44 protein-coding genes (1 of these 44 cut by a window edge) are annotated in these 57,671 nt (G+C 42.4%); 28 read left to right on the plus strand and 16 right to left on the minus strand.

Features of this window, described 5'->3' with window-relative positions; all coding sequences use genetic code 11:
* Positions 1–9, minus strand: partial view of a beta-N-acetylhexosaminidase gene (locus ACQY4U_RS07345; protein WP_428328741.1) — the beginning only. Its footprint begins 1,902 nt before the window's first position; 9 of the gene's 1,911 nt are visible here — the first part of the coding sequence; it begins with the start codon at positions 7–9; its stop codon lies beyond the left edge, outside the window.
* 142 nt (positions 10–151) lie between these two features.
* Here ACQY4U_RS07345 and ACQY4U_RS07350 point away from each other — a divergent pair, with 142 nt between their 5' ends.
* The 3 genes from ACQY4U_RS07350 (at position 152) to ACQY4U_RS07360 (ending at position 7,276) form a co-directional block, all read left to right on the plus strand.
* Positions 152–1,717: a carboxylesterase/lipase family protein gene (locus ACQY4U_RS07350; RefSeq protein WP_428328742.1), complete on the plus strand. Its 1,566-nt coding sequence runs from the start codon at positions 152–154 to the stop codon at positions 1,715–1,717.
* 260 nt (positions 1,718–1,977) lie between these two features.
* Complete coding sequence (locus ACQY4U_RS07355) at positions 1,978–3,372, plus strand: Gfo/Idh/MocA family oxidoreductase (protein ID WP_428328743.1); 1,395 nt, start codon at positions 1,978–1,980, stop codon at positions 3,370–3,372.
* A gap of 166 nt (positions 3,373–3,538) precedes the next feature.
* Complete coding sequence (locus tag ACQY4U_RS07360; RefSeq protein ID WP_428328744.1) at positions 3,539–7,276, plus strand: S8 family serine peptidase; 3,738 nt, start codon at positions 3,539–3,541, stop codon at positions 7,274–7,276.
* A gap of 84 nt (positions 7,277–7,360) precedes the next feature.
* On the opposite strand, the gene ACQY4U_RS07365 is transcribed toward ACQY4U_RS07360, so the two are convergent.
* Entirely contained in the window at positions 7,361–7,855 is a 495-nt protein-coding gene (locus tag ACQY4U_RS07365; RefSeq protein WP_428328745.1) for a hypothetical protein, read from the minus strand.
* A 286-nt stretch (positions 7,856–8,141) separates the two neighbouring features.
* Here ACQY4U_RS07365 and ggt point away from each other — a divergent pair, with 286 nt between their 5' ends.
* From ggt to ACQY4U_RS07385, 4 genes are all read left to right on the plus strand, one after another.
* Entirely contained in the window at positions 8,142–9,872 is a 1,731-nt protein-coding gene (gene ggt / locus ACQY4U_RS07370) for a gamma-glutamyltransferase (protein WP_428328746.1), read from the plus strand.
* Between the two features lie 70 nt (positions 9,873–9,942).
* Positions 9,943–10,395 carry a MarR family winged helix-turn-helix transcriptional regulator gene (locus ACQY4U_RS07375; protein ID WP_428328747.1) on the plus strand — a complete coding sequence of 151 codons (453 nt, stop codon included), beginning with the start codon at positions 9,943–9,945 and terminating at the stop codon, positions 10,393–10,395.
* A 273-nt stretch (positions 10,396–10,668) separates the two neighbouring features.
* Entirely contained in the window at positions 10,669–11,157 is a 489-nt protein-coding gene (locus tag ACQY4U_RS07380) for an FKBP-type peptidyl-prolyl cis-trans isomerase (protein ID WP_428328748.1), read from the plus strand.
* 85 nt (positions 11,158–11,242) lie between these two features.
* Positions 11,243–12,190 carry an FKBP-type peptidyl-prolyl cis-trans isomerase gene (locus ACQY4U_RS07385; protein WP_428328749.1) on the plus strand — a complete coding sequence of 316 codons (948 nt, stop codon included), beginning with the start codon at positions 11,243–11,245 and terminating at the stop codon, positions 12,188–12,190.
* Positions 12,191–12,192: 2 nt separating this feature from the next.
* On the opposite strand, the gene ACQY4U_RS07390 is transcribed toward ACQY4U_RS07385, so the two are convergent.
* The 7 genes from ACQY4U_RS07390 to ACQY4U_RS07420 form a co-directional block, all read right to left on the minus strand.
* Entirely contained in the window at positions 12,193–13,506 is a 1,314-nt protein-coding gene (locus tag ACQY4U_RS07390; protein ID WP_428328750.1) for a cryptochrome/photolyase family protein, read from the minus strand.
* Positions 13,499–14,410, minus strand: a complete 912-nt coding sequence (locus ACQY4U_RS07395; protein ID WP_428328751.1) for a TIGR01777 family oxidoreductase — start codon at positions 14,408–14,410, stop codon at positions 13,499–13,501. Before ACQY4U_RS07395 ends, ACQY4U_RS07390 begins: the two co-directional genes overlap by 8 nt.
* A 42-nt stretch (positions 14,411–14,452) precedes the next feature.
* Positions 14,453–14,764, minus strand: coding sequence for a Dabb family protein (locus tag ACQY4U_RS07400; RefSeq protein ID WP_428328752.1), 312 nt, complete (start codon positions 14,762–14,764; stop codon positions 14,453–14,455).
* 68 nt (positions 14,765–14,832) lie between these two features.
* On the minus strand, positions 14,833–16,278 hold the full coding sequence (locus ACQY4U_RS07405) for an SDR family oxidoreductase (protein ID WP_428328753.1): 1,446 nt from the start codon (positions 16,276–16,278) through the stop codon (positions 14,833–14,835).
* A gap of 106 nt (positions 16,279–16,384) precedes the next feature.
* On the minus strand, positions 16,385–17,713 hold the full coding sequence (locus ACQY4U_RS07410; protein WP_428328754.1) for an ABC1 kinase family protein: 1,329 nt from the start codon (positions 17,711–17,713) through the stop codon (positions 16,385–16,387).
* Position 17,714: 1 nt separating this feature from the next.
* Positions 17,715–18,416 carry an HAD family hydrolase gene (locus tag ACQY4U_RS07415; protein ID WP_428328755.1) on the minus strand — a complete coding sequence of 234 codons (702 nt, stop codon included), beginning with the start codon at positions 18,414–18,416 and terminating at the stop codon, positions 17,715–17,717.
* A complete protein-coding gene (locus ACQY4U_RS07420) occupies positions 18,376–19,038 on the minus strand; it encodes a TetR family transcriptional regulator C-terminal domain-containing protein (protein ID WP_428328756.1) in 663 nt (220 codons plus the stop codon). The genes ACQY4U_RS07415 and ACQY4U_RS07420 overlap by 41 nt, the downstream gene beginning before the upstream one ends.
* Before the next feature lie 263 nt (positions 19,039–19,301).
* Between ACQY4U_RS07420 and ACQY4U_RS07425 the strand changes: the two genes are divergently transcribed.
* The 3 genes from ACQY4U_RS07425 (at position 19,302) to odhB (ending at position 25,454) form a co-directional block, all read left to right on the plus strand.
* Complete coding sequence (locus tag ACQY4U_RS07425; RefSeq protein WP_428328757.1) at positions 19,302–20,615, plus strand: DASH family cryptochrome; 1,314 nt, start codon at positions 19,302–19,304, stop codon at positions 20,613–20,615.
* A 329-nt stretch (positions 20,616–20,944) separates the two neighbouring features.
* On the plus strand, positions 20,945–23,749 hold the full coding sequence (locus ACQY4U_RS07430) for a 2-oxoglutarate dehydrogenase E1 component (protein WP_428328758.1): 2,805 nt from the start codon (positions 20,945–20,947) through the stop codon (positions 23,747–23,749).
* Between the two features lie 100 nt (positions 23,750–23,849).
* Positions 23,850–25,454, plus strand: coding sequence for a 2-oxoglutarate dehydrogenase complex dihydrolipoyllysine-residue succinyltransferase (odhB, locus tag ACQY4U_RS07435; RefSeq protein ID WP_428328759.1), 1,605 nt, complete (start codon positions 23,850–23,852; stop codon positions 25,452–25,454).
* Positions 25,455–25,542: 88 nt separating this feature from the next.
* On the opposite strand, the gene ACQY4U_RS07440 is transcribed toward odhB, so the two are convergent.
* From ACQY4U_RS07440 to ACQY4U_RS07450, 3 genes are all read right to left on the minus strand, one after another.
* Entirely contained in the window at positions 25,543–26,004 is a 462-nt protein-coding gene (locus tag ACQY4U_RS07440; protein ID WP_428328760.1) for a DsrE family protein, read from the minus strand.
* A 14-nt stretch (positions 26,005–26,018) separates the two neighbouring features.
* The gene (locus tag ACQY4U_RS07445) at positions 26,019–27,098 is read right to left on the minus strand and encodes a c-type cytochrome (protein WP_428328761.1); all 1,080 of its coding nucleotides are present in this window, start codon (positions 27,096–27,098) and stop codon (positions 26,019–26,021) included.
* Between the two features lie 63 nt (positions 27,099–27,161).
* Positions 27,162–27,632, minus strand: coding sequence for a DinB family protein (locus ACQY4U_RS07450; RefSeq protein ID WP_428328762.1), 471 nt, complete (start codon positions 27,630–27,632; stop codon positions 27,162–27,164).
* Positions 27,633–27,734: 102 nt separating this feature from the next.
* Here ACQY4U_RS07450 and ACQY4U_RS07455 point away from each other — a divergent pair, with 102 nt between their 5' ends.
* On the plus strand, positions 27,735–29,453 hold the full coding sequence (locus tag ACQY4U_RS07455) for an ArnT family glycosyltransferase (protein ID WP_428328763.1): 1,719 nt from the start codon (positions 27,735–27,737) through the stop codon (positions 29,451–29,453).
* A 15-nt stretch (positions 29,454–29,468) separates the two neighbouring features.
* Positions 29,469–30,494: a hypothetical protein gene (locus ACQY4U_RS07460; protein WP_428328764.1), complete on the plus strand. Its 1,026-nt coding sequence runs from the start codon at positions 29,469–29,471 to the stop codon at positions 30,492–30,494.
* A 71-nt stretch (positions 30,495–30,565) separates the two neighbouring features.
* Here the strand turns inward: ACQY4U_RS07460 and ACQY4U_RS07465 are convergent, their stop codons facing one another.
* Positions 30,566–31,516, minus strand: a complete 951-nt coding sequence (locus tag ACQY4U_RS07465; RefSeq protein ID WP_428328765.1) for a TIGR01212 family radical SAM protein — start codon at positions 31,514–31,516, stop codon at positions 30,566–30,568.
* A 204-nt stretch (positions 31,517–31,720) separates the two neighbouring features.
* On the opposite strand from ACQY4U_RS07465, the gene ACQY4U_RS07470 reads away from it, so the two are divergent.
* Positions 31,721–35,173, plus strand: coding sequence for a methylmalonyl-CoA mutase family protein (locus ACQY4U_RS07470; RefSeq protein ID WP_428328766.1), 3,453 nt, complete (start codon positions 31,721–31,723; stop codon positions 35,171–35,173).
* A gap of 88 nt (positions 35,174–35,261) precedes the next feature.
* Here ACQY4U_RS07470 and ACQY4U_RS07475 read toward each other — a convergent pair whose 3' ends face one another.
* The 3 genes from ACQY4U_RS07475 to ACQY4U_RS07485 all read right to left on the minus strand — a co-directional run bounded on the left by ACQY4U_RS07475 (position 35,262) and on the right by ACQY4U_RS07485 (position 38,101).
* On the minus strand, positions 35,262–37,031 hold the full coding sequence (locus tag ACQY4U_RS07475; RefSeq protein ID WP_428328767.1) for a DUF885 domain-containing protein: 1,770 nt from the start codon (positions 37,029–37,031) through the stop codon (positions 35,262–35,264).
* Between the two features lie 177 nt (positions 37,032–37,208).
* Positions 37,209–37,793, minus strand: coding sequence for a thioredoxin family protein (locus ACQY4U_RS07480; protein ID WP_428328768.1), 585 nt, complete (start codon positions 37,791–37,793; stop codon positions 37,209–37,211).
* A 41-nt stretch (positions 37,794–37,834) separates the two neighbouring features.
* Positions 37,835–38,101, minus strand: coding sequence for a hypothetical protein (locus ACQY4U_RS07485; protein ID WP_428328769.1), 267 nt, complete (start codon positions 38,099–38,101; stop codon positions 37,835–37,837).
* A gap of 200 nt (positions 38,102–38,301) precedes the next feature.
* Here ACQY4U_RS07485 and mraZ point away from each other — a divergent pair, with 200 nt between their 5' ends.
* From mraZ to ACQY4U_RS07560, 15 genes are all read left to right on the plus strand, one after another.
* Positions 38,302–38,766 (plus strand): division/cell wall cluster transcriptional repressor MraZ, encoded by a 465-nt coding sequence (gene mraZ, locus ACQY4U_RS07490; protein ID WP_428328770.1) that lies wholly within the window; start codon positions 38,302–38,304, stop codon positions 38,764–38,766.
* On the plus strand, positions 38,763–39,665 hold the full coding sequence (rsmH, locus tag ACQY4U_RS07495; protein ID WP_428328771.1) for a 16S rRNA (cytosine(1402)-N(4))-methyltransferase RsmH: 903 nt from the start codon (positions 38,763–38,765) through the stop codon (positions 39,663–39,665). Before mraZ ends, rsmH begins: the two co-directional genes overlap by 4 nt.
* Complete coding sequence (locus tag ACQY4U_RS07500) at positions 39,662–40,072, plus strand: FtsL-like putative cell division protein (RefSeq protein ID WP_428328772.1); 411 nt, start codon at positions 39,662–39,664, stop codon at positions 40,070–40,072. The genes rsmH and ACQY4U_RS07500 overlap by 4 nt, the downstream gene beginning before the upstream one ends.
* Positions 40,062–42,164, plus strand: a complete 2,103-nt coding sequence (locus ACQY4U_RS07505; RefSeq protein ID WP_428328773.1) for a penicillin-binding protein — start codon at positions 40,062–40,064, stop codon at positions 42,162–42,164. Before ACQY4U_RS07500 ends, ACQY4U_RS07505 begins: the two co-directional genes overlap by 11 nt.
* Entirely contained in the window at positions 42,161–43,621 is a 1,461-nt protein-coding gene (locus ACQY4U_RS07510; RefSeq protein WP_428328774.1) for a UDP-N-acetylmuramoyl-L-alanyl-D-glutamate--2,6-diaminopimelate ligase, read from the plus strand. The genes ACQY4U_RS07505 and ACQY4U_RS07510 overlap by 4 nt, the downstream gene beginning before the upstream one ends.
* A gap of 86 nt (positions 43,622–43,707) precedes the next feature.
* A complete protein-coding gene (gene mraY, locus ACQY4U_RS07515; RefSeq protein WP_428328775.1) occupies positions 43,708–44,949 on the plus strand; it encodes a phospho-N-acetylmuramoyl-pentapeptide-transferase in 1,242 nt (413 codons plus the stop codon).
* 35 nt (positions 44,950–44,984) lie between these two features.
* Positions 44,985–46,328, plus strand: coding sequence for a UDP-N-acetylmuramoyl-L-alanine--D-glutamate ligase (gene murD / locus ACQY4U_RS07520; RefSeq protein ID WP_428328776.1), 1,344 nt, complete (start codon positions 44,985–44,987; stop codon positions 46,326–46,328).
* A 62-nt stretch (positions 46,329–46,390) separates the two neighbouring features.
* Positions 46,391–47,542 carry an FtsW/RodA/SpoVE family cell cycle protein gene (locus tag ACQY4U_RS07525; RefSeq protein WP_428328777.1) on the plus strand — a complete coding sequence of 384 codons (1,152 nt, stop codon included), beginning with the start codon at positions 46,391–46,393 and terminating at the stop codon, positions 47,540–47,542.
* A 39-nt stretch (positions 47,543–47,581) separates the two neighbouring features.
* Positions 47,582–48,682 carry an undecaprenyldiphospho-muramoylpentapeptide beta-N-acetylglucosaminyltransferase gene (gene murG / locus ACQY4U_RS07530; protein WP_428328778.1) on the plus strand — a complete coding sequence of 367 codons (1,101 nt, stop codon included), beginning with the start codon at positions 47,582–47,584 and terminating at the stop codon, positions 48,680–48,682.
* Between the two features lie 34 nt (positions 48,683–48,716).
* Complete coding sequence (murC, locus tag ACQY4U_RS07535; protein WP_428328779.1) at positions 48,717–50,072, plus strand: UDP-N-acetylmuramate--L-alanine ligase; 1,356 nt, start codon at positions 48,717–48,719, stop codon at positions 50,070–50,072.
* The gene (locus ACQY4U_RS07540) at positions 50,065–50,922 is read left to right on the plus strand and encodes a cell division protein FtsQ/DivIB (RefSeq protein WP_428328780.1); all 858 of its coding nucleotides are present in this window, start codon (positions 50,065–50,067) and stop codon (positions 50,920–50,922) included. The genes murC and ACQY4U_RS07540 overlap by 8 nt, the downstream gene beginning before the upstream one ends.
* A 1-nt stretch (position 50,923) precedes the next feature.
* Positions 50,924–52,267: a cell division protein FtsA gene (ftsA, locus tag ACQY4U_RS07545; protein WP_428328781.1), complete on the plus strand. Its 1,344-nt coding sequence runs from the start codon at positions 50,924–50,926 to the stop codon at positions 52,265–52,267.
* A gap of 132 nt (positions 52,268–52,399) precedes the next feature.
* Entirely contained in the window at positions 52,400–54,001 is a 1,602-nt protein-coding gene (gene ftsZ, locus ACQY4U_RS07550; protein WP_428328782.1) for a cell division protein FtsZ, read from the plus strand.
* A 234-nt stretch (positions 54,002–54,235) separates the two neighbouring features.
* Complete coding sequence (locus ACQY4U_RS07555) at positions 54,236–55,483, plus strand: aminotransferase class I/II-fold pyridoxal phosphate-dependent enzyme (RefSeq protein ID WP_428328783.1); 1,248 nt, start codon at positions 54,236–54,238, stop codon at positions 55,481–55,483.
* 449 nt (positions 55,484–55,932) lie between these two features.
* Entirely contained in the window at positions 55,933–57,354 is a 1,422-nt protein-coding gene (locus tag ACQY4U_RS07560; protein ID WP_428328784.1) for a glycoside hydrolase family 125 protein, read from the plus strand.
* Positions 57,355–57,671: the final 317 nt, after the last annotated feature.

The following is a 57,671-nucleotide window of genomic DNA, read 5'->3' on the forward strand; positions in this document are numbered from 1 at the left end:
TTTTTTCATAAATGGTTACAATTGGTTGGTGAGCAGGGATATTAATGTGCAAATTATACTTTTTAAATAATATTAAAAAGTTATTAGCTATAAAATCATCATTTATTAATTATTATATTGCGTCAGCGCGACACATTATAAACCAACCTTCATGAAAAAATTATCAGTAACAGTTGTTTGCTCCATTTTGGCAAGCTCCTCCATCTTGTTTTATTCATTTAATGCACAGAAAAAAACTGTTAGAACGGCAGATACGGTGCAGATAGCATCTGGTACTATATCGGGTGTTAGGAGTACCGCCAGTGAGGTAGTTGCCTTTAAGGGAATCCCGTTTGCGGCACCCCCGGTTGGTGATTTGCGCTGGAAAGCGCCGCAGCCGGTAAAGCCCTGGCAGGGTGTAAAAAAATGCGATGCCTTTGGCCCCAGCCCTATGCAGAACAAGCCGGTTGCCTTTATGGTTTATACGCCCGAATTTCTGATCCCCGAAAAACCCATAAGTGAAGATTGCCTTTATCTTAACGTATGGACAAAAGCTAACCAGGGAGCTAAAAAGCCGGTTTTTGTTTGGATATATGGTGGTGGTTTTGTAAGCGGCGGTACAGCAGTACCCATTTATGATGGTGAATCGCTGGCTAATAAGGGGATTATTTTTGTATCAATACCTTACAGGGTTGGGGCTTTTGGCTACCTGGTCCATCCTGCATTAACTAAAGAATCGCCCAATAAAGCATCAGGCAATTATGCCCTGATGGATCAGATAGCTGCGCTGAAATGGGTAAAGAAAAATATTGCAGCCTTTGGCGGCGATCCTGATAATGTAACCGTTGCTGGGCAATCGGCAGGGGCAATGAGTGTAAATTGTTTGGTTGCATCGCCTTTGGCAAAAGGATTATTCAACAGGGCCATTGCCGAGAGCGGTTCGCAATTGGTATCAGCTTTAAGGCCAACAATAAGCTTAGCCGAAGCCGAGCACCAGGGTGTAAAACTGGCGGAATCGGTACATGCAGCCTCGTTAAAAGAATTAAGAGCAATGCCGGCGGCAGAACTGATGAAGTTTGCCGGCAAATATTTCCCCATTACTGATGGGTACATATTGCCTGAGCCAGTGCCGCAGATATTTGCCGAAAACAAGGAGAACGATGTAGCGTTAATGACCGGCTGGAACGCTGATGATGCACTTATAGGATCATTTAAAAATAAGGAAGACTTTATTAAACAGGCAAAGGAGCAATATGGTGCCGAAGCTGATACGTTTTTAAAGCTTTACCCGGCAGCAACAGATGCCGAGGCTAAACAATCGCAGATTAAAATAAGCCGCGATATGACGTTTGCTATATCAGCCTATAAATGGGCGGGTTTGCATAGTGTAAAGAGCAAGGCACCTGTTTATCTTTATAATTTTGATCATAAGCTGCCTGCTACTGCCGATTACGTAAAATATGGAGCTTTCCATACTGGCGAGGTGGCTTATGTAATGGATAACCTGAAGTTTTTGAATCGCCCGTGGCAGCCTGTGGATAATGAGCTGGCAAAAATGATGTCGACCTATTGGGTTAATTTTATTACCAGCGGCAACCCAAATGGTACAGGTTTGCCCTTATGGTACAGGTATAATGCAAAGGAAAACCGTACCATGGTATTTGATAAAACAGCCCAAAGCGAAACACTGCCCGATAAAGCTGAACTGGAATTTATGCTGAAACGGCTGGATAAATAATGAAGCTGTAGGAATTGGCGTTTAGGTGGTGTACCTATGTCCCGCTATTCCATCGGAACAACTGGTCAATAAAAAAAATATAAAAATGACATTACCTCAGCATGTTTGGTAGATTTTTATCCGCCGAACAAAAATCTAATGGTTTGAATTGCTGTTGATTATTTATATATTGCTCAATATAAGTCCTGCCCGCTTTTGCGCCTGCAAACTCCGGTAAGGCAATAACCAATTATAATTTTCATTTATTTAAACCTACAGTTATGTCATCTGATCGCAGACGATTTTTAAAACAGTTGGGTAGTACCATTGTGCTAACCTCGGCCTCACTTTCAAGCTTTGCAGCTATGGAAGAGCATGAACGAAGGATCTTACAGGCCGAAAAGCGGGTAAGTGCCAATGATAAAATCAGGATTGCTACCATAGGTATGGGGATAATGGGCTTTAATGATACCCGCGCCGCGCTTACCTGCCCGGGTGTGGAGTTAGTAGCCTGCTGCGATCTGTATAAAGGGCGGCTGCAAAGAGCAAAAGAGGTTTTTGGCGCAAACATTTTTACTACGGATGATTACAGGGTGATACTTGACCGTAAGGATGTTGATGCCGTAATTATTGCCACCAGTGATAATTGGCATAGTACCATTGCCATAGCTGCCATGCACAAAGGGAAAGCAGTTTACAGCGAAAAGCCAATGGTGCATTATATTGGCGAAGGATTGAACGAGATAAAGGTACAGCAGGATACACAAGCAAAGTTCCAGGTGGGTAGCCAGCGCATCAGCAGTATTGCGTTTCAAAAAGCTAAGGAACTTTACCAGGCAGGGGCCATAGGACAGATCAACTCTATTGAGGCTTCATTCAACCGGCAAAGTGCCTTGGGTGCATGGCAATATACCATCCCCCTTGATGCATCGGAACAAACCGTGGCCTGGGACCGTTTTCAGGCTAATGAAAAAATGAAACTGCCCTATGAAAATAACAGGTTCTTCAGGTGGCGCAACTACCGTGAATACGGCACAGGTGTAGCGGGTGATCTGTTTGTGCACCTGTTAACCGGTATCCATTTCCTTACTGATTCAAAAGGGCCGGATAAAATATTTGCTATTGGCGGTACTTATTACTGGAAAGATGGGCGTAACGTGCCCGATGTAATGAGCGCCGTAATTGAATACCCTGAAACTAAGGAGCACCCGGCTTTCCAGGCTAACTTGCGCGTTAACTTTATAAGCGGCGAAGGAGAGCGCACATCAACCAAGATCATCGGATCAGAAGGGGTGATAGATCTGTTTGGCGAGGGCGATGGCTTTACCATCCATAAAAATAAACTAACCAAAGCGCCGGGTATTGGCGGATGGGATTCCTTATATACCTATCCCGAGGCTATGCAAAAGCAGCTGTTGGATAATTATAACAAAAAATATTCAGCTGCCGATCAGCAAAGCCAGAACATACCGGATGTAACTTATAGCGCACCGCAGGGCTACAATGCATCAAATGATCACTTTGCCAACTTTATGGATGCCATACGCAACGGCAAGCCCATTGTTGAAGATGCGGTATTTGGTTTCAGGGCTGCGGCCCCTGCACTGGCCTGTAACGAAAGCTATTTTCAAAACAAAGTGATGCACTGGGATGCCAACCAAATGAAGATGGTTTAAGGGCGGGTATGTTGCTTTTCCAGATCCGGTTTATTTGAAAATTACGTATGTAAAGTGCTTAAAGTATGTCAATTTCGGTCAAAACAAATTTTATAATGCGACATAAATTGCGTTAACTTGTTTTAACGGAAAATACAATATTTAAACGGGTAGGTTACAACGGCGTATGACGAGATTTTACACAGCTATAGTTGGTTTATTTTTATTGCTGTGTAATGCCAACATTGTTTTTGCGCAACAAATTCCGGTCAATGATAATAAGAAAAAAGCATTGGCCGATCTTTCTGCCCAGCAAAGCAGCAAATATGTTTTAAGTCATCAAAAGGCATTGGCGCTGGCTAAAAGCAAAGGCTGGGAAATTCGTCGCCAAACAAAAAAAGGGGGTGTAGTTTTGTTGCAGGGGGTTAATAGCCTGGGCTTTCCTATCTACCTTAAAACAGATAACAATACCATGGCAGCCGCAACAACAGGTACCAACACGGTACAGCCCGGGGGCGCATTAGGATTAAATCTTTCCGGATCAAGTACTGTATTAAATAACAAATTAGGCATTTGGGATGGCGGCTCGGTATACACAGCGCACCAGGAATTTGCAGGTAAAACTATAACGCTGCATGATGCCAGCTCGGCGGTGATAGATCATGCTACTCATGTGGCAGGTACCATGATAGCCAAAGGCGTTTATGCCCCGGCTAAAGGAATGTCATTTGGTGCCACCACGCTGCAATCGTACGAGTTTGATAACGACGTAACCAAAATGAGCGCTGCAGCAGCGGGCTTATTGTTGTCCAATCATTCATATGGTGATGCTGCCGGATGGAGTTTTGATGATACCGGTAATCATTGGGATTGGTATGGCTTACCTGGCGATACGGTTGATTATAACTTCGGGTTTTATGGTTCCAGAACACAATCGTGGGATAAAATTGCCTTTAATGCACCCTATTACTTAATAGTTGAGTCGGCAGGGAACAGCCGCGGGGAAACCGGGCCAACCGTAGGTACGGATTATTATGGCTTTAAAAGTGCTACCGACCAAACCTTTGTTGATAAAGGAGCAAGACCGGCAACCATTAGCAACAATAACGGCTATGATGTGATCAGCACAACAGCAAACGCAAAAAATATACTCACGGTGGGGGCCGTAAATCCGCTGCCTTATGGCCCGGCAAATAGTAAAGACATCAGCATAACTTATTTCAGCAGCTGGGGCCCAACAGATGATGGCCGGATCAAGCCGGATATTGTTGGGGATGGATTGGATGTATTATCAACAGGCAGCAGCGGTACTGCTTCTTATATTACCCTATCAGGCACTTCCATGTCTGCCCCTAATGTAACGGGGTCGTTGTATTTGCTGCAGGAATACTATTCGCAAAAAAACAATGTGTTTATGAAAGCGGCAACGCTTAAAGGCCTGGCCTGCCATACCGCTTTTGATGCCGGGAATACTGGTCCTGATTATATTTATGGCTGGGGATTGCTCAATATGAACAAGGCTGCACAAGCCATAACCAATAACGGCGGCAAAAGCATTATTAAAGAAAATACATTGGCACAGGGGCAAAAGCAAATCTTCAATGTAATATCATCAGGCGATGGGCCGCTGATGGCTACCATATCATGGACTGACCCGCCCGGAACGCCTACCGCCGAAGGAACGATAAACAGCCGTACCCCAAAGCTTATTAATGACCTGGACATCCGCGTAAGTGATGGCACCAATACTTTTATGCCCTGGATACTGGATACTTCAAACCCATCGGCAGCGGCAAAAACGGGCGATAATATTTTAGACAATATTGAACAGGTTTATATCCCCGGTACAGTGAGCGGTAAATCTTATACCATAACTATAACCCATAAAGGGACATTACTTGCCACAACACAGGACTATTCGCTGATAGTGACGGGCGTTGGCGGGCAGGCCTATTGCACATCGGCACCATTATCAAATGCCGACTCAAAGGTTAATAAGGTAACGCTGGCTAATTTAAATTATACCGCATCCGCGGGATGTACTACTTATTCTGACCATACAGATCTTACTGCACAATTGGAGCAGGGTAAAACATACCCTTTAAGCCTTACGCTTGGTACCTGCGGCGCAAATTTTAACAAGGCTGCAAAAGTATATATCGACTGGAACGGCAACAATGTTTTTGATGCCAACGAATTAGTAGCTACTACCGGCATTATCAATGCTACGGGTACTTATACTACCAATATCACAATACCCACAACTGTTGTTGCAGGTAATTATAGTTTAATGAGAGTGGTATTGACCGAAACCAGCGATACATCGGCTATAAAACCCTGCGGTACTTATGCCAAAGGCGAAACACAGGATTATCGGGTACAATTTATACAAACCACTACCGATGTTGGCGTAATTGCCATTGTTAGTCCGGATTCAACCGGGGCATGTTCATCAGCTACGCAGGTTTCGGTACGGCTAAAGAATTTTGGCAGTGCCGATGTAAGTAATTTCCCGGTAACGGTTACCATAACCGCTCCGGATAATTCTGTTACTACATTAACCCAAACCTACACTGGCACACTCACTTCATTAGCACTGGATAATTTTACGTTGAACAACACATTTAATGCCATTGCCGGGGCAACCTATAAAATTACAGCCACCACCAATTTAAGCGGCGATATGGTTACTACCAATAACCAGGCTTCGGCTACCATTGCTATTAATTTACCACCATCCGCAAGTGGGCTTGCTGCTTATTATTGTACCGATAGCAAACAATACCAGTTATCAGGATCTGGCGATGGTGAGTTGCTGTGGTACCAGAACATTGGGGATGCTTTGCCAATTGCCTATGGCTCGCCGGCATCGGTTGCTGTGGCCCCGGTTAATAATACCTATTACGCAGGGCTCAATGATTTTACCGGGACAGCTGGCCCTGCAACAAAAAATGTGTTTAGCGGGGGCAGTTATAACCAGTTTACACCTTATATCACTGTAAATACGCAAATTCCTGTCATAATCCAAAGCGCAAGGCTGTATATTGGCAATTCGGGAAAAATAAGTTTTACGGTTGCTAACGGCAATGGCGAGATCGTATCGTCAAATACCATTAATGCACTGGCTACGCGAACAAGCCCGGCAGCAGGTGTACAAGCCGATGATCCTAACGACCAGGGTGCAGTTTACAACCTCAATTTATTGTTACCTGCCGCAGGTGTTTATACCATTAACATAGCTTATGATAGTACTGCTACTATTTACCGCAACAATACCGGGGTAACAGGGTATCCGTTTACCATTGGTAATATATTCAGCATTATAGGCAATGGGGCCACATCAGGTACCGACACGGCTTATTATAAAAACTTTTATTATTACCTGTACGATGTTAAGGTTAAAAGTGCCGGTTGCGCATCAGCCACAAGGCTGCCTGTAACCCTCACCAAGCTTACCATTACCCAAAACGGAACGGTTTTAACATCCAGTTTCGCCTCGAATAACCAGTGGTATTTAAATGGGAAAGCTATTAGCGGTGCAACGGGTGTTACCTATTCGCCAAAGCAAAGCGGTAATTACCAGGTAGGGGTAACCCTGGCAACGGGTTGCCAGTTATTATCTGATAATTATGTTTACGTATCAACCTCAAATAGTGGTGGCAGTAATACCGGTATAGGTTTGGTTGTTTTCCCTGTTCCGGCAAGCAGCGAGCTTAATATTGTGTTTGCGGCTAAAACTAATGAGGACCTGGCAATGTCGCTGGTAAATGCAGCCGGGCAGGTAGTATATACCAACAAGCAATCTATAACGGCAGGAAACTTCAGCATGGTACTTAATGTATCGCACCAGCAGCCGGGGGGGTATGTATTAAAGATACAACTCGGAACAAAAAGCTATAATACCAAGGTTATTATATTAAGATGATTACCATAATAGAAAATTAGGGAATCTTGATAAAACAAAAAAGCCCCGGCATGTGCCGGGGCTTTGTAAATAAATGCTGTTTACTTAAAAAGCATATTTAATACCTAAACCTGGTGCAATATCAAAAAATGGTCCGGTAGCTAATTCAACCCTCGGGTTAAGATCCAGACTAACAGCAATTGGCGATTGCGGGATAAGGTATTCCAAACCTAAAACGCCATCGGCGCCAAGCAGGATATGGCTGTTGTTATAAACATAATCATCACCATTAAACCTTTTGTAAACACCGCTGCCTTCTGAACCAATGTGCGCACCTGCGCCATAGTAAAACTTCAGTTCCTTAACACCAAAAGCTTCCTGGTGTATTTCATATAAACCGGTTAGTACCGCACCGTGCGATCTGAAACCTAAAATACCTTCTATGGCAACATCACTTGTTGTGAAAAATTTAGCAGAGATACCGTTTTCATATCCGCCAAATTTTAAGCCTACTGCTGTTTGGTAGCTCTGTGCGCTTGAGCGTTTGCTGATCAATAAAAATGAAGCTAAAACAAAGGAGTAAATAATTAATTTTTTCATTAAAATATCTGTTTTTAAAGGAAATGAAACAATTATACTGACACATATCAGATAATATTTTCATTAATATGTACATGCAAATAAACGGCGGAAATGATATTTTATGGTATTTAAATTACAATTGACTGTTTTTTTGCAGGCAACTTGCTGATTGTCAGTTGTAAATATTTAAGGAGCAAGTGCTGTTTTTGAGGTAGATATACAAGTATTTTAAAAAATCATCAGGTTAAATAATGCTTGCAATGCTAAATATGATAAATTAGACAAAATTAACCCCGCTAATATAATGACAGCTCAATTCATCCTGAAAAACAGATCAACCCAATACTTTAAATATCTCCTTAAAATAACCGGCCTTACCTTGCTTGCAGTAGTTTTTTTATTTAATTATGCATCCGCTCAGGATAACGGAAAGTTCCGCAGCGGGATGGTGGTTTGCGCAACCCCTAACGCGGCACAGGTTGGTTTGGATATATTAAAAAAAGGGGGTAATGCGGTTGATGCTGCAGTGGCCGTTCAGTTTGCATTAGCTGTAACCCACCCGGAAGCCGGGAATATTGGGGGTGGTGGTTTTATGGTATACCGTTCAGGTAAAGGAGAAAGTAATACGCTTGATTTTAGGGAAAAGGCACCTGCCGCGGCATCGGCTAATATGTACCTGGATAGCGCCGGGAATGTTATCCCGGATATGAGCTTATATACTCACCAGGCATCAGGCGTGCCCGGCTCGGTTGATGGAATGGTTGAGGCACATCATAAATATGGTAAGCTAAAATGGGCCGAACTGGTACAGCCGGCAATTGATCTTGCCCGAAATGGTTTCAGTATCAGTAAAAAACTGGCGCATGCCTTAACATCTGAGCATAATGAGTTTGTGAAACTGAACCCGGGTAAAAATTATATGATAAAAGAAGTTGCCTGGAAAGAGGGTGACCTTTTTGTTCAGGAAGATTTAGCCAAAACATTGGAGCTGATAAGGGATAAGGGGCGCGATGGCTTTTATGCCGGTAAAGTAGCTGACGAATTAGTTACAGAAATGAACAAGGGCAAAGGCATTATTTCAAAGGCCGATCTGCAAAATTATCATTCCGTTTGGCGTAAGCCACTAACAGGTAAATACAAAAATTATACAATCATTACCATGCCGCCGCCATCAAGCGGTGGGATTGCTTTGCTGCAATTGCTGCACTCGGTTGAAAAATACCCGTTAAACAGGTGGGGCCATAATGCCGATTCGACCGTGCAATTAATTGTTGAAGCCGAACGCAGGGTTTATGCCGACCGTTCAAAATACCTGGGCGATCCTGATTTTTACAAAGTACCCGTGGATAGCCTGCTGAACCCGGCCTATATTGATTCGCGGATGAAGAGCTTTAACTGGGATGCTGCTACACCCAGCACTGCTATAAAGCCAGGATCATTTGTTGGGTACGAAAGCGACCAGACCACCCATTACTCTATTGTTGATAAGGACGGTAACTCGGTAGCCATTACCACCACTCTGAATGATTCATTTGGCTCTAAAATATTTGTAAGCGGCGCAGGCTTTTTACTGAATAACGAAATGGACGATTTTAGTGCCAAGCCGGGAGTGCCTAATATGTTTGGTTTAATAGGTGGCAAAGCCAACAGCATACAGCCGGGCAAACGCATGCTATCATCCATGACGCCTACTATTATTGAAAAGGATGGCAAGTTGTTTATGGTAGTAGGTACGCCTGGCGGCTCAACCATTATTACTTCGGTGTTTCAAACTATATTAAATGTGATTGATTTTAACCTTGATATGCAACAAGCGGTAACTGTAAAACGTTTCCATAGCCAATGGCTGCCCGATGAAGTGGAAATAGAAAAAGATGCCATTGATAATGTAGCAACTACTAAATTGCAGCAAAAGGGATATAAAATAGTTAACCATGGCAACATAGGCCGCGTTGATGCTATTTTAGTAACCAAAGATGGCTATTACCAGGGCGGTGCCGATCCGCGTGGTGATGATACAAAGCTTGGTTTTTAGATTTGTTTTGACACTATCCAAACACCCCGGCTTAAATAATTATTAACTAAAACTTGTAAGTTTGCTCCATATGCAAAGCAGTGTAAAACACCAGGAAACTATTGATTATTTTTTAAAAATAGTTTGGCAAACTGTGGCTAACCGTTATAACCAGTTAGTAACAGAATTTGGCATAACCCAGTCAATTGGCTACCTGCTTATCAATATCGACGAAAAGGAAGGTACAACCGTATCGCAGGCGGCGGCATTGCTGGGGCTTAAATCAACCAGTCTATCCCGCATGCTGCGCCAGTTAGAAAAATCGGGCCTTATTTACCGGGAATCAAACGAGGGCGATAAGCGTTCGGTAAAAATTTACCTGACTGATTTGGGCAAGGAGAAACGCCACCAGGCACGTGCTGTGGTAAAGCAGTTTAATAACTATTTAAATGCACACATCAGTGAAACAGATAAAGCACATCTTACCAAAACACTTAGAAAGATAAACCAGCTAACACTTAGCTATAAGCCCGAAAAATTATAAGTCATTTATGCGTCTGATGCATAGATAGGTTTAGGTAAACATTATCAGCCAATCCACACACGTTTATTATAAAATGACCGTTATTTAGGTGCTAAGTTTAACACTTACTGCATTGTTATTTAGGTGCTGGGGCTATTTAATTGTTAAAAAATGTTAAGCTGCTGTTTTTGAATTATAAAAGAATAAATTTGCCGATTGAAACCGCATTGTGTATTTATTAAAATATGCGGGTGTTTAGGGTAAAAGAGGCAAATAAACTGAATTGATGACCGTATGAACAGGATACTGTTAGTTTTATTGCTTTTGTCGGCGTGTTTTATAGGTTGTAAAAAAACTAATGATGGCGTTGCCATTTATAAGGCACAGGCAGCCGTTGATGATAAAATAGTAAGCAATTACTTAAAAACCAACGGGATACCTGAGCTGCATGTTGATACCAGCGGAGTATGTTATAAAATAGATACTTTAGGCAGTGGTAACGACTTGTACACCAGCTCAACACAGGTTACGGTTGGTTATGTGGGGAGTTTGTTAACTACCGGTAAGGTATTTGGGCAAACTGATAAATTTCACCCATCCTATACGTTAGGATCGGTTATATTAGGTTGGCAGCTGGGGATACCTCAGGTAAAAAAAGGCGGCACAGTAACTATATACCTGCCATCAAGGTATGCTTACGGGCCGTATGCGCAGCCCAATTTAGGTTTGCCTGCACATGCCATACTAATTTTTACCATTAAGGTATATAACGTAACTAATTAACAGGAATCAGCACAAAAATACCATATACAAGGCAAAATAAAATGTGATGAAAGTGGCATAGCCGCTAAAAACAACTAAATAACAAATGAAACAAAGACTTTTTACTCTTTTATTAATTTCTGCCATTGGTTTTGCATCTTGCCGTAAGGATAAGTACGAACCTACTATTAAACAATTTGATCAAACGCAGATTGAAAACTATATAAGTGCCAATGGAATTACCGGTATGAAAAAGGATACTTCAAACGGCGGCGACACAACCGGCATTTACTATAAAATAATTTTACCTGGTAATGGCGGTACACCTGTTGATTATCCTGATATGATCTCCTATGTATATACTATCCGTTCTTTTGATGGTAAGTATATATCTACAGATACGATAAGTAACCATTTTGAAGATTACCTGGGCCACATAGCATCAGATAATTTACCTGTAGGTTTAGAGCTTGCTATAAAAAATGTTTTAAAATATAAGGGTGCAAGTATGCGCGTGCTGATACCATCGCACCTGGCTTATGGTATTAATGGTTACGGTACAGGTAGTAAAACCAATACCAGCACCAGGATAGCCGGTAACCAATGCCTTGATTATTATGTGCATTTAATTGATAAATTCCCGGCATACGATGATCAGGTGATCAAAAACTTTTTATCGGCCAATAGCTTAACCGGTTATACGGCGGTCCAAAGCACACTGTTACCGGGCAATACCTATTATTATAAAGTATTAACAAATGGTACAGGTAGCAATGCTATTACATCAAGTAGCACAATTACAGCTACTTATACCGGCCAGTTGCTTAACGGAACTGTTTTTGACGGAAGTTATAATGGCACCAATTCAACTACGCTTACAATTGCTGATCTGGTACCGGGAGTTATAGAGGGATTGTCAAACTTTGCTGTAGCAGGAACAAAAATATCATTGATCATACCATCAACATTAGCTTATGGTGATAGGACACAATCAAATATACCTGTTAACAGTTGCCTGCGATTTACTTTTCAGGTTATAACTACAACACCGTAAAACTATTTACTTAAAGCCTCTTTAAAAGCTTTTAAACAACGGTCGCGGGCAAAAGCGTGATCAACAATGGGTTTTGGATACTTGCTGAAGTCAGCATATTCCGGAACCCATTTTTTTATGTACTTAAATTCCGGGTCAAACTTTTTAAGCTGCGAATCAGGATTAAAGATCCTGAAATAGGGTGCCGCATCTGTACCTGATCCGGCAGACCATTGCCAGCCGCCAACATTGCTGGCCATTTCATAATCAAGCAGCTTTGCTGCAAAATAACGCTCGCCCCAGCGCCAGTCTATTAAAAGGTCCTTACTTAAAAAGCTGGCTACAACCATGCGCACACGGTTGTGCATATAACCAGTTGCATTCAACTCTCGCATACCTGCATCCACCAAAGGATACCCGGTTTCGCCTTTGCACCAGGCTTCAAATTCTTTTTCGTTGTTTACCCATTTGATCCGGTCGTATTCCGGGCGGAAGGAGTTGGTGGCCGTATGCGGAAAATGATGCAGTATCATCATATAAAATTCGCGCCATATCAGTTCGTTGAGCCATGTTTTTTGACTGAAGGTGTTGGCCGTGGCAGCCAGCTCGCGGATACTTACCGTCCCAAACCTAAGGTGCAAGCCAATGTGCGAAGTCCCTTTTATTGCCGGGAAATCTCTTTTTTCGGGATACTCGGCAATCAGCTCTTTATAATGAACCTTCGGGAACTCGGCCTCACTTTTTTCAAACCCCATTTGTTTTAATGATGGGATAGGTAAAGGGTTGGTTTTAAAAAAGTTTTTAAAGTATTTTTTATTGGGATAGGCCTTTAAGTAAAACGGTTTTAATGCCTGGTACCATTTACGCTGATAGGGTGTATAAACGGTATAAGGTTTGCCATCGTCTTTTATTACCTCGTCCTTTTCAAATATTACCTGATCCTTATAGGTATTAAGGCTGATGTTTTGTTTTTGCAGATATTTGCCTACTTTTTCATCACGTGTTTTAGCATAAGGCTCATAATCGTGATTGGTAAATACCTGCTTAACATCATATTCTTTTAACAGTTTTTCCCAGGCATTTTCGGGCTTGTCATAATATACCTGTAAGCTGCTGCCATGCGTGTGCAGCTCTTTATCAATGTGCTCAATAGTTTGATAGATGAAGGTTACCCGTGCATCATCCTTATCGGCTAATTTATCAAGGATCTCTTTGTCGAATATAAAAATGGGTAATACCGGGTATTCACTTTTTAGGGCATGGTATAAACCTGCATTATCATCCAAACGCAGATCGCGCCTGAACCAGAATACAGAAACGGAGGTTTTGTTACTCATAAATTTCTTTTAGGGCCGGGGCAATATCGGGGTACTTAAATTTAAACCCGGCATCTTCAATTTTTTGTGCCGAAACTTTTGTGCTGCCTAAAACTACGGTGCTCATTTCGCCCATTAAAAGTTTTAAAACAAAAGCGGGTACGTTGGGTGCCCACAGGGGCTTATGTAATTGTTTGGCAACAGCCTGCGTAAGCTGCTTATTGGTTACCGGGTTGGGCGATACCATGTTGTAAACCCCGGTAAAATCAGTGTTTTCAATAGCATGCAGGTACATATCAATAACATCCTGCCAATGTATCCATGGTACCCATTGTTTGCCATTGCCAATAGGCGAGCCTACAAATAATTTTACAGGTACGGCTAATTGTGCCAGCGCTCCGCCATTATCAAGCACCACACCGGTGCGAAATTTTACTATGCGTAAATTGAACTTGCTGCCTTCATCAACAGCGGCTTCCCATTCCACACAGCACTTTGCCATAAAATCATTGTTGGGAGTGCTCTCTTCGGTTAGCAATTCGTCGCCGCGGTCGCTGTAATAGCCAATGGCCGATGCCGATATGACCGAATTTACCTTGTTGGGGTTTTTAGCTATTAGCTGGTAAATAAGCCCTATTGATTTGGTGCGGCTGTCTATCAGTTCCTTTTTACGTTTATCGGTCCACCGTTTATCTGCAATGCCTGCACCGGCAAGGTGTACTATTATATCAACCCCATCAATACAACGCGCATCTATGGTGCCTTTTTCCACATCCCATAAAAAGGTATTCACCCCCGGATCATGTCCTGGCGAACGGCTTAAATGGCTAACTTCATAGCCCTTGCTAATTAATTGTTTAGTAAGGTTACGGCCAATCAGGCCGGTGCCCCCTGTTAGCAGGATGTGTTTGTTTGAAGATTTCATAGTAATGCAAATGTACAGTTGGTGATCCGCAGGCAAAGGCCGTTAAATATTTACGCTATCCTGAACAACAACTTTGCTGCAAAGAGGTTTAGCAAAGTTTTCGGCAAAGTTGTGATGGGTTGGGTCAACCTGATACGCTTCTTCCTCCTCGGCCGAATTGAAAAGTAGCAGTAGTGATACGTCGTACGACCGGTCAACCACATCGCGGTGGGTATCGGCAGGTACACCGATATGCATATCGCGGATATGTGTAATAGGTATCAATGTATTTAATCCGTCAATCAGCTGTTGCTTATCGGCTTTATTCTTAAGCCAGAAATGAACATGGTGTACAAAAGTATTTTTAAGGAACATAAGGTTATTGATTTGATCTGTGAATATGCAGAGAAAACACTAAGTATACAATAGTGCAGGCAGTTAACTTATGCCGAAACTTTGTACCGGGTTATCTGCTCGGCCATCCCTTTAAAAATAAAAATATGGAAAGGATACATGGCTGCCCAGTATAACCGCCCCCACAAACCTTTAGGCCTGAAGGTTGCTATCTGGCTTAAAAATTTTTCGCCATGCCGTTCAATTATCTTAAACTCCAGCCAGGCTTCACCGGGGAGTTTCATTTCGGCATACAGTAACAGGCGTTTGTTGATCTTATCGGCTAATAAAACCCGCCAAAAATCAATAGCATCGCCGGGCAATATGTTACTTGTGCTGGTACGCCCACGTCTTGAACCTACGCCGCCTGCAATTTTATCTAAAAAGCCACGCAGGCTCCATATCCAGTTCCAGTAATACCAGCCGCGCTTGCCGCCAATTGCCCAAATATTATTAAATACATCTTCAACATCGGTTTTAAAGGGCATTTTTACCTTGTACTCTACCGTGCCGTTTTGCGGTACTTTAAACTGATCCATAAAGCCGGGTTTCAGATAGCCGCGGTTAAGGGCATCTTTCCAGCTGGAAACTATGGAGTTTTGTTCTATTTTGATGAAAGCAAGGTCTAAGGCTTCCTCGTAGGTTAAGCACTCACGCGGTGCAATTTTTTTAATGGCATCATCTTTTACAATGGTTTCATTCTTCATGCTATCTACCAGGCTTTGGGCCAGCGAGTAGCTTGTTGAGGTAACAAAATAAAGCCAGTACGATGATATTTTGGGTGATAAGAATGGTAGGGTGATAATGTGCCTTTTTAACTTACGCACCTTGGCATAAGTAAGCATCATTTGTTTAAAGGTTAAAATATCAGGTCCGCCAATATCAAAGGTTTTGTTAAAGGCTTTTTTATTGAGCAGCACACTTTCCAGGTAGCCCAGTACATCCCTGATGGCTATGGGCTGGCATTTGGTATTTACCCAGCGCGGAACGGTCATGATGGGTAGCTTTTCGGTCAGGTCGCGAATGATCTCGAAAGATGAGCTGCCCGAACCTATAATAATAGATGCCCGCAATACGGTTAAAGCTGCCTTGCCTTCCTTTAATACATCCTCAACATGCCTGCGCGATTTAAGGTGTGTTGAAAGGTTATCATCATTAGTGATGCCGCTTAAAAATATGGTTTGTTTGCAGCCGGTTTTATCAAGTGCCTGGATAAAGTTATGGGCAGAGCTTTCTTCCAAATCTGCAAAATCCTTATTCCCGGTCATGGAGTGAACCAGGTAATAAGCTGCCTCAATATCTTCGGGAAAGGCTTCAATACTATTAGCATCCAGCAAATCGCCGGTTAAAAGGGTTACATGGTTGCTGTAATCACTATTTTCGTGAAAGCGCCGTTTATCGCGCACAAGGCAAACCACATCATGGCCCTTCTCCAGCAAAACCGGGATAAGCCTTGTACCTATATAACCATTTGCACCCGCCAGCAAAACTTTCATACCAATAGAACAGGTTATTTGTTAGAGTGTTTTAATATGTATAATGTAATTCCTTCACAAACAAACATTCAAAACCCTCTCCTTTGGAGAGGGCAGGGTGAGGCTTTTACGCAAACTGCTCCACCACGTGCGGCTTAAACGTATCTGTTTTTACGTTGGCCTTTAACTCGTGTAATATATTGTACAGGCCAAAGTTGGTGCGGTTTACATATATAAAATGCTTAACGCCGCGTGCCTGTTTAAATTCGGGCATTTTTGCAATCTTTTCGCCAAAGCCGTATAGCTCATCAAAAAATGCGGTTTCGCCAAAATCAAAATGATCATTTATATAAGGTTTGGCAAACAGGCCTATCATTTGCTTGTACATATTGTAATAAAACTCAATCTGCGCCGGGGTATCATTCTGGTGGATCATTTCCAACTGGCGGAAAGCCTTTATCGTTTCTTCCTTGTTATCCATCAGGCTTGTAGAAGTAAGCGAGAAAAACGGATAATAAAAATCTTCGGGCATTTCTTTGATGCAGCCAAAATCAATAACGCCTAATTTATCCTGGTCAATTACCATAAAATTACCGGGATGCGGGTCGGCATGTACGGCACGCAGCTCATGCTGCTGAAAATTGTAAAAATCCCAAAGGGCCTGGCCAATTTTGTTTCTTAATTGCTGCGATGGGTTGGTCTGCAAAAATTCGCGCAGGTGTTTGCCCTCCAGCCAATCCATCGTGATGATGCGTTTGCTCGATAGTTCGGGGTAGTATTTAGGGAAAACAACATTATCAAGGTTGGCACAGGCAGTTGAAAACTCAATAGACCTGCGAACTTCTAACTCATAGTCGGTTTCTTCTAACAAACGCTCTTCAACTTCGCGCATATAAATATCCAGCTCCTTTTCGCTCATGCCCAGCATCCGGAAAGCAAAGGGCTTTACTAACTTAAGGTCGGAAGAGATTGAATCTCCTACACCTGGATATTGAATTTTAACCGCCAGCAGCTTGCCATCAAGCTCGGCCTGGTGTACCTGGCCTATTGATGCCGCGTTTGATGAGCGTACGTTAAACTTATCGTAAATTTTATCAGGTGTTTTGCCGAAATACTTTTTAAACGTTTGCACAATCAGCGGCCCGGATAGGGGAGGTGCGTTATACTGCGACTGTGAAAACTTATCGGTATAAGCCTGCGGCAGCAGGTTTTTGTCCATGCTGAGCATTTGCGCAACTTTAAGGGCACTGCCTTTAAGCTCGCTTAATGATTCATAAATGTCTGTTGCATTATCTTCGTTAAGCTCTGATTTATCCATATCAGGATTAAAGAGCTTTTTTGAATAATGCTTTATGTAGTTACCCCCAATTTTGAACCCGGTTTTTACAAACTTGGCCGAGCGTTCAACTTTTGATGTGGGTATGCTGTTCTGTTCTTTTGGTTCGTTATCGCTCATCTTAATTTTTTTCAAATAATGCGGCCAGCTTTTGTGAGTTAAGCGTTGTGTAATCGTCAATTATCAGGTCTACATTATGCAAATCGGCTGCTTTATGACCTGTGGTAATGGCAACAACTTTCATGCCTGCGCTTTTTCCCGCTTTTATGCCTGCAATTGAATCTTCAAAAACAATACATTGCGAGGCCGGCGTATTCAGCTTTTCTGCTGCTTTTAAAAATATATCAGGATTAGGTTTTGGCTTGCTCACCATCGACGAATTTACGATCTCGTCAAAATCCTTCCTGATAGGGATCTTCTTCAATATAAAATCAATATCCTCAACCGTTGCAGATGTTGCCATTGCCATTTTTATCCCGGCGTTTTTCAATCCGGTTAAAAAATCTACAAGTCCGTTTATTGCGGTTAAATGCGGCGCATATAACTCGCGGTAAAAGGCTTCCTTTTCCTTAAGCAGTTCTTTAAGGCCCGCTTCGTCATGATCACTGCCAAAAAGCCGACTTAGGGTATCCATTATAGGCACACCGCTTATATCGTTGTAATAGGTTTCTTTAGTTAGTTCGCCTTTATGATATTTTTTAAACAGCGCCTGCCACGATTTAAAATGATAAGGGGTATTGTCTATCAGGGTGCCATCCATATCAAAAATGGCGGCAAAATGTTTAGTTACTTCCAAAACCCATCTGTTCTTTAAGTCCGCCATTTTTGGCTAAAAATTTACCATATTCAAACAGGTTGTCAATAGGCGACCGCTGGAAAAGATCAAAAGTAACATTGATGCCTTTCTCAATGGCCTCATCTGTTTTTTCAAATCCGGCGGTATTATCATTGATCCAGAAATTCATCACAAAAATAAGCTGTACCCAAAGGGCATCCTTGTAGCGGTTGGTGAAAAATTTACGTTCAGATAATTCGTTCGATTCAATGCCCTCAGTGATCAGGTCATTACAAAAGATTTCAAAAATATCCTTTATACCCTGAAATACTTTGGGTGTGCTGAATGATTTGGGTTGCTTTTTAACGCTGTAAACCACAAAGCTGCGGCTGCCTTTCAAAAGCTCAAAAAAGCTGTAAAAAAAGGATAGGGCTTTTTCACGAGCGGAGTATTGGCTCCAAACCTCCTGCGATTTTATTTCGCTAATGGTTTTTACGGCAAAGCCTTTCCATATATTTTGTTCAATAGCATCAAATGAGCCAAAGAAGTTGTAAAACTCTTCTTCGCTGATTTTATTTTTTTTGGCGAAAATGTAAACTGATTTTGGCTGTCCGCCTTCAGTCAATACATAATCTATATAAGCTTTCTGGATACTCTCAATACTTACCATAACAAACGTATTAATTAAACAGTATAAAATTAGCGCATTCCATTTAACTAAATGTCATGCATTTATATAATTAACGATTAGATTTTTAGGATATTACAACCTTGTTAATCATAACAATAAACCTGACGAATTGTGTCTGATTCACACAATAAATAAATAAAGTGTTTAGAGGATGTCAAATAATAGTTACCTATGCGTGTATGAAATAAATAAATTGCAAATTTGTACACTGCTTTAATAATTCAACACCCCTCTGTTTAACTATGAGCGAAAGAGTAATACTGGTATGGTTTAGAAATGATTTGCGTATTCATGATAATGAAATATTGTTAGAAGCGATGCGTAAAGCTGATAAAATAGTGCCGGTTTATTGTTTTGACCCTTTTTATTTTAAACAGAACCCATCAGGTAACACAAAAACGGGGAACATCCGTGCACGCTTCTTGTTGGAGTCGGTAGCTGATCTGCGCCGTAACCTGCAAAAAATTGGTGGCGACTTATTAATACGTGTAGGTAACCCGGCCGAGATATTACCCCAGCTGGCCGATGAATACCATGTTAACGAGGTATACCATCACCGGGAGGTAGCAAACGAAGAAACCGATATATCAGAACAGGTTGAAACTGCTTTATGGAAAATAAAGCTGAACCTTAAGCATTTTATAGGCCATACTTTATACCACAAAGAAGATCTGCCGTTCCCGATAAAGGATATACCGGATAGTTTTGCTGTTTTTAAAAAGAAGGTTGAACGCGACAGTAATGTACGCCCTTGCATAGCCACCCCCGATCATATAGCCATCCCCGAAATAACTGATGCCGGCGAACTGCCAACCTTGCAAATACTGGGCCTTGATGAACCATTGGATGATCCACGGTCGACAGGGCGTTATATAGGTGGCGAGGACGAAGCTTTAGCGCAGTTAGAAAAGTTTTTTGTAAGCAATTGCAATGTTAATTCGGGTAAAAAAGCGGCTAACTCATCCAAATTATCGCCCTGGATAGCACTTGGCTGTATCTCATTGAGGCAGGTTTACTGGGAGGTTACCAAACACCAGCAATTAAATAATATTAACTGTACCGGATTGCTGCTTGATCTGCTATGGCGCGACTATTTCAGGTTCATGTTTAAAAAGCACGGGCAAAAATTTATTATAACCAGTGATGCGGCTGACGAACCTTCGGAATTTGCTGCTAACCAAGATGAGCTTTTTGAAAACTGGAAAAATGGCCAAACCGGGGTGCCAATAGTTGATGCCATTATGCATGAACTTAATGCAACAGGCTATATCAGCAGCAATAGCCGTCAAATTACAGCCTTGTTTTTGGTGAAAGAGCTAAAGGTAGACTGGAAAAAAGGCGCAGCCTACTTTGAAGAAAAACTGATAGATTATTCGCCGGCAAGTAACTGGGGCAACTGGGCATTTGTTGCAGGCGTTAATGATGCCCGCGAAAGCCGTTATACCATTGCCACTTTAGCTACTGCCGACTTAAAGAACGATTATATTGATACTTGGTTACCATCCATAAAGGGTGCTGATTATCCTTCATATTCAGGAAGTTTGGTTATAAAATAAATAGCTTAAATTGTAATATTTCTCCGGATATTACGTCCTATAGTTATTATGAACTCTTTCGAGCAATTTACCTTACTTATCGGCGCAGTTGCAATTATTTTTGAGGGTTTAGGCTACCTGCGCAACTTTCTGCATAAACTGCTTAATTAATCTTCTTAATATTTATCTATCAGTATAATTGAAAAAACAGCCGCATAATTATAGCGTAAACTTATCCCTATATGCACTTATATTACCCAATATTAAGAGTTGGTTAAGTTTTATCAATAAATTATAAAGTTTGTAAACCGATATGCTTACTTTTGTACCGTTTTAAAGATTGGTTTCCCATGGATCGTCTCAACTATATAAACAGCGGGAACGCTGAATACATTAATTCCCTATACGAAGCATTTAAACAAGACCCTGAATCTGTCGACTTTGGCTGGCAGAAATTTTTTGAAGGGTTTGATTTTGGAAAAGATACATCGGCACACGCTGCCCCTGTTGTGGAAACACCAGATCATTTTCTGAAAGAAATAAATGTGCTTAACATGATAGATGGCTACCGTACACGCGGCCACCTGTTTACCAAAACAAACCCTGTTCGCGAGCGCCGCAAATATTTTCCGGGTAAAGAGCTGGAAACATTTGGTTTAAGCGAAGCCGATATGGACACCGTATTTAATGCCGGTGTTGAAGTTGGTTTAGGCCGCGCCAAGCTGCGCGACATCCGCCAGTTGCTGGAGGATACTTATTGCCAGTCGATAGGTGCCGAATACAGGTACATCCGCAACCCGATAAAGATCAAATGGTTTGAAGATAGGATGGAAAGCAAACGCAACACCCCGTCATTTTCTGTTGATGCTAAAAAGCTGATGCTGAATAAACTGAACGAGGCCGTTGTTTTTGAAAACTTTTTAGGTACAAAGTTCCTTGGTCAAAAACGTTTCTCGCTCGAAGGGGCTGAATCATTGATCCCTGCGCTTGATTCGGTTATCCAAAACGGATCAGAGTTAGGTATTGAGGAATTTATTATAGGTATGGCACACCGCGGAAGGCTGAATGTGCTTACCAATATAATGGAGAAACCTTATAAAGAGGTTTTCTCTGAATTTGAAGGTAAAAACTTTGACGAGGATACCCCATTTGGCGGCGATGTTAAATATCACTTAGGTTACTCAACCGATGTGGTTACAGCTGGCGGTAAAAAGGTTCACTTAAGCCTTTGTCCAAACCCATCGCACCTGGAAGCGGTTGATCCTGTTGTTGAGGGCTTAACCCGTTCAAAAATTGATTTTAAATATAATGGAGATCACTCCAAAATAGCCCCTATATTAATACATGGTGATGCTTCTGTAGCTGGCCAGGGTATAGTATACGAGGTTTTACAGATGGAAAAGCTGGACGGTTACCGTACCGGTGGAACCATTCACGTAGTGATCAACAACCAGATAGGTTTCACCACCAACTTTAAGGATGCCCGCTCAAGTACTTATTGTACCGATGTGGCTAAAACTGTATTATCACCCGTTTTTCACGTAAATGGTGATGATGTTGAGGCTTTGGCTTATGTGGTAAACCTTGCAATGGAGTACCGCCAGGTATTTCATGAGGATGTTTTTATCGACATATTATGTTACCGCCGTTATGGCCATAACGAGGCTGATGAACCAAAATTTACCCAGCCGTTATTGTACAAAGCTATTGAGGCGCATCCAAATCCGCTGGAGATCTATAAGCAAAAGCTACAGGCCGAAGGCAGCGTTGATGCTAACTTTGCCTTAGAGCTTGAAAAGAAATTCCGTGCCGAACTGCAAACCAAGCTGGATGAATCAAAAGCGGAAGACAGATTTACCGATACCATCCAGATGTTTGAAGGTGCATGGCAGGGCTTACACCTGGCCACTACCAAAGAGTTCTTTACACCTGTAGATACATCGGTACCTAAGGACGAACTGATAGAGATCGGAAAAAAAATAACCGAACTACCTGCGGGTAAGGAGTTCTTTAAAAAGATAGAAAAGCTTTTTGAAGAGCGTGGCAAAATGGTAAATCAAACGCATGTTTTTGACTGGGCAATGGGCGAATTATTAGCCTACGGTTCATTGTTGAAAGACGGGCACCCGGTTAGGTTAAGCGGCGAGGATGTGAAGAGAGGTACTTTCTCACACCGCCATGCAGTACTTACGCTGGTTGATTCGGAAGATGAATTTATACCATTAGAAACTATAAATGCCGAAGCCAAGCTGAGCATTTATAACTCATTACTATCTGAATATGGTGTATTAGGTTTTGAATATGGCTATGCCCTTGCAAACCCTAATGCATTAACTATATGGGAAGCACAGTTTGGTGACTTCTTTAACGGTGCACAGATCATAGTTGACCAGTACATTGCCAGTGCCGAAACTAAATGGCAGCGTGGTAACGGTTTGGTTATGTTATTGCCGCATGGTTATGAAGGCCAGGGCCCTGAGCATTCATCAGCGCGTATTGAGCGTTTTATGGAGCTTTGTGCCGATAGCAATATCCAGGTTGCAAATTGCACCACCCCTGCAAACTTCTTCCATATTTTAAGAAGACAGATGCTGAGGGATTTCCGCAAGCCGCTGATCATCTTTACACCAAAAAGCTTGCTGCGAAGCCCTAAATGTGTATCAAAACTGGAAGAGTTTACCAACGGTAAGTTCCATGAGCTGATAGACGATGAGTACGCAGATCCTAAAAAAGTAAAACGCGTATTGCTTTGTACCGGTAAGATCTATTACGATCTGCTTGAAAAACAACAGGCTGATAAACGTAAGGATGTTGCCATAGTACGTATTGAGCAGTTATATCCTACACCTGTTGTACAGATCCTTAAAATAAAAGGAAAATACAGCAAGGCTACCGAGTTTATATGGGTACAGGAAGAGCCTGAAAACATGGGTGCATGGCCTTACATTTGCCGTAAATTCCATAACGATAAGGTGATAAACCTTTACGTAATTTCAAGGCACGAAGGCAGCAGTACCGCTACAGGTTTTGCTAAGCAGCATGCTGCACAGCAATTGCACATTGTATCAAAAGCATTTGAAGCACCTGCCGGTAAACAGGTAAAGGCTGCCGTTAAGGCAACTACCGAAAAAATGGCGAATGTTGGTGCCGACTGATTTGTAAAGGCACAATGATTTTGTGCTTTTAGTTACAAACAATAATAATCATAAAAGGGGCGCAATATATTGCGCCTTTATAAAAATACAAAATTCAACCATGAGTTTAACTATTAAAGTTCCGCCGGTTGGCGAATCAATTACCGAAGTAACCTTATCTGCCTGGCTAAAAAAAGATGGCGATGTTGTTAAGATGGACGAAGTAATTGCCGAATTAGAATCAGACAAAGCCACTTTTGAGCTTACTGCCGAAAAAGCCGGTATTTTAAAAACAGTAGCCAAAGAAGGCGATACCCTTGCAATTGGCGCTGTTGTAGCCAGCATTGAAGATGGCGGTGCTGCACCGGTAGTTGCAGAAGCTGCTCCTGCTGCCCAACCACAGCCCGAAGTTGTTGCCAATGCACCAGCCCCTGCACCTGTTAACGGTACACCGGTAAATGCTGCACCTGCTGCTACAGGCGGATCATTACAAGTAAAAGTACCAACCGTAGGCGAATCAATCACTGAAGTTACCTTGTCACGCTGGATGAAAAAAGACGGCGATACGGTTGCTATGGATGAGGCCATTGCCGAACTGGAATCAGATAAAGCTACATTTGAATTAACTGCCGAAAAAGCAGGCGTATTAAAAACTATAGCCAAAGAAGGTGATGTTTTAGCCATTGGCGCTGTTGTTTGTACCATTGAAGGTGCAGGCGCATCGGCCCCGGCTGCTGCACCAACGGCTACTCCAGATGCTGCCCCGGCAACAAATGGTAAAGCTACAACTTACGCATCAGGCACTCCATCGCCTGCTGCTGCCAAGATCCTTGCCGAAAAAGGTGTTGCCGCTGGTTCTGTAAGCGGAACAGGTGTTGCAGGCCGCATCACTAAAGAAGATGCCTTATTGGCCGAAAAAGTTTCTGAAAATCCACAGGTGAGCAAAGAAGCCCAGCAGGCTATTGCACCTGCAAAAGCCGAAATACCAAGCCCTAAACCAGCTGCCGCTGCTGCCCCTACCGGAGCAAGATCTGATCGTCGCGAAAAAATGTCGTCGTTACGTAAAACTGTTGCTAAACGTTTAGTAGCGGTTAAAAACGAAACTGCGATGCTTACCACCTTTAACGAAGTGGATATGGCACCGATAATGGAGATCCGCAGCAAATACAAAGATAAATTTAAAGAGAAACACGGTGTTGGCTTAGGCTTTATGTCGTTCTTTACCAAAGCTGTTTGCGAGGCATTGAAAGACTGGCCGGCTGTTAACGCACGTATAGAAGGCGAAGAAGTGGTTTACAGTAATTTTGCTGACATCTCTATCGCTGTATCGGCACCTAAAGGTTTGGTGGTTCCGGTTATCCGCAATGCAGAGAGCATGAGCCTTGCCGAAATTGAAAAGGCTGTTGTTGCACTTGCCGTTAAAGCCCGCGAAAACAAGTTGACCTTAGAGGAAATGACAGGTGGTACATTTACCATTACCAATGGCGGTGTATTCGGTTCAATGATGTCAACCCCGATATTGAACTCGCCGCAATCAGCTATATTAGGTATGCACAACATTATTGAGCGCCCGGTTGCCGTTAACGGACAAGTAGTTATCCGCCCGATGATGTATCTTGCCTTATCATACGATCACCGTATTATTGATGGCCGCGAATCGGTTAGCTTCCTGGTAAGAGTAAAACAATTGCTGGAAGATCCTGCAAGGTTATTATTAGGTGTGTAAGCCTTTTAAGGTTTCCTCAATAAAAGAGAGTATTAAAATACAGATATATAAAAACCCGGTTTAAGCCGGGTTTTTTATTGAGTGATATTTAGTAGGCAGTGGGCTGTACAACGGCCCATCCGTCGTAATGCCTCAAAATTATTTCGCCGTTGCCGCTGGGCACGTACACAACAAACGGAAACAGATCATTCCTGCTGATGTTCATGGCTACAACGGTATTATTGCATTCGGCAAAAACAACACCTTTGTCATAAAGCTCCTTTAATTGCTTTTCGTAAGGGCCGCTTTTTTTGTAAATATTCACCCCTGTTGAGTATGCGATCAACTCAATATGTAGTTTCCCTTTTAAGCGCCTGTCTTCCAAAGCATTTGCTATAAAATGAAGTGTCGCCTGTATCTTATGGTCATCGCCCGAGTTTAAAATGTACAGGGCATCATAGTGGCTCAGTTTAGCCGTTGCCCCGGCCAGGGTAGTATCAGCCTGTGCATGTACGGGTTTTGCAAAAGCTAATAATGCCAGTGCGATTAAAATGGATAGGTGTGTTTTCATGGTGGTTAAAGTTTTTATGATTTTTTAGTAGCTGTTTCTGTTTGCGCATCCTTAATAGGCTTAAATGGTCCATACTTATGCTGCTGCTGGCTAAACTTATCTGCATAGGGGCCAAATGGAGCGTCTATAGGTTTATTCTTTAAATTTTGCCAGTCGTTATGCTGATCCCTGTGCGGGCGTGGCTGCGAATTTACAAAGGCGGCAACGTTCCACGCCTGTTCGTTGGTTAATTGCGGATTTTGGTAGGTAGCGCCAAAAGGCATATTATCTTTCACAAAACCTGCAAAATTACCAAGCCGGTACATCCCCGCACCATCATTATAGCTATGATTGCCCCATAACGGTGGATAGATATAAGAACTTTTATCTGCTGCCAATAACCCTTCGCCATTTGCGCCATGGCACTTTTTACACATAGAAACATATACTGCTTTCCCTTTAAGCGGATCGGCAGCATAGTTTAAATAGGGGAGCTTTTCTGTTGCGGTACCATACAAGGGCTTACCTTTCTTTACGTTTTGGCCCAGCCACTTCATGTAAGCGAGCATGGCTTGTATTTCCCGGCCATTGGTATCAGGTGATCTGCCGGCTAAACTGCGCTCAAAACATTCGGCAATGCGTTCTGATGCAGGTTCAACCTTGCCGCTGCGGTTACTCATTTTTGGGTAGCTTGCTATAAAACCCGCATAATTATTCCCGAAGATCCTGCTGCCGCCATCTAGGTGACAGTTTTGGCAATTCATCCCGTTGGAGAAATAGGCAATGCTTCCTTTTGGGCCCAGGTAGTTTGCGGTATGCGCTAAAAGTTCTCTTCCGTAGCGAATCATGTCGCCGGTTTTGCCTTTCGGAATGGTAGCTACATCCGGGGCCTTCCATATATCTGCAACCGGGTTTGTATTTACTGCTTTTGCAATAACAGTTTGATGATTTGCCGTTTGATTTTCCGGGACTATAGCCGTTGCCGGCGGTGAATTATTAAACAGGGATATGATTAACAGGAAAAGGCAGACAACCGCTATCATGCTAATAATGATGATATAGCGGGATACCCTGATTATAGCTTTTAAGATGTATCTATCGTCTTTAGGCTTCAAAGCTGATTGTGATTGAAGTATTAAAGATAGTAAAATTTGTAAAAGAGCTAATTCAGTAATTTTTTATGCAGTCTGTACAATGCTTCTTTTTAAGGCAGCAATATATCCCATGTGAAATCCTTCGTGAAAAGGTAAAAACTCAATGGCATCTTCAACACTCGTTAACTCAACCCCATAGCGTGTGGTTACAGCAGTGTATTGTTTAAAAAGGCCGCTATCATAATCGTTTGCTAACTGATCGACAGAAGTAAGCAGGAGTGTTTTTATTTTTTCAATCTCAATTTCATTAACAAAGCCTTCTGGTCTGGTACCTGGCTTATAGGTTGCCACAAAGCTCTGCTCTGCACTGGTTGGCAATCCCGAACGGATGTAGCATATCGCTTCCTGGGCTGCAATTAAATGGGCCACATTCCAAATTATGTTATTATTAAAATTGGCGGGTATCTCATTAAACTGTTCAGTGCTTAACCCCTCAATCATTTTAATAAGGTTGATTCTTAAGGTTTTGATGGTATTAATAGACTTGCTTATCATGCTGCTAATTTGATAAAATAAAATAGTACTACCATGCAATGTGCTTTTTTCCTTATTCGCTTTTATTATACCTTTACAGCGCATTTTGCTATTTAAATAATAATGTCGGGTATCTCCATCAGCAATTCATCAAAGTACAATAAGATCATTTTTTATTTTCTTTTAGCGTGGACGATACTGAATGCCATACAGGCTTATACTTTAGAGCTGCAAGGCGACGAGGCTTATTATTGGATGTACTCCCGCTACCTGGATTGGGGTTATTTTGATCACCCGCCAATGGTGGCCCTGTTTATCCGCATAGGGGATAGCATTATGCACAATGAGTTTTGTCTGCGGCTTATTACGGTTTTAGCAAGCTCAACTTCCATCTGGTTATTATGGCTTACCCTCAAAAAATATGAGGTTGATGCCCGTGCGTTTGTACTGGTAATCTCGGGTATATTTATATTCCATATATATGGATTTACAACCACGCCCGATGTACCGCTGTTCTTTTTTACGGTACTGTTCTACTTCCTATACCAGCAATATCTTGAAAAAGATAGATGGGGGCTTGCTGTATTATTAGGCATTACGGTAGCTTGTTTATTGTACAGTAAATACAATGGTATATTGGTTATAGGCTTTACACTGCTGGCTAATTTAAAGCTGCTAAAAAGGGTTTCTTTTTGGGGGATAGTTGTTTTAGCCGTAGCCTTATATGTTCCGCATATTTTATGGCAGGCCAATCATGGTTACCCATCCATCAATTACCATTTGTTTGAGCGCTCTGCCGATACTTACAGCTTTTCAAATACCTTTTCCTACATCCCCGGGCAGCTGTTAATGGCTGGTCCGCTGGTGGGTTGGTTCTTGTTCTGCAAGGCTTTTACCATTAAAATAAAAGATGCATTTATCAGGTGCCTGCTGGTAAACTGCGTGGGTACATTTATCTTTTTCCTGATCAGCAGTGTAAAAGGCGAAGTACAGCCGCAGTGGACATTCATCCTGTTTGCCCCGCTGGTTATGTTAGCAACTATAAAGCTAAAACAGCTTGGCGGCTGGCCAAAATGGTTCCTGCCCTTAGCCGTGGTTAACGTAAGTATCATTTTAGTGGTGCGCATTATAATAATTGCAGGTTTCGGCTTTGCCAAAACTTACGGGCACTTAAAAAGCTATTATGGTTTTAAGGATTGGGCCAAAGAGGTTAAGCACCGTGCCGGTGATAGTTATGTGGTAATGAGCGAGGGTTTTCAAAATCCATCAAAATACAATTACTACACCAACAGCCTTAAATGCTTTGCTTATGATACCCGCTACTACCGGCTAACCCAGTTTGATATATGGCCGATGGAAGACAGCATTCAGCATAAAAAAGTATTATACCTTACCTATTACCCGGTAAAGGGCCTCACAACCGATTCCATCAAAATGCCTGCCGGTACCTGGTACACGGCATGGGTTAATGATGTGCGAACCTATCAAAAAGTAAATTTTGAAACCACCGAAACGCAAGTAACTACAACAGTGGCAGGTAATACCACATTCGATCTTACGGTTACCAACCCTTACCACTACCCAATTAAATTTACCGATACCGGTTACCTGCACCCTGTTAAGTTAGAAGCTTGCTTTTTTAAGGGTAATGAACTGGTTAGCGTGCAGGAGGCAAAGGATACTTACAAAAAAATAAGTTTACAACCCGGTGAAAGTACCCATTATACTTTTAATGTAACTTCGCCGTTGAAAGCAGGGAATTTCGATTTGATCTTTTCATTGCGTACCGATCCATTCCCCGGTAGTAAAAACAGCAGGATAATTAAAATAACAGTTAAATAAATACCCCAACCCTACATGATAAAAAAATTTTACTTCATCATCTTCTTTTCGTTAATAACAAGCAGTGCAGCATTGGCGCAAAGTCTTGATATTGGTTTTAATGCCCTCGGCTTTTTGGATAACCGCGAGTATAAAGACTTTGTGGCGCGTTCACGCACCTATTCAGGAACCCGTATAGTGCTCGACCTGGGCATTAACTTAGATAGTTTAAATCACTTTATTGTAGGTGTAAATGCTATCCATGAGTTTGGCGCCATCCCCTATTTTTTAAAGGTAAACCCGGTTGCTTACTATAAATACGAAAGCCATAACTGGCTGTTTAATGCGGGTGAGTTTCCGCGCGAGGGCTTGATAGATAATTATCCGCGTGCATTGCTGAATGATACCCTGCGTTATTACCGCCCCAATGTTGAAGGTTTGTTGGCCCGTTACCGTAACGAGCACTTCACCGAAACCGGCTGGATTGACTGGGTAAGCAGGCAAACGCAAACCCAGCGCGAGCAATTCTTGTTCGGCTTTGAGGGTAAGTGGAAACCATCATTAAGTGGTCCGTTCTATGTTTCGCATTATGTATTAATGATGCACGATGCCGGTGCCGAGATCTTGCTGCCGAATGATCATATTGGCGACAATGGTGGCGCGCAGGTAAGGTTAGGGCTTGATTTTAGCCATAAGCAAACCACTTTTGATTCGCTTTCTGTTGAAGCGGGTGCAATGGTTTCATTTCAGCGCGAGCGCGGTTTAGATGGTTTTAAAACGCCAAAAGGCTTTGTTGCCAGTGCTTATATCAGTTATCACCGCTTTGCTGCTTTTGATGAGTTTTATGCAGGACAAGGATCAACTACCGAATATGGTGATGCCTTTTATGAAAAGAAATTTTATGATCGCTTAGACCTGATGTTTACGCCTTTCCTGTTTGACAGGATAAAAGGGCAGTTCATTCTGAGCATACACCGCACACCGGGCTTTACCAGTAACCAGGAAGCCTTTAGGGTAACGTTTGATTTAGGCAGAAAAACCTTGTTGAGATTTAAAGATTAATCCTTATGGGTTAACAGACATAAAGACAAGAGGGACACAATACACATTATGCCCCTCTTGTCTTTTAAGGATTATTTATTGTAAGCAGATCCCTGTACAACGCCCCTGCTTAAAATGCGCTGGTCGATATAGTATTGGATCTCTGATTTTTTTAAGCCCCAATTAGGCGCAATCAGCAGTTCGCGGTCGCTTAGCCCAAACAGACGCTGAATAACAATATCAGGGCGCACCAGTGGTAATAACTCGCACAAAAAGTCGGCATATTCATTAATAGTGAAAACCTTAAACGGTTCGCGTTTATATTTTACACCCATTACCGAGCCTTCAACAATATGCAGGTGGTGAAATTTTACAAATTTTATCTGCGGAAAGCGGTTGATCTCATCTGCATAGCGAAGCATCATTTCGTGTGTTTCCCAGGGGAAACCAAAAATGGTGTGCACACAAACATCAAGCTTGCTGTTTTCAACTAACTTTAATGCTTTTATAAGTTCTTCATGGTCGCAGCCACGGTTGATCTGGGCAAGGGTATCGTTGTATATTGATTCCATCCCCATTTCTAAATCCACATCAAACCTGTCGGTGTAACTTTCCAGTAACGCTATTTTCTCGGCATCAATACAATCCGGGCGCGTACCAACTGATAGGCCCACAATATCTTCGGTGCCATAGCTCAAGGCTTCGTCGTACATCATTTTTAAATAATGTGCCGGGGCGTAAGTATTGGTATTAGGCTGAAAGTAAATGATAAATTTATCGGCTTTGTTACCCGTACGGGCACGTTCCATGCCTTGTATCACCTGCTCGCGTACGGTAGGCGCATTACGCGATACAGAGGGAGTGAAAGAATCAACATTACAATATGTACAGCCGCCATAACCTTTTGAGCCATCGCGGTTGGGGCAGGTAAAACCGCCATCCACTATCACTTTAAACACCCGGTGCCCTTTGTACTTCTCTTTAAGCCAGGGCCCGTAGTTATTATATCCCTTTTCCCAAACTGCTGTTTCTGTTGCCTGCATTTGCTGCAAAGATAAGGTTTTTTGATGTGGGATAGAAAATGTGCCGTTTAAGCATATATTAGCGTATCCACATTTACAAAACAGAGGAGAATGGCAGATGCCAAAGGAGTATTGGGCGTTGTATTGCGCACATATTATTATGCAAGCATAGTATTTTCAACTGTTATTTATATTAATTTTGTGTAACCACTAATTATAGCCTTCATGGAAAGCATTGCGCCCTATAAATCTACCTACAAAATCCGTTTTGTAACTGCAGCTTCACTGTTTGACGGGCACGATGCTACCATAAACATTATGCGCAGGATCTTGCAGTCGTCGGGAGCCGAGGTGATCCACTTAGGGCATAACCGCTCAGTTGATGAGGTGGTGAACTGCGCCATACAGGAAGATGTACAAGGCATTGCGCTAACCAGCTACCAGGGCGGCCATGTTGAATATTTTAAATACATGCACGATCTGCTGAAAGAGCGCGGCGCCGGCCATATCAAAATTTTCGGTGGGGGCGGTGGTGTGTTTTTACCTGATGAAATTGCCGAGCTGCAGGCTTATGGAATAGCAAAGATCTATTCGCCCGATGATGGCCGTACGATGGGTTTACAGGGCATGATCAATGATATGCTGCAGCAATGCGATTTTCAGCATAAAATAAAACTGAACGGCGAGCTTAAACACCTGCCCCAAAAAGATATAAAGGCGATAGCCACCGCTATAAGTATTGTGGAGAACTACCCGGCCGAGGCTGATCATTTTTTAAGCGAGGTGCATAAAATAATCAGTACCGGCAATGTGCCGGTTTTGGGTATTACGGGTACAGGTGGTTCCGGAAAATCATCATTGGTTGATGAGTTTGTTCGCCGGTTTTTAATGGAAACCGATAAAACGCTGGCCATTATTTCGGTAGATCCCTCAAAAAGAAAAACAGGCGGGGCTTTGCTTGGCGACAGGATCAGGATGACTGCGATTAACAGTCCGCGGGTGTACATGCGTTCGCTGGCAACGCGGCAGGCTAATCTGGCGCTGTCAAAACACGTGCAGGAAAGCATCGATATCTGCAAGGCAGCCGGATATGATTTGATCATTGTTGAAACATCAGGCATCGGGCAGTCGGATACGATGATAACTGATTATTGCGATCTTTCGCTTTATGTGATGACCCCCGAATTTGGCGCAGCAACCCAATTAGAAAAAATTGATATGCTGGACTTTGCCGACATTGTAGCCCTTAACAAATTTGATAAACGCGGCGCATTGGATGCCATCCGCGATGTGCGCAAGCAATATAAACGCAACCACCAGCTATTTACTGCTAAAGACGACGAGATCCCGGTTTACGGTACCATGGCATCGCAGTTTAACGATCCGGGAATGAATACCCTTTTTGCTGCGCTGATGAAAACCATAAAAGCAAAAACCGGGGTTGATTTGGCAGCAGGCAAGCAGCATATTGTAGCAAAGCCACAGGGTGAATCTGAAAAGATCTATATCATTCCCCCCGACCGTAACCGATACCTTGCTGAAATTGCCGAAAGCAGCATAGCGTATAAAGATTGGGTAAATGAGCAGTGCAAAATTGCGCAGCAACTTTATGGCTTGAGCATCACCCTGGATCTTTCCAAAGAAAATAAAGTAAAGGACTTGCAAGGTGAAGTCCACTCCAATGGAAATGATTTAGGTGATGCATTACTGGATATACAACAGCACCTGCAGGAACAATTACACCCCGAATGCAGACGCCTGCTTAAGCAATGGCCCGATACCATTAAACAATACACTGCCGAAAATTTTATTTATAAGGTGCGCGATAAAGAGATCAAACAGCCGCTTTATTATACCTCATTATCGCAGTTACAGATCCCTAAAATTTCATTGCCTAAATATGAGGCATGGGGCGATATTTTACGTTGGCTGCTTACCGAGAACCTGCCGGGAGAGTTCCCATATACTTCAGGTGTTTTTCCGCTGAAGCGTGATGGTGAAGACCCAACCAGGATGTTTGCAGGTGAGGGCGGCCCCGAGCGGACTAACAAAAGGTTTCATTATGTATCATTAGGGCAACCCGCTCACCGTTTATCAACCGCCTTTGATTCTGTTACCCTATATGGTGAAGACCCACATACCCGGCCGGATATTTATGGTAAAATTGGTAATTCAGGGGTAAGCATTGCCACGCTTGATGATGCTAAAAAACTGTATTCCGGTTTTGATCTGTGCAGCGCATCAACCTCTGTTTCCATGACTATTAACGGCCCGGCACCTATGTTGCTTGGCTTTTTTATGAATGCAGCGATTGATCAGCAGTGCGAAAAATATATTATTGAGCATCACTTAGAACATTTGGTTGAAGCAAAGTTTAAGGAAGTGTATGATGATAAAGGATTAAGCAGGCCAAAATATCAAAGCCTGACCCCGGCCCTCTCCAAAGGAGAGGATTTAGGTGAGGCTTTACCAGCTGGCAACAGCGGCCTCGGATTAATGCTGCTGGGTTTAACCGGAGATCAGATTCTGGCGGCAGATGTTTATGCAAAAATTAAAGCCTATGCCATTGCTAATGTAAGGGGTACTGTACAGGCAGATATTTTGAAAGAAGACCAGGCACAAAACACCTGTATCTTTTCAACCGAGTTTGCCCTGCGGATGATGGGTGATATTCAGCAATACTTTATTGATGAAAAGGTGCGTAACTTTTATTCGGTTTCTATATCCGGCTATCATATTGCCGAAGCGGGGGCCAATCCGGTTACACAGTTAGCTTTCACCTTATCAAACGGGTTTACTTATGTAGAATATTACCTGAGCCGGGGTATGCATATTGATGATTTTGCGCCAAACCTGTCATTCTTTTTTAGCAATGGTATTGATCCGGAATATTCGGTAATTGGCCGTGTGGCAAGGCGCATCTGGGCCAAGGCCGTTAAAAATAAATATAAGGGCAATGATCGTTCGCAAAAGCTGAAGTATCATATTCAAACCAGCGGCAGGTCGTTACATGCACAGGAGATTGATTTTAACGATATCCGTACCACGCTGCAAGCCTTATATGCAATTTATGATAACTGTAATTCATTGCATACTAATGCGTATGATGAGGCAATAACTACCCCGACAGAAGAATCTGTTCGCCGTGCTATGGCCATCCAGCTTATTATTAACAGGGAATTGGGTTTGGCAAAAAACGAGAACCCTTTGCAAGGCGCTTTTATTATTGAGGAACTTACTGATTTGGTTGAGGAAGCCGTATTGACCGAGTTTAAGGCAATAAACGACAGGGGTGGGGTATTAGGTGCTATGGAAACCATGTATCAGCGCAGCAAGATACAGGAAGAGTCGTTGTATTACGAAACACTGAAACATACCGGCGAATACCCTATTGTAGGGGTAAATACCTTTCTGAATAAAAATGGATCGCCAACTATTGTGCCATCAGAGGTGATCAGGGCTACTGAAGAAGAAAAACAATTCCAGATAGAGGCGTTGCATAAATTTCAGCAAAGAAATGAGCACACGATTCCCCAATTATTGAAAAACCTGCAAAAGACCGCCATAGCCGGAGAAAATATTTTTGAAAGCCTGATGGAAGCTTGTAAGTATTGCTCGCTGGGTCAAATATCAAATGCATTGTATGAAGTAGGCGGGCAGTACCGGAGGAATATGTAGCACATGCTCAACAATCTTTACAATTATAGAGCGACAGGCAGGATAACCGATTAACGCAATTTATCCTGCCTGTTGTTATATTATACTCCTATTTCTCCTTATCTACAAAATTTCCCATCACTGCTTCTCTAATTAATGCCGGTGGCAATATTCCTTGCGACAGGATAAAATCGTGGAATCGTTGCTGGTTAAATTTATCACCTAATGCTTTCTCGGTATCTTTTCTAAGGGCAATCATTTTGGTGAAACCATAGAAATAACTGGTTGCCTGCCCGGGTGAATTAACGGCGTAGCGTTCAACTTCCTGTTTGGCAAAGGCGTGTGATGCTACAACGTCTTTCATCAGCAGGGCAAGTGCCTGCTCCTGGCTGGTGATGCCTGCCTGCAATTCCGGATCTAAAAAGGCGCGGGCGGCGCGCAGCAGGCGGTAATCTAACGATACCAGCTGCCCTTCGGCTGGCATATATGGGCGGGTTATGTATTCAGAATATAAACCCCAGCCTTCCACATTGGTGGAGTTAAAAGCATATAAGGCACGCGCCTGCGATACACCTTCTTCAACCATTTTATCAAACTGCAGCTCGTGGCCGGGGCGGGCCTCATGTGCTATAATGGTCCACGATGCCGCGTCGAATGTAAAATCATCATACTTATCAATCTTTTCGCCGGTTGCTGCTGGCATGTTCAATGGCAATACAAATACCCCGCGTTGCCCGGTATTATTCAAAAACGGTGGCGGTACCATGTGCGGCGCTGGTCCCTGGGCAGTTTCGGCTTCACTTGCCAGGCGTATTATAGCCGGGCGGTTAGGTAGGGTTACCAATTGTTGCTTACGGATAATAGCCTCAATATCCGCCAGGTGCCTTTTATACAATGGCATTATTGAATCACCAATTATCTGGTCTTTCTTCAGGTATTTAATCACCTCGCGGTAATCGCTCGATGGCAGGTTGTATTTTTTGGCAATCTCCTCGGCTAAGGGTTTCATTTGTTTCTGTATATCCTTAAATGCCTCATGTGCCATTTTAGCCAGTTGGGCAGGGGGGATGTCTATACCATAGCCTTCTAAAGCCAGCTGATACTCTTCGTCGGGCAGCCGGCTGGTGCGGCCTTTTGGTAACAGGTTGGCTTTTATCCAGGCATCATAATCTTCTAATTGTTTTTTTACAACCGCAAAAGGCTGTTCCCATCCGGTAAGCTGATATTTTTTAAATAGTTCTTCAATCCCGTTCACCTCGCTTGCATTGCGCGAAAGCGTGATCTCAATCTGTTGCTTTGATGAATAAATAACGCCCGGAATTTGCATTTGCTTTTGCGTGCGGTTTAGCAAAATAGTGGTTATAGGCTGATAGCCTTTCACCAGCCCGGCATATTTACGCAGGCGGATGATGGCTGCTGCACGCCTTTCAACCGGGGTTTGATCATCCAACAAAGTTTGTAGTCCGCTAAAAACGGTTTCGGTGGCATTCATGTAGAAAGCCTTTTTATTCAGATCAAAATCTTCCTGCCTGAAGCTGAACTCCGTGCTGTTGATCAGTATGTCAAGATCCTGCTTTAAAGCAATATTAGTTTCGGTCTGCTTGGCATTCTTTAGGGTGATGAGCGCCTGCATCTTTTCTTTCCGGGCGGCGGCAATGTTTTCAAAAGTAGGTACGGCTATAAGGGTATCATAAAAAGCAAGCCCTTGCCCGGATCCAAACTCAGGCGAGTACTTTTCATCAATATCAATCAGGATTTTGGTATAGCTGTTTGATTTTGTTATCCATGCTTTGCTATCTGTTTGCGCATTGGCAGCAAGCGGAAGCAGAGCAATTGCAATCAGCGAAAAACGGCTTAGGGTTTTGTTTAAATTGATCATTTATAGGGTTGGTTACTTTACCCTATAAAAATATACTAAAATACCGTAAAGAAAAAAGTATAGTATTCTCTGCAGTAAAATTTACCACAAAGAGCACTAAGACAGGCATAAAACAACGCATCGATTGTTGGGTTCAAAGAATTATGCCATGCAACATTTCTTTTTTACAGCCTTCTTTTATTTAGAGCTTGCTGCCTTTGCTGGTTGTGGTGGCGGTTGGTTTAACAGGAATCGTTTGTGAATAGCGCCTAAATCGCCGTCGGTTAAGGCCGATGTCTTCTTTATAATTCCTTCAAAATAACTTACTTCTTTTTCTGTTGCAGGGCAGCCAATATTATCCGCAGCGGTACCGGTGGTTGCACCATCCTTAGGCATCAGCGAATTAGCAATTATATTACCTTTTGCATCAAGCACTAACCAATAAGGCAGGCCGGAATTTTCGCCGCCAAGTTTTTTCATAACTGCCATTGAGCCTGGGTTTTCAAGCGCCGCTTTTTCTTTTTGCTCCATTACATCCAAATGGGTTATCACATAATTATCATCAAACATTTTCTTTAATGCCGGGTCATTGAGCGATGCATCCATCTTTTTGCACCAGCCGCACCACGAGGCATGGAAAATAAGGATCACCTTTTTATTTTCTTTGGTTGCTTTGGCAAAAGCATCTGTCAAAACGCTCTCTGATGATGGCATTGCCGTTTGTGCCATTGTTGCCGAACTCACGAGCAGGAATAGGCCGAATATTAAATGTTTTGCTTTCATATCAGGTATAAATATAGGTATAAAATTATTTTTTTATGCGCTTACAGATTATTCATAAAGGCCTCAGCACTAATAAATCCGGCTATTTCTCCTTTTACGATTACGGCAATCCCCACTTCACTTTTATGTAATTGCAGGCGGCCCTTAAACAAATGATCGTCAGTTGATTGTGCAAAGTGCTTAAGCTTACTTATCCGCTCTTTACGGCAAACATTTTCCACGCCGTTGTTATAAACTATTAAACGTGCCTGTTTTTCAAGCAGTTCAATGGCAAAATCCTGGTAGTTATTAAGTTTTAAACGTGTCATGCAAAATGATGTAACATGCTCAAAATTAGATAGAAAGCTTTGTATTTGCTAATGTATTTGAGGGTTAATTGAAAAGAAATCTTTCTAAAAAATAATCCACAAAGTAATTGCACAAGTGTTAATAACTTTAGTGGGGCAAAGTGGGGGAAAGTGGAGAAAGAAATCTAATTTTACAATACAATTAATGTCCAAGTTTTAAAATGTCCTATTTAACCGGCGAGTTTGAGTGTAAATTAGATAACAAAGGGCGAATGATCATCCCTGCGGGCCTCAAGAAAAAGCTTCCAGAAGCTGACAGCGAGGGCCTTGTGATCAATCGTGGCTTTAAAAAATATCTGGTGATTTACACTAAACAAGAATGGAACAAAAAGCTTGACGAACTAAGCAAACTTAATCAATACGAGAGCAAAAACATAGAGTTTATAAGATATTTTACCCGTGGCGCAACAGAATTAAGCCTTGATGCGGCCGGAAGGGTAAACCTGCCGCAGCTGTTATTGGATTACGCAGGGATTAAGGATGAGGTAGTATTAACCTGCCAGATAAATAAAATAGAAGTTTGGGATAAAGCGGCTCACCGTGCAATGATTGATGATGAGCCCGAAAATTTTGCGGCACTGGCTGAAGAGGTGATGGGTGATAAAAGAAAGGGAGAGAGCATATGAGTACATACCATACTCCGGTAATGCTTAATGAGTGTATTGAAGGATTGGACATAAAGCCCGGTGGTACTTATGTGGATGTAACTTTTGGCGGTGGCGGTCACTCGCGCGAAATATTAAAGCACTTAAATAAAGACGGCAGGCTGTTTGCTTTTGACCAGGATGCCGATGCCAAACAAAATTTGATAGCTGACGAGCGCTTTACCTTTATCGATCAGAATTTCCGTTACCTTAAAAACTTTTGCCGCCTGCATGATGCTTTGCCTGTTGATGGTATCCTCGCCGATTTAGGTGTATCATCTTACCAGTTTGACCAGGCCGAGCGGGGGTTCTCCATTCGTTTTGATGCTGAATTGGATATGCGCATGAACCAGCAATCAGATCTGAGTGCTAAGGAAGTGGTTAACAATTATTCGGAGGCCGATCTGCACCGAATCTTCGGTATCTACGGCGAAATTCAAAATGCAAAATCGTTGGCAAATACTATTGTAACTGCCAGGTTAAATGCTCCTATTGTAACCATTGCCGATTTAAAGAATGCCATTATAAACCGTATCCCCAAGGGGAAAGAAAATAAATACCTGGCGCAGGTTTTCCAGGCGCTGCGCATTGAGGTTAACCAGGAACTGGAGGCTTTGAAAGATTTTTTAATGCAGACTGAGGCCGTGCTTGGCACAGGCGGCAGGCTGGTGGTAATGTCATACCACTCGTTAGAAGACAGGCTGGTAAAGAACTTCATCGCCAAAGGCAAATTCAGCGGTGAGCTTGAAAAAGATTTTTATGGCAATAGCAATAAACCCTTTGATGCAATAAGCCGCGGGGCTATAACCGCATCAGAAGATGAGATAAAAGAAAATAACAGGGCACGGAGCGCTAAATTAAGAATAGCGGTAAAAAAATGACGAACCGGCTACGTACGCAAATAGAGGAGGAAGAGGCTGAGAAGAAGCTTGTTGTTGAGGAAAAGCCTGTAAAGGAATTCCCCGATAACTTTTTGACGCAGTTTTTAACCAAAGGTATTTTAAATGCCGAGGCAGCCACAAAGGCTTTGCCTTTTATGTTATTTGTAGCCCTGCTTGGAATGATTTACATAGCCAACAGGCACCTGGCTGAAAGAAACATACGCGATATTGATAAAATAAGCAAAGAGGTAAAGGAGCTGAGCTGGGATTATAAAAACACCAAAGCCGAGTTGGCTTTTAAAAGCACCCTTACCGAGGTTGCCAAACGCACCGATACACTGGGTATAAAAGAATCATTACAGCCACCGCAAAAACTGATGGCAGGGGAGGTGAAAAATGAACATTAGGGCTAACATATTAATGCGGGTTTACCTGTCATTCGGGTTAATCCTGCTGTTTGCTGCGGCTGTAGTGATACAGCTTTTCCGCGTTCAGTTTGTACAGGGCGATAAATGGAAAGCAATGGCCGCCAAGCTATCAACCCGCTACCAAACGGTTGAGGCTGCAAGGGGCAATATTTTTTCGGTTGATATGAGCCTGTTAGCTACATCAGTACCGGAGTATGAGCTGCACATGGATGTGCTTGCCCCCGGTATTATTGATGATAAGATCTTTAATGAAAAGATTGATTCGCTGGGCCTTAAGCTATCGCAAATGTTTGGCGATAAATCTGAAAAAGAATATACCCGCATGCTGCGCGATGCCCGTAAAGAGGGCTCACGCTATGAGCTCATCAGGCGCAATGTTACGCACCAGCAATTAAAGCTGATCCGTAAGTTCCCGGTTTTTGGTATGGGTAAATACAAAGGCGGTCTTATTGTGGTTGAGCAAAATCAGCGGGTGCATCCTTTCCGCACTTTGGCGTCACGTACCATTGGTTATAAAAACGATAATGTTAAAAATGCAGTAGGACTTGAAGGTGCTTATGCCAGCTATATTAATGGCGAAAGCGGTAAGCGCTTAGTACAGCGCATGGCCGGCGGTACCTGGATGCCTGTAAATAATGGCGAGGACGAAATTGAACCTAAAGAAGGTGCGGATATTATATCAACCATTGATGTGAACTTTCAGGATGTTGCGCAGGATGCTTTGAAAAAGCAGCTGATAAAAAATCAGGCCGATCATGGTTGCGTGGTGTTGATGGAAGTTGCAACTGGCGAGATAAGGGCGATTGCCAATTTTACCCGCACAAAAGATGGCGATTACCAGGAAAAACTGAACTATGCTATAAGCGATGCGGCTGATCCAGGTTCAACCTTTAAGCTGGCCACTTATATGACTTTGCTTGATCAGCATAAGGTAGATACCAATACCATTATTAATGCCGAAGGCGGAAAATACAAGTTCCCGAAAGGGCCTACTATTACCGATACCGAGCATGATAATTACGAAATTACGGTAAAACGCGCCTTGGAAGAATCATCAAACGTGGCGGCTGCAAAATTGGTGTACCAGCATTACAGCAATAACCCTTCGGAGTTTACGGATAAGCTGTACAGCTATCACCTGAACGAAAAACTGCAGCTGCAAATACCAGGCGAAGGCAACCCGGTTGTAAAAAACCCAAAAAGCCGCAGCTGGAACAAATATTATACCCTGCCCGAAATGGCCTACGGATACGAAATGAAAATTACCCCGCTACAAATGCTTGCACTTTATAACGCAGTAGCAAATAATGGTAAAATGATAGCGCCATTATTGGTAAGGGAAATCCGCAGGTTAGGTAATACGGTCGAAACTTTCCAGGCAAGGGTTATTAATGAGAAAGTATGCTCGGATGTTACGCTTGGTAAAATTAAGGGCATGTTAGAAGGTGTGGTAACCGAAGGAACAGGTAAAAACGTGATCAAAAACCCGCTGTATACAGTAGCCGGTAAAACCGGGACTGCCCAGATTGCCGATGGAACCAAGGGCTACGGGCAAAAAACCTACCAGGCTTCGTTCTGCGGGTATTTTCCGGCTAATCACCCAAAATATTCAATGATCGTGGTTATCAACCACCCTACCACTGGCGATTACCTCGCGGCTAAGGTTGCTGGTCCGGTTTTCAGAGAAATAGCCGACAGGGTTTATGCAAGCGATTTGGATATGAACCAGGCAACGCCAATGCATTATGTAGGCAACACCAACCTGCCGCAAATAAAAAAAGGGAATACAAAAGCATTAAAACAAGTATATAGTAAGCTGGGTGTTAAACCGCTTTATGCCTCAACCGGCAGCGGGGTTGATACCAGCAACGGTATACCATTTGAAGATGCTGCTTATAAAAGTGGTGTAGTGCCACAGGTAAAAGGCATGGGCTTAAGCGATGCCTTGTATGCATTAGGTAATGCGGGTTATAAAGTAACAGCAAGGGGAAGCGGAATAGTAGCTGCGCAATCAGTAATTGCCGGGAGTATCATACCAAAAGGATCAAAAATAACAATTGAACTGCAATGAAGTATTTGAGCGATATAATAGAAGGGCTTGCATTCACAGAGCTACAGGGTAGTGCTGATATAGAGATCACGGCAGTGGTTTTTGATTCGCGCAAGGTAATTCCGGGATCAATGTTCGTGGCTGTAAAAGGTACCGTGGTTGATGGACACGATTATATTTTACAGGCCATTAAAGATGGTGCCGTTGCCGTAATCTGCGAAGAGCTGCCATCGCGCGTAACCGGCGAGGTTGACTTTTTAATGGTAGCAAACTCTGCTATTGCATTGGGTATTGTAGCTGCTAATTTTTATAATAATCCTTCGGCACAGTTAAAATTGGTTGGTATTACCGGTACAAATGGTAAAACAACCATTGCTACTTTGCTTTATAAATTATTCAGAGATTTAGGTTATAAATGCGGTTTATTATCAACCGTTGAAAACCAGATCAATGGTGAAGTTATCCCCTCAACTCATACCACACCCGATCCTGTTGAGCTTAACAAGCTGATGAGCGACATGGTAGAGCAGGGTTGCGACTATTGCTTTATGGAAGTAAGCTCGCATGCTATTGCACAGCACCGCGTTGCGGCTTTGAAGTTTACGGGCGGGATCTTCTCTAACTTAACGCACGATCATTTAGATTATCATAAAACATTTGATAGCTATCTGAAGGCAAAAAAAGCATTTTTTGATGAACTGCCCGGCAATGCTTTTGCCCTTACCAATATTGATGATAAAAATGGCAGCGTAATGCTGCAAAATACAAAGGCCCATAAAAAAACTTACGGACTAAAAAGCATGGCCGATTATAAGGCCCGTATCCTTGAAAACCAGTTTGAAGGTTTGCTTTTGCAAATTGACAGCGACGAGGTTTGGTTTAAAATGGTGGGCACATTTAATGCCTATAACCTGTTGGCCGTTTATGCAGCCGCAATGTTGCTGGAGCAGGATAAAACCAAAATTTTAACCAGCCTGAGCAGGCTAACCGGTGCACGCGGTCGCTTTGATTATATAGTAGCGCCAAACAAGGTGATCGGTATAGTTGATTATGCACACTCGCCGGATGCTATCCAGAATATTTTGAGCACCATTCATGATATCCGCAAGGGTAACGAAAAAGTAATCACCGTAATAGGTTGTGGTGGTGACAGGGATAAGGCTAAACGCCCGATAATGGCAAAGGCCGCCTGCGAATGGAGCGACAGGGTCATCCTTACTTCGGATAACCCGCGTTCAGAAGATCCGGCACAGATCATCAGGGATATGGAAGAAGGTGTTGACCCTGCTTTTAAAAGATATACGGTAAGTATTGTTGACAGGCACGAAGCTATTAAAACAGCCTGCATGTTGGCACGACCGGGAGATATTGTACTGATTGCCGGTAAAGGACACGAAAAATACCAGGAAATAAATGGGGTTAAAACTCACTTCGACGATATGGAAGAGCTAAGTGAGCAATTTAAATTACTTGTTTAATACAATTGATAACCAAAATAGTCACATCATCAATAAAAAAAGGAAAAGATTAGCGTAGCTGCCTGTCAATAAACCGAAAATTAAATATGTTGTATTACCTGTTTACATGGCTTAATAAAAATTACACTATTCCCGGGGCGGGGGTGTTTCAGTACATCACGTTCCGTACGGCTATGGCGGTAATCACTTCTTTAGTAGTCACCACGGTTTTTGGCCGCAGATTGATTGACTATTTACAGTTTAAGCAGGTAGGCGAAACGGTAAGAAATTTAGGTTTAGAGGGCCAGATGCAAAAAGCAGGTACCCCAACTATGGGTGGTATCATCATCATCCTGGGTATTTTGGTGCCAACATTATTGTTTGCCAAGCTGGATAACATCTACATCATTATGATGCTGGTAACAACCCTTTGGTTAGGTGCTATTGGCTTTTTGGATGATTATATTAAAGTATTTAAAAAGAACAAAGAAGGCTTGGCCGGCAGATTTAAAATAATTGGCCAGGTTGGTTTGGCATTGTTCATCGGCTTCACCATGTATTCAAATACTGATATTGTGATCCGCCAGGAAGTAAAGTTGCCGGTAAAGTACGATGCACCGGTTGAGTTCCATATGCGTGGCAATACCCCGGTTTACACGCAGGATATCCGGTCTACAAAAACTACCATGCCTTTTTATAAAAACAACGAGTTTGATTATGGCAAGGTATTAAAGTTTATCGGTGCCGATTCTGATCATTACTCGCTGCTGGTGTTCATGTTTTTTGTGATCATCATCATCACCTTTATATCCAACGGTGCTAATATAACCGATGGGATTGATGGGCTGGCAACGGGTACCTCGGCAATTATCGGTATCACACTGGCTATACTGGCCTACGTATCGGGTAATACTGTTATAGCCGATTACCTGAACATTATGTACATCCCCAACTCGGGCGAGCTGGTGATTTTTGCAGGCGCATTTGTTGGGGCCTGTGTGGGTTTTCTGTGGTACAATTCATACCCGGCGCAGGTGTTTATGGGCGATACCGGTAGTTTGGCAATAGGCGGCATCATAGCTGTATTTGCCATCATGATCCGTAAGGAATTAATGGTGCCATTGTTATGCGGCATTTTCGTTATCGAGAATATCTCCGTTATTATCCAGGTATCGTGGTTTAAATATACCCGTATCAGGTTTGGCACAGGCCGCAGGGTGTTTTTACTGGCACCATTGCATCACCATTATCAAAAAAAGGGTTTTCATGAGGCCAAAATCGTAACCCGGTTCTGGATCATCGGCATCCTGCTGGCAATAGTTACCATCATCACATTGAAATTAAGATAAGAGCAATTAATACAAGCATAAAAGAGAAGATTAAAGTGGAAGCAAAAAAAAACATAGTCATACTTGGAGCCGGCGAAAGCGGGGTGGGTGCGGCATACCTTGCCCAACAGCAAGGCTATAATGTTTTTGTGTCAGACTTTGGGGCTATTGCCGATAGCTATAAAAAACAATTACAGGACTGGAACATCCGCTTTGAAGAAAGCCAGCATACCGAAGATGAGATACTGAAGGCTGTTGAAGTAATTAAAAGCCCGGGCATTCCTGAAAAGGCCGCCATCATAAAAAAGATAAAGGAAAAAGGTATCCCGGTAATCTCTGAAATTGAGTTTGCAGGCCGTTATACTGATGCCAAAATTGTAGGCATCACAGGCTCAAACGGCAAAACAACTACCAGCAGCTTAACCTATCACATTCTTAAAAATGGTGGTTTAAATGTTGGTTTGGCAGGTAACATTGGTAAAAGCTTTGCTTACCAGGTAGCTACCGAAAAATTTGACCTGTACGTGTTGGAACTAAGCAGCTTTATGCTTGATGACATGTTCCGATTTAAGGCAGATATAGCAGTATTATTAAATATTACCCCCGATCATTTAGACCGGTACGATTATAAGCTGGAAAATTATGCAGCTTCAAAGTTTCGCATCACCCAAAATCAAACAGCCAATGATTATTTCATTTACTGTGCCGATGACCCCGAAACCATAAAGGGAATGGAGGGCCGAACCTTTGCAGCGCAGCAATTACCGTTTTCTATCGAAAAAAAGATTGAACAGGGAGCATATCTCGAGCAGGACAATATTGTCATTAACACTCATCAACAACATTTTCAGATGTCGATCAATGAATTAGCCCTACAAGGCAAACACAACATTTACAACTCTATGGCATCAGGTATAGTAGCAAAGGTATTAGAGCTGCGCAACCCTTCAATGAGGGAGAGTATGGGCAACTTTAAAAGCATTGAGCACAGGTTGGAGTCGGTTGGCAAAATATCGGGTATCAGCTTTATCAATGATTCAAAGGCTACCAATGTTAACTCAACATGGTATGCACTTGAAAGCATGACCAGCGATGTGGTACTGATACTTGGTGGTGTTGATAAGGGTAATGATTACAGCATGCTTAAAGATTTGGTTAAGCAAAAAGTAAAGGCAATAGTTTGCTTGGGTAAGGATAACAAACGTATTCATGATGCTTTTGAAGATGTGGTTGATGTGATAGTGAACACCCACTCGGCCGAAGAAGCCGTGCAGGTATCTTATCACCTGGCCACAAAAGGCGATACAGTATTATTGTCGCCAGCATGCGCCAGCTTTGACCTGTTTAAAAATTACGAAGACAGGGGCAGGCAGTTTAAGCAGGCAGTAAAAGAATTGTAGTTGAATGATGGGTTTATAATTCATCAAAAAAATAAAACAGATAACGCTTAATAGCTTTTAAAATGAACAAAATACTCAGTAACACAAAGGGAGACCGCTGGATATGGCTTATCGTCATATTGCTGTCGGTTATTTCATTACTGGCTGTTTACAGCGCCATTGGCTCGCTTGCATACAAACGCGGGGTAGGTGCTGAGTCTATTTTAATGAAGCATTTGGCCATGATAGTTGGCGGTATTGGGTTAATGTACATTTCGCACAAAATTGATTACCGCTATTACCGCGGTATCTCCAAGCTTTTAATGATCATTACCATCCCGCTTTTGTTTTACACACTTATTTTTGGTAACCACGTAAACGAGGCCAGCCGCTGGATAGCTATCCCCGGTACGGGCTTAAGCTTCCAGACATCGGATTTAGCCAAGCTTGCCCTGATCACTTATTTGGCGCGTACACTATCCATCAAGCAGGAAAATATAAAGGATGTTAAGCAATCGTTTATCCCTATTATGGGTGCGGTTTGTGTGGTTTTTGCTTTGATAGCCTGGGCAAATTTATCAACAGCCTTAATGCTGTTTGGTGTTAGCATCCTGTTATTAATAATGGGCCGTATCAGCGTTAAGCAAATTGCGGTAGTATGTTTTGCAGGTATGATAGTGCTGGCAGGTATCCTTTTATTAGGCCCGCGCCGCCACATGTACATGACGCGTATCAATACCTTCCGCCACCCTGAAATGGCCGACCCTGATAAGGCGCAACAGGCTAACCATGCTAAAATAGCCATTGCTACGGGCGGCATATTTGGTAAAGGCGTTGGCAACAGCGACGAAATAAACAGCCTGCCCGAAGCCTACTCGGATGAGATCTACGCAATTATTGTAGAAGAATATGGCTTGGTAGGCGGTATAGTTTTAATAAGTATTTACCTGTTCCTGCTGTTCAGATGTATAAAAATAGCAACCAAGGCGCCAAAAGCGTTTGGTACTTTATTAGCCGCAGGTCTAAGCTTTAGCTTGACCATACAGGCATTTGCCAATATGGCTGTTGCTGTGGGCCTTGGCCCGGTAACAGGTATCCCGCTGCCGTTTGTAAGTATGGGTGGTACATCCATATTGTTTACCAGTATAGCCTTTGGTATTATACTATCAGTAAGCAGGGATATTGAGGAGCCTAAAAAGATAATTGTTGGCGAAATAAGAGAAGTAGCCATATAGTACTTATAAATATAGTTAACCGGTTAAATAAATAAAAAGGTGAAAGCAAAGAGAATCATAATTAGCGGTGGTGGTACAGGAGGGCATATCTTCCCGGCTATTGCTATTGCCAATGCTTTGAAAAAGCTTGATCCGGCTACCGAGATATTATTTGTAGGTGCCAGCGGCAGAATGGAGATGGAAAAAGTTCCGGCAGCCGGTTATAAAATTATTGGCCTGGAGATCCAGGGTATTCAGCGTAAATCAATCGTTAAAAACCTGATGTTCCCGGTAAAGCTTTTGCTAAGCGTTAGGAAAGCCTTAACCATAATTAAGGAGTTTAAGCCCGATGCCGCAGTAGGTGTGGGTGGTTATGCTTCGGGGCCTTTACTGTATGCTGCATCGTTAAAGGATATTCCTTATTTAATACAGGAGCAAAACTCATACGCAGGCATCACCAATAAATGGCTTGGTAAAAAGGCAAGAAAAATATGTGTTGCCTTTGATGGCATGGAGAAGTTTTTCCCTTTCGATCGCATTATAAAAACTGGTAACCCTATCCGCAGGGATTCGGTTAATATTGGCGGCAAGCACATGCAGGCATTGGAGCTTTATAAGCTGTCGGCATTTAAAAAAACAATACTGATAACCGGTGGTAGTTTAGGGGCACGTACTTTAAACAACTGTATTATGGCCGGGCTTGATAAACTGATAGCTGCAGATGTACAGGTGGTTTGGCAAACAGGCAAGTTTTATTATAAAGGTATCATTGAAAAATTAGGCGAAAACTATCACCCGGATGTTAAGATTGTTGAATTTTTAAGCCGTATGGACTTAGCTTATGCCGCTGCCGATATTATTATATCAAGGGCAGGGGCAGGTACCATTGCCGAGCTATGCGTGGTAAAAAAACCGGTGATACTGGTGCCTTCACCAAATGTGGCCGAAGATCATCAAACTAAAAATGCACTGGCATTGGTGCAGGAGAACGCAGCCGTTTTTGTTGCCGACCGCGATGCCGAACAAAAATTGGTTGATAAAGCCATTGAGCTTTTGAACGATAAAAGTTTACAGAAAAAATTAAGCGATAATATTGGCAGCATGGCTATGCCTAATGCCGATGAGGTTATCGCTCAAGAAGTATTTAAAATCAGCAGGTAGGCTTTAAAGTTTACCGGCTACAATTGATAATAAAATGGAACTAAGCAACATTAAACGTGTTTACCTTGTGGGGATTGGTGGGATAGGCATGAGTGGCCTTGCCCGCTACTTTCATCATTTGGGTTGTGTTGTTTGCGGTTATGATAAAACATCAACCGATCTTACCAACGATTTGCATAACGAGGGTATTCAGGTAATATTTGATGACAAGGCAGATTATATCCCGCTGAGCTTTCAAACACCTGATGCAGGTACACTCATTATTTTTACCCCTGCCATCCCTAAAGATTCACAGATCATCAACTTTTTTAAAGAGCAGGGTTTTGAGCTTTATAAGCGGTCGCAGGTATTGGGTATCATCAGCAAGGGTATGTTTGCCGTGGCTGTTGCGGGTACGCATGGCAAAACCACTACCTCGACTATGGTTGCCCATATCCTTAAAGATTCGGGTAATGATTGCTCTGCGTTTTTGGGTGGCATTTCGTCCAACTATCAAAGCAATGTGCTGTATGGCAAAAACAACGTAGTAGTAGTTGAGGCCGATGAATATGACCGGTCGTTTTTAACGCTTCATCCTGATGTGGCTATCATCACCTCAATGGATGCCGATCATTTAGATATCTATGGCGATCATGCACATCTTACCGATTCGTTTAAAATGTTTGCTTCGCAGATAAAACCGGGCGGTACACTGATCCACAAAAAGGGATTAGCCTTAGAAACAGGCTTTACCTATGCTGTAGAAGATACCGCCGATGCAAGTGCCACCAACGTACGCATTGAGGATGGCGATTTTTATTTTGATTTTAAGAACGCTAATACCAGCATCACCAATATAAAAATGGGCATTGCCGGTACACATAATATTGAGAATGCCGTTGCTGCTATTGAAGCCTGCCTGATACTGAATGTTGAGCCGGCTGCTATAAAAAATGCTTTAGGCTCATTTAAGGGTGTTAAGCGCCGCTTTGAATATATTGTGAAAAATGAAGCGCATATTTATATTGATGATTATGCGCATCACCCTGAAGAATTAAAGGCTTGTATAAAATCCGTTAAAAGACTTTATCCAAATAAAAAGCTGACCACTATTTTTCAGCCTCATTTGTTTACCCGCACCCGTGATTTTGTGGATGGCTTTGCCGAGGCGCTGGATCTGTCGGACGAGCTGATCATCCTTGATATTTACCCCGCCCGCGAATTGCCGATTGAGGGTGTAAATTCAGATATGATACTGGAGCGTATGCATTTGGTAAACAAACGCAGGTTAAGTAAGCACGATGCTATTGAAGCCGTAAAAAATGAATTGCCCGGACTGCTGTTAACTGTAGGGGCCGGAGATATTGATCAATTGGTTCAACCTTTAAAACAAGCTTTGCATAATGTTTAAAAAACGGATATGGAAACCATTGTTAATAAGCCTTGCCTGGGTACTGAGCCTGGGTGGCCTTGTTGTGCTGATGAGTTTTATTGAAGTTAAAAAGGCAGAGGTGCTTTGCAAGGATGTTAAAATATACATACCGGGTAATCAGTATTTTATTGACAGGCAAGAGGTTGATAATATTTTGCAGGTGAACAGCAGGGCGCTTATTGGCCGCAAAATGGAAGACATCAATATCAATGACCTGGAGAAGAAACTGAAAGCCAACCCGTTTATTGAGTTTGCCAAGGTTTACTCGGATATGGATGGGATAATTAATGTAGAGATCAGCCAGCGGCAACCTGTGTTAAGGATCATGAACCGTTTTGATCAGGATTTTTATGTAGATCAGCATGGTTTAAAAATTCCGTTATCGGCAAACTTTACCGCAAGGGTATTGGTAGCCAATGGTTTTATAGATGAGCTTTTTTCAAACCGGGTTGATACTTTGCATACAGCAATGGCGGTTCAGGTATTTAAAACGGCCGACTTTATCAGGAAGGATTCCTTATGGGATGCGCAGATAGCGCAGATCTATGTAAATAAGGATCATGAAATAGAACTGATTCCGCGTGTAGGCAATAACCGTATTTTAATAGGCGATGCCGATTCGTTGGAGAGCAAGTTTCATAACCTGCTGGTATTTTATAAAAAAGCACTGCCACAAGTAGGCTGGGATGCGTATAAAGTAATAAATGTTAAATACGCCAACCAGGTAATTGGGGTACGCAACACAACATTAAAAGACTCTTTAAAGGCAAAAACGGCCGTTAAGGACACAACAAAATCTATCAAGGACACATCACAAATAATGAATTAATATGGACAAAACTTCAACTCAGGAAAAAAGTTCACCAATCGTAGTGGGATTGGATATTGGAACAACCAAAATATGCGCTATTGTAGGCCGGAGGAGTAAAAACGGTAAAATAGAGGTATTAGGTATAGGTAAAGCCGAATCGGCTGGTGTAACCCGGGGTATGGTTTCAAATATTGATAAAACTGTGCAGGGTATAACCCAGGCGGTTGATGTTGCCGGATCGCAGTCAAATGTAGAGGTGAGGGTGGTAAACGTGGGTATTGCAGGGCAACACATTAAAAGTTTACAGCACCGCGGTTTAATAACCCGTCGTGATCTGCAGTCAGAAATATCCCGCAAGGATATTGATAAACTGATTGAGGATATGTACAACCTGGTAATGCCTCCGGGCGAGGAGATCATCCACGTATTGCCGCAGGAGTTTACGGTAGATAACGAGCCGGGTGTTAAAGACCCTATAGGTATGGCCGGTGTAAGGCTGGAAGCTAATTTCCATATCATTACCGGGCAGGTTACTGCTATAAAAAATATTGTGAAATGTGTAACTAAGGCTGGTCTGCAAAGCGAGGAGTTGACTTTGGAGCCATTAGCCTCATCAGAATCTGTATTAAGCGACGAAGAAAAAGAAGCAGGTGTTGTATTGGTTGATATTGGCGGTGGTACTACGGATGTAGCCATTTTCCACGAAGGTATTATCCGCCACACAGCGGTTATTCCGTTTGGTGGTAACAGCGTAACTGAGGACATCCGTGAGGGCTGTTCAGTAATGCGTAACATAGCCGAACAGTTAAAAGTTCGTTTCGGATCGGCACTGGCCGAAGAGAACAAAGAGAATGAAATTGTTTGCGTACCAGGATTACGGGGTCGCGAACCTAAAGAGATTTCGGTTAAAAACCTGGCTTTTGTGATCCAGGCACGTATGGAAGAGATTGTGGAGCATGTGTACTACGAGATCAAATCATCAGGTTACGAGAAAAAACTGATAGCAGGTATAGTTATAACAGGTGGCGGTGCGCAGTTAAAGCATTTGGCACAACTGGTTGAATTTGTAACCGGGTTAGATTGCCGCGTAGGTTACCCTAACGAGCACCTGGCAAAAAACGAGCATCTGCCTAAAAATATTTACGAAGAATTACAAAGCCCAACTTTTGCTACAGGTATAGGCCTGCTGATAAAAGGTATCCAGAAAATTGAGTACAATGAATTTATGCCGGTTGTTGAGGACGTAAAAGTTATTAAACAGCAAAAATTTGTTGGCGATAAAAAAGGCTTACTAAGCAAACTGGTTGAAACCGGCAAGCGCTTTATAAAGGATGACATAAAAGATGAGGACTTTTTGAAATAATCAATAATTATTCACAAAGATTCAATCTTTCCACATATTGACATTTGTGGATAAGTGTTGTTTAAAAAATCATATTATTACATTAGTGAAATCTGAAAGTTCGTCAATCACATATAACTGAAAACAAGGATTATGCAGTTTGAGATGTTAAAAGAAAAGTCCTCTATCATCAAGGTAATTGGTGTTGGCGGCGGCGGTGGTAATGCTGTTAACCACATGTACAGGCAGGGAATAACCGGTGTTGACTTTATTATTTGCAACACAGATGCGCAGGCATTGGAGTTAAGCCCTATCCCAAACAAGGTACAATTAGGTGCAAGCCTTACCGAAGGTATGGGAGCCGGATCAATACCCGAAGTTGGTAAAAACTCGGCTATTGAAAATATTGACGATATTAAGCAAATGCTTGGTACCAATACCAAAATGCTGTTTATTACAGCCGGTATGGGTGGTGGTACTGGTACAGGCGCAAGCCCTATCATAGCCAAAGCAGCACGCGAACTTGATATATTAACCGTTGGTATTATAACTACCCCGTTTGCCTTTGAAGGTAAACGCCGCAAAATGCAGGCTGATGCCGGTATGGAAGAGCTGAAAAAGAATGTAGATTCTTTCCTGGTGATCTCAAACGACAGGCTGCGCCAGATATTTGGTAACTTAACCTTAGGTTCGGCATTTGCACAGGCTGATAATATTTTAACAACTGCTGCAAAAGGCATTGCTGAAATTATTACACTGCCCGGTTATATAAACGTTGACTTTAAGGATGTGCGCACTGTAATGAAAGACAGTGGCGTGTCAATAATGGGAAGTTCATCTGCCGAAGGCGAAAATCGCGCTTTAAAAGCTGTTGAAGGTGCTTTGTCATCACCATTATTAAAGGATAACGAGATAGAAGGTGCACGTTACATCCTGCTTAACATCAGCTCTGGTACTAAAGAGGTTACGATGGATGAAGTGAGTATTATTACTGACTACATACAGGAAGAAGCCGGCTTAGCTGCAGACCTGATATGGGGTAACTGTGTTGATGAGAACTTAGGCGATAAATTATCTGTTACTATTATAGCAACCGGTTTCCAAACTAAGGATGAGCGTGAAAAAGAGCAAAGCAGCAAGAAAGTAGTTTCGATGCTGATGCCTGATAGTGTGCCTTTGGTTAAGCCTGTTGTAAACGAGTTTATTAACCTGGTTAAAGCTGATGCAGTAACCGAGCCATATATGAAAATGAAAGAAGAGCCTAAACAAACGGGCTTGTTCGATCTTTTTGGAGGCAGCCGTGCTGAAGAGCCTGCGGTTGTTAGGCATAGCCTTGCTGCCGAAGAGCCATCAATGATGGATCAGGATTCGGCCGATACGCAGGAAATGACCTTTAAAATAGCAGAGCCTGTAATGACCTTTATGCAGCCAAAAGAAGAGAAAATGCCAGAGCCTGAAAGGGAACCGGAAATTACTGTTGGCGCTGATGATAATAAAACAGACGAATCTATAGAGGAGCAGTTACGCAAATCGCGCGAACGGATCATGAGGCTTAAAGACCTGAGCATGAAATTACGCAGCGGTAATATCCAGGAGATGGAAAACATTCCGGCTTACAAACGCAAGGAAATTGCTTTACAGCAAACCCCTGCAAGCGATGAAAGTCATGTTTCAAGGTTCTCTTTACTGCCAGATAGTGAAGGCAATACAGAGATCCGTAATAACAATTCGTTTCTGCATGATAATGTAGATTAAATTTTGTTGGTGGTTGAAAGATCAGCGATCAGCAATTTAAGCTGATTACAGAAAGCCCCTGCAAATTTTGCAAGGGCTTTTATATTTAACAGGTGGGTGTGTTTTTAGTTATAGTGGCCTAAGCGTCACGCATTAGTTACTTTATTATAGCCTATTATAAAAAGTAATAATGATTGTTTCTGCGCGTTTTAAGGGCTATATTTGTATTTCAAAACATAATAAAACAAGAGCGGTTTGGATATCTTTGACAAAATATCGAAAAATATGGGCGGCCCGCTTGGGCAGCACCAAAAATGGTCACACGGTTATTTTTCCTATCCTAAATTGGAGGGCGAAATAGGGCCACACATGATGTTCAACGGAAAAGAGCATTTGGTGTGGAGCCTTAACAATTATCTGGGCCTTGCTAATCATCCCGAAGTTAGGGCTGCTGATGCGCAGGCTGCCGCAGATTATGGTATGGCCTATCCAATGGGGGCGCGTATGATGTCGGGCAATTCAATCCATCACGAAGAACTTGAGGCCGAGCTGGGTACATTTGTTGGTAAAGAAGATGCCTACTTATTAAACTACGGCTACCAGGGAATGGTATCAATAATTGATACGCTGGTTGATAGGAATGATGTAATCGTTTATGATGCCGAATCACATGCCTGTATCATTGATGGTTTAAGGATGCACATGGGCAAACGATATGTTTACCAGCATAATGATATTGAAAGCTGCGAAAAGCAGTTAGAGCGCGCTACCAAGCTTTCTGAACAAACCGGTGGCGGTATCCTGTTAATTACCGAAGGTGTTTTTGGTATGTCGGGCGCGCAGGGTAAATTAAAAGAGATAGTAGAACTTAAAAAGAAATATAATTTCCGCTTGCTGGTTGATGATGCACATGGTTTTGGTACTATGGGTAAAACAGGAGCAGGCACGCACGAGGAGCAGGATTGTATTGATGGCGTTGATGTTTACTTCGGTACGTTTGCAAAATCAATGGCAGGCATAGGCGCATTTGTTGCGGCTGATAAGCAGATTGTTGATTACCTGCGTTACAATATGCGCTCGCAGATCTTCGCTAAGGCATTGCCAATGCCAATGGTGATCGGTTTAAAAAAGCGTTTGGAACTACTGCGCTCAAAACCCGAACTGCGCGAAAAGCTTTGGGAGGTATCAACTGCCTTACAAAAAGGTTTAAAAGAGCGTGGCTTTAACTTAGGTGTTACCAATACAATGGTTACCCCGGTTATTTTAGAAGGCGATTTGTACGAGGCTACTGCCTTAACCCGTGATCTGCGCGAAAACTATGGTATCTTCTGTTCCATAGTGATCTACCCGGTTATTCCTAAGGGATTGATCTTGTTGCGCTTAATACCTACTGCTGCACACAGCCTTGAGGATGTACAACGCACATTGAATGCTTACAGCGAAATGGCCGAAAAGTTAAAGGCCGGTTATTATAAAGAGAATAAATTGGTAGTGGCCGAGTAAGTAAAGCCATCACTATAAAAAATATTAAAAGCCTTTCGGTAATCCGGAAGGCTTTTTTGGTAGGGTAAAAGTCGATCTTCCCTGTTTAGGCTTTTTCAGATTTGTTATATAAGTATAAAAAATAAATCAAAGTTACCACAAGTAAAAATGTTATTAAGGTAGTTATGTATTCTGCGTTTCTGATAGAATTTAATGTAGCTACTGGGACATCTATATAGTTTTGGTCTTCATAATAGGATTCAATGTTTATTATTTCAAATAGCGATACCATTAAAAGTATAGGTATAGCTATAAGGGATATTTTTATAAGTCGGAATCTCATGCGGTTGTATGATTGATTATTAAATGTAGGAGTTTTTTTATTCATGCACACAACTATAAAATATCAAATGCCTTTCGGTAATCCGGAAGGCTTTTTTATTTTTACGGCCTACCAATTAGAAACAAATATGATAACGCGACGTAATTTTATTAAAATAAATGGTGTTACAACTGCTGGTTTAGGCATGGGCCTTAGGCCTGCGTGGTTTGTCAAAGGCCTGGAGCAGTTTGAAAGCCACCGCCCAAAACTGGCCGACCGTAAGTTTACCAGTAAGGCTGTTGAGGCTACCATTAAAAGCGTAAAGGCTGCCATTAAAGATCCGGAAATGGCCTGGTTGTTTGAAAATTGCTACCCCAATACTTTAGATACCACGGTTAACTACTCAGTTAAGGATGGCCGCCCCGATACATTTGTTATAACCGGTGATATTAATGCCATGTGGATGCGTGATTCATCGGCACAGGTTTGGCCGTACCTGCCGCTTATTAAAAACGATCCCGAATTAAAAAATGTGATAAAAGGTGTTTTAAATCGCCAGGCCAATTGCATTTTGATTGATCCCTATGCCAATGCCTTTAATGCAGGGCCAACAGGCAGCGAATGGGATACCGACCGTACCGACATGAAGCCAGAGCTGCATGAACGTAAGTGGGAGGTTGATTCGTTGTGTTATCCCGTCAGGCTGGCTTTCCATTACTGGCAGATCAGTGGTGACAGTAGTTTTTTTGATGCCAACTGGCAAAAGGCGGGTAAAGCCATTATTGCTACTTTTAAAGAACAGCAACGGAAGAACGGAAAGGGCCCCTATCATTTTCAGCGCAAAACGGAAGTTGCCAGTGATACCGCACCATTAAGCGGTTATGGTAATCCGGTAAAGCCTGTCGGTTTAATCTGCTCCATATTCCGCCCTTCGGATGATGCTACTATTTATCCCTTCCTGGTGCCTTCCAATTATTTTGCAGTGGTAAGCTTATACCAAATGGCGGAGATGTATGATAAAATAGCAGGCGATAAGGCCACCGCAGATATATGCAAAGCTATGGCTGCTGAGGTTGCGCATGCACTGCAAAAATATGCCACAAAAGATCACCCGGTTTACGGTAAGGTTTTGGCTTATGAGGTTGATGGTTACGGCAATCAGTTATTTATGGATGATTCAAACGTGCCCAGCTTGCTGGCATTGCCTTACCTGGGTGCCATCTCTGAGCACGATCCGCTTTATATAAACACCCGCCGGATGGTGCTGAGCAGCGATAATCCTTATTTTTTTAAAGGGAAAGCCGCAGAGGGGATAGGCGGCCCGCACGTAGGCCTAAATTATATATGGCCCATGAGTATTACCATGCGGGCATTAACATCAACAAACAAGGCAGAGATAGCCCAATGCCTTAAATGGCTTAAAGGTACCCATGCCGGCACCGGGTTTATGCACGAGTCGTTCAATAAGGATGATGCTGCCGATTTTACGCGTAAATGGTTTGCCTGGGCAAATACTTTATTTGGCGAACTAATAATTAAAGTACACAAATATTATCCCGATTTATTGTAAATAACAGGTATTTACCTGCTGCTTTTAATATTTGCAAATTAAGATATTGGATAAAATAATTGCCTAACGTTTTGTTGTTTTCAATGTTTCTTAATTTAATATTAAAATACTGTAAAGTAACGGATTTATTATCTTCAGTATTGCTTTTGTTTGGTATATTATATAATAATATTAAATAAATATATAATATAGATTTTAAGGTCAAAATGTTGAAAAAAACCACTTTAAAGGCACTATTTTTCTTAATTAAATGTTTTTAATTAAGAAAAAACATTTTAGATTAGCTTCATAAAACAATAAACCTCAATATTTTAAAA

The organism is Mucilaginibacter sp., assembly GCF_965277465.1.
In the GTDB taxonomy this organism is placed as follows: domain Bacteria; phylum Bacteroidota; class Bacteroidia; order Sphingobacteriales; family Sphingobacteriaceae; genus Mucilaginibacter.

Excerpts from the sequence above, each read along its gene's own strand:
- ACQY4U_RS07500 (WP_428328772.1), top strand. The coding sequence starts at position 39,662 with ATGACGAACCGGCTACGTACGCAAATAGAGGAGGAAGAGGCTGAGAAG.
- ACQY4U_RS07440 (WP_428328760.1), bottom strand. The coding sequence starts at position 26,004 with ATGAAAACACACCTATCCATTTTAATCGCACTGGCATTATTAGCTTTT.
- rsmH (WP_428328771.1), top strand. The coding sequence starts at position 38,763 with ATGAGTACATACCATACTCCGGTAATGCTTAATGAGTGTATTGAAGGA.
- ACQY4U_RS07560 (WP_428328784.1), top strand. The coding sequence starts at position 55,933 with ATGATAACGCGACGTAATTTTATTAAAATAAATGGTGTTACAACTGCT.
- ACQY4U_RS07505 (WP_428328773.1), top strand. The coding sequence starts at position 40,062 with ATGAACATTAGGGCTAACATATTAATGCGGGTTTACCTGTCATTCGGG.
- ACQY4U_RS07365 (WP_428328745.1), bottom strand. The coding sequence starts at position 7,855 with ATGAAAAAATTAATTATTTACTCCTTTGTTTTAGCTTCATTTTTATTG.
- ACQY4U_RS07525 (WP_428328777.1), top strand. The coding sequence starts at position 46,391 with ATGAACAAAATACTCAGTAACACAAAGGGAGACCGCTGGATATGGCTT.
- ggt (WP_428328746.1), top strand. The coding sequence starts at position 8,142 with ATGACAGCTCAATTCATCCTGAAAAACAGATCAACCCAATACTTTAAA.
- ACQY4U_RS07460 (WP_428328764.1), top strand. The coding sequence starts at position 29,469 with ATGATAAAAAAATTTTACTTCATCATCTTCTTTTCGTTAATAACAAGC.
- ACQY4U_RS07385 (WP_428328749.1), top strand. The coding sequence starts at position 11,243 with ATGAAACAAAGACTTTTTACTCTTTTATTAATTTCTGCCATTGGTTTT.
- ACQY4U_RS07480 (WP_428328768.1), bottom strand. The coding sequence starts at position 37,793 with ATGAAAGCAAAACATTTAATATTCGGCCTATTCCTGCTCGTGAGTTCG.
- ACQY4U_RS07430 (WP_428328758.1), top strand. The coding sequence starts at position 20,945 with ATGGATCGTCTCAACTATATAAACAGCGGGAACGCTGAATACATTAAT.
- ACQY4U_RS07350 (WP_428328742.1), top strand. The coding sequence starts at position 152 with ATGAAAAAATTATCAGTAACAGTTGTTTGCTCCATTTTGGCAAGCTCC.
- ACQY4U_RS07485 (WP_428328769.1), bottom strand. The coding sequence starts at position 38,101 with ATGACACGTTTAAAACTTAATAACTACCAGGATTTTGCCATTGAACTG.
- ACQY4U_RS07405 (WP_428328753.1), bottom strand. The coding sequence starts at position 16,278 with ATGAAAGTTTTGCTGGCGGGTGCAAATGGTTATATAGGTACAAGGCTT.
- ACQY4U_RS07355 (WP_428328743.1), top strand. The coding sequence starts at position 1,978 with ATGTCATCTGATCGCAGACGATTTTTAAAACAGTTGGGTAGTACCATT.
- ACQY4U_RS07425 (WP_428328757.1), top strand. The coding sequence starts at position 19,302 with ATGAGCGAAAGAGTAATACTGGTATGGTTTAGAAATGATTTGCGTATT.
- ACQY4U_RS07540 (WP_428328780.1), top strand. The coding sequence starts at position 50,065 with ATGTTTAAAAAACGGATATGGAAACCATTGTTAATAAGCCTTGCCTGG.
- ACQY4U_RS07470 (WP_428328766.1), top strand. The coding sequence starts at position 31,721 with ATGGAAAGCATTGCGCCCTATAAATCTACCTACAAAATCCGTTTTGTA.
- ACQY4U_RS07455 (WP_428328763.1), top strand. The coding sequence starts at position 27,735 with ATGTCGGGTATCTCCATCAGCAATTCATCAAAGTACAATAAGATCATT.
- ACQY4U_RS07415 (WP_428328755.1), bottom strand. The coding sequence starts at position 18,416 with ATGGCGGACTTAAAGAACAGATGGGTTTTGGAAGTAACTAAACATTTT.
- ACQY4U_RS07360 (WP_428328744.1), top strand. The coding sequence starts at position 3,539 with ATGACGAGATTTTACACAGCTATAGTTGGTTTATTTTTATTGCTGTGT.
- mraY (WP_428328775.1), top strand. The coding sequence starts at position 43,708 with ATGTTGTATTACCTGTTTACATGGCTTAATAAAAATTACACTATTCCC.
- ACQY4U_RS07375 (WP_428328747.1), top strand. The coding sequence starts at position 9,943 with ATGCAAAGCAGTGTAAAACACCAGGAAACTATTGATTATTTTTTAAAA.
- ACQY4U_RS07380 (WP_428328748.1), top strand. The coding sequence starts at position 10,669 with ATGAACAGGATACTGTTAGTTTTATTGCTTTTGTCGGCGTGTTTTATA.
- ACQY4U_RS07450 (WP_428328762.1), bottom strand. The coding sequence starts at position 27,632 with ATGATAAGCAAGTCTATTAATACCATCAAAACCTTAAGAATCAACCTT.
- ACQY4U_RS07465 (WP_428328765.1), bottom strand. The coding sequence starts at position 31,516 with ATGCAGGCAACAGAAACAGCAGTTTGGGAAAAGGGATATAATAACTAC.
- ftsA (WP_428328781.1), top strand. The coding sequence starts at position 50,924 with ATGGACAAAACTTCAACTCAGGAAAAAAGTTCACCAATCGTAGTGGGA.
- odhB (WP_428328759.1), top strand. The coding sequence starts at position 23,850 with ATGAGTTTAACTATTAAAGTTCCGCCGGTTGGCGAATCAATTACCGAA.
- ACQY4U_RS07390 (WP_428328750.1), bottom strand. The coding sequence starts at position 13,506 with ATGAGTAACAAAACCTCCGTTTCTGTATTCTGGTTCAGGCGCGATCTG.
- ACQY4U_RS07410 (WP_428328754.1), bottom strand. The coding sequence starts at position 17,713 with ATGAGCGATAACGAACCAAAAGAACAGAACAGCATACCCACATCAAAA.
- ftsZ (WP_428328782.1), top strand. The coding sequence starts at position 52,400 with ATGCAGTTTGAGATGTTAAAAGAAAAGTCCTCTATCATCAAGGTAATT.
- murC (WP_428328779.1), top strand. The coding sequence starts at position 48,717 with ATGGAACTAAGCAACATTAAACGTGTTTACCTTGTGGGGATTGGTGGG.
- ACQY4U_RS07395 (WP_428328751.1), bottom strand. The coding sequence starts at position 14,410 with ATGAAATCTTCAAACAAACACATCCTGCTAACAGGGGGCACCGGCCTG.
- mraZ (WP_428328770.1), top strand. The coding sequence starts at position 38,302 with ATGTCCTATTTAACCGGCGAGTTTGAGTGTAAATTAGATAACAAAGGG.
- ACQY4U_RS07420 (WP_428328756.1), bottom strand. The coding sequence starts at position 19,038 with ATGGTAAGTATTGAGAGTATCCAGAAAGCTTATATAGATTATGTATTG.
- ACQY4U_RS07510 (WP_428328774.1), top strand. The coding sequence starts at position 42,161 with ATGAAGTATTTGAGCGATATAATAGAAGGGCTTGCATTCACAGAGCTA.
- ACQY4U_RS07475 (WP_428328767.1), bottom strand. The coding sequence starts at position 37,031 with ATGATCAATTTAAACAAAACCCTAAGCCGTTTTTCGCTGATTGCAATT.
- ACQY4U_RS07400 (WP_428328752.1), bottom strand. The coding sequence starts at position 14,764 with ATGTTCCTTAAAAATACTTTTGTACACCATGTTCATTTCTGGCTTAAG.